Source organism: Thiomicrorhabdus sp. 6S3-12 (assembly GCF_017571475.1).
Taxonomy (GTDB): Bacteria; Pseudomonadota; Gammaproteobacteria; order Thiomicrospirales; family Thiomicrospiraceae; genus Thiomicrorhabdus.
This window is the reverse complement of the sequence record NZ_JAGETW010000008.1, coordinates 1-57671: the sequence shown is the minus strand read 5'-3', so window position 1 is coordinate 57671 and position 57671 is coordinate 1. Positions and strand designations below refer to the sequence as shown.

General features: G+C 49.4%; 53 protein-coding genes and 1 CRISPR repeat array (1 of these 54 running past the window's edge). Of the genes, 34 read left to right on the top strand and 19 right to left on the bottom strand.

What is annotated here, in order from left to right; genetic code table 11:
* Positions 1–1103, top strand: the 3' portion of a protein-coding gene (locus tag J3999_RS09945; RefSeq protein WP_208127748.1) for an AMP-binding protein. Its footprint begins 1060 nt before the window's first position; 1103 of the gene's 2163 nt are visible here — the last part of the coding sequence; its start codon lies beyond the left edge, outside the window; it ends in the stop codon at positions 1101–1103.
* 109 nt (positions 1104–1212) lie between these two features.
* On the opposite strand, the gene J3999_RS09940 is transcribed toward J3999_RS09945, so the two are convergent.
* Positions 1213–3888 carry a bifunctional acetate--CoA ligase family protein/GNAT family N-acetyltransferase gene (locus tag J3999_RS09940; RefSeq protein WP_208127747.1) on the bottom strand — a complete coding sequence of 892 codons (2676 nt, stop codon included), beginning with the start codon at positions 3886–3888 and terminating at the stop codon, positions 1213–1215.
* 48 nt (positions 3889–3936) lie between these two features.
* On the opposite strand from J3999_RS09940, the gene J3999_RS09935 reads away from it, so the two are divergent.
* A complete protein-coding gene (locus J3999_RS09935) occupies positions 3937–4857 on the top strand; it encodes a histone deacetylase family protein (protein ID WP_208127746.1) in 921 nt (306 codons plus the stop codon).
* Positions 4858–4866: 9 nt separating this feature from the next.
* Here J3999_RS09935 and J3999_RS09930 read toward each other — a convergent pair whose 3' ends face one another.
* From J3999_RS09930 to J3999_RS09905, 6 genes are read right to left on the bottom strand one after another with little or no spacing between them, the layout of a single operon-like run.
* Positions 4867–6579, bottom strand: a complete 1713-nt coding sequence (locus J3999_RS09930) for a BatD family protein (RefSeq protein ID WP_208127745.1) — start codon at positions 6577–6579, stop codon at positions 4867–4869.
* Positions 6573–8534, bottom strand: coding sequence for a VWA domain-containing protein (locus J3999_RS09925; RefSeq protein WP_208127744.1), 1962 nt, complete (start codon positions 8532–8534; stop codon positions 6573–6575). Before J3999_RS09925 ends, J3999_RS09930 begins: the two co-directional genes overlap by 7 nt.
* Complete coding sequence (locus tag J3999_RS09920) at positions 8535–9539, bottom strand: VWA domain-containing protein (RefSeq protein ID WP_208127743.1); 1005 nt, start codon at positions 9537–9539, stop codon at positions 8535–8537. It lies immediately after the preceding gene.
* Positions 9536–10006 (bottom strand): DUF4381 domain-containing protein, encoded by a 471-nt coding sequence (locus J3999_RS09915; protein WP_208127742.1) that lies wholly within the window; start codon positions 10004–10006, stop codon positions 9536–9538. Before J3999_RS09915 ends, J3999_RS09920 begins: the two co-directional genes overlap by 4 nt.
* Before the next feature lie 7 nt (positions 10007–10013).
* Entirely contained in the window at positions 10014–10934 is a 921-nt protein-coding gene (locus J3999_RS09910; protein ID WP_208127741.1) for a DUF58 domain-containing protein, read from the bottom strand.
* 10 nt (positions 10935–10944) lie between these two features.
* Complete coding sequence (locus tag J3999_RS09905) at positions 10945–11910, bottom strand: MoxR family ATPase (RefSeq protein ID WP_208127824.1); 966 nt, start codon at positions 11908–11910, stop codon at positions 10945–10947.
* 232 nt (positions 11911–12142) lie between these two features.
* On the opposite strand from J3999_RS09905, the gene J3999_RS09900 reads away from it, so the two are divergent.
* Entirely contained in the window at positions 12143–13054 is a 912-nt protein-coding gene (locus J3999_RS09900; protein WP_208127740.1) for an alpha/beta hydrolase, read from the top strand.
* 3 nt (positions 13055–13057) lie between these two features.
* Here J3999_RS09900 and J3999_RS09895 read toward each other — a convergent pair whose 3' ends face one another.
* Both J3999_RS09895 and J3999_RS09890 read right to left on the bottom strand, forming a co-directional pair.
* A complete protein-coding gene (locus tag J3999_RS09895; RefSeq protein ID WP_208127739.1) occupies positions 13058–13438 on the bottom strand; it encodes a putative quinol monooxygenase in 381 nt (126 codons plus the stop codon).
* 152 nt (positions 13439–13590) lie between these two features.
* Complete coding sequence (locus J3999_RS09890; RefSeq protein WP_208127738.1) at positions 13591–14415, bottom strand: DUF2189 domain-containing protein; 825 nt, start codon at positions 14413–14415, stop codon at positions 13591–13593.
* 419 nt (positions 14416–14834) lie between these two features.
* Between J3999_RS09890 and J3999_RS09885 the strand changes: the two genes are divergently transcribed.
* The 4 genes from J3999_RS09885 to cmoA all read left to right on the top strand — a co-directional run bounded on the left by J3999_RS09885 (position 14835) and on the right by cmoA (position 18116).
* A complete protein-coding gene (locus J3999_RS09885; RefSeq protein WP_243755432.1) occupies positions 14835–15614 on the top strand; it encodes a methyltransferase domain-containing protein in 780 nt (259 codons plus the stop codon).
* Positions 15615–15761: 147 nt separating this feature from the next.
* The gene (locus J3999_RS09880) at positions 15762–16349 is read left to right on the top strand and encodes an NAD(P)H-dependent oxidoreductase (protein WP_208127736.1); all 588 of its coding nucleotides are present in this window, start codon (positions 15762–15764) and stop codon (positions 16347–16349) included.
* Between the two features lie 117 nt (positions 16350–16466).
* The gene (locus tag J3999_RS09875) at positions 16467–17345 is read left to right on the top strand and encodes a DNA/RNA non-specific endonuclease (RefSeq protein ID WP_208127735.1); all 879 of its coding nucleotides are present in this window, start codon (positions 16467–16469) and stop codon (positions 17343–17345) included.
* A 24-nt stretch (positions 17346–17369) separates the two neighbouring features.
* Positions 17370–18116, top strand: coding sequence for a carboxy-S-adenosyl-L-methionine synthase CmoA (gene cmoA / locus J3999_RS09870; RefSeq protein ID WP_208127734.1), 747 nt, complete (start codon positions 17370–17372; stop codon positions 18114–18116).
* A 15-nt stretch (positions 18117–18131) separates the two neighbouring features.
* Here cmoA and J3999_RS09865 read toward each other — a convergent pair whose 3' ends face one another.
* Positions 18132–19412, bottom strand: coding sequence for a sensor domain-containing diguanylate cyclase (locus J3999_RS09865; RefSeq protein WP_208127733.1), 1281 nt, complete (start codon positions 19410–19412; stop codon positions 18132–18134).
* A 223-nt stretch (positions 19413–19635) separates the two neighbouring features.
* On the opposite strand from J3999_RS09865, the gene cmoB reads away from it, so the two are divergent.
* Positions 19636–20628, top strand: coding sequence for a tRNA 5-methoxyuridine(34)/uridine 5-oxyacetic acid(34) synthase CmoB (gene cmoB, locus J3999_RS09860; RefSeq protein WP_208127732.1), 993 nt, complete (start codon positions 19636–19638; stop codon positions 20626–20628).
* 45 nt (positions 20629–20673) lie between these two features.
* Here cmoB and J3999_RS09855 read toward each other — a convergent pair whose 3' ends face one another.
* Entirely contained in the window at positions 20674–21498 is an 825-nt protein-coding gene (locus J3999_RS09855) for an MBL fold metallo-hydrolase (RefSeq protein WP_208127731.1), read from the bottom strand.
* A 120-nt stretch (positions 21499–21618) separates the two neighbouring features.
* On the bottom strand, positions 21619–22818 hold the full coding sequence (locus J3999_RS09850) for a cation:proton antiporter (protein WP_208127730.1): 1200 nt from the start codon (positions 22816–22818) through the stop codon (positions 21619–21621).
* 223 nt (positions 22819–23041) lie between these two features.
* Here J3999_RS09850 and J3999_RS09845 point away from each other — a divergent pair, with 223 nt between their 5' ends.
* The 9 genes from J3999_RS09845 (at position 23042) to cas2 (ending at position 32254) form a co-directional block, all read left to right on the top strand.
* Positions 23042–24007, top strand: coding sequence for a YafY family protein (locus J3999_RS09845; protein WP_208127729.1), 966 nt, complete (start codon positions 23042–23044; stop codon positions 24005–24007).
* 123 nt (positions 24008–24130) lie between these two features.
* Positions 24131–24589, top strand: a complete 459-nt coding sequence (locus J3999_RS09840) for an HIRAN domain-containing protein (RefSeq protein WP_208127728.1) — start codon at positions 24131–24133, stop codon at positions 24587–24589.
* Positions 24590–24648: 59 nt separating this feature from the next.
* A complete protein-coding gene (cas3, locus tag J3999_RS11920; RefSeq protein WP_208127727.1) occupies positions 24649–26913 on the top strand; it encodes a CRISPR-associated helicase Cas3' in 2265 nt (754 codons plus the stop codon).
* A 38-nt stretch (positions 26914–26951) separates the two neighbouring features.
* Positions 26952–27641, top strand: a complete 690-nt coding sequence (cas5c, locus tag J3999_RS09830; RefSeq protein WP_208127726.1) for a type I-C CRISPR-associated protein Cas5c — start codon at positions 26952–26954, stop codon at positions 27639–27641.
* On the top strand, positions 27638–29437 hold the full coding sequence (cas8c, locus tag J3999_RS09825; protein ID WP_208127725.1) for a type I-C CRISPR-associated protein Cas8c/Csd1: 1800 nt from the start codon (positions 27638–27640) through the stop codon (positions 29435–29437). The genes cas5c and cas8c overlap by 4 nt, the downstream gene beginning before the upstream one ends.
* Positions 29434–30306, top strand: coding sequence for a type I-C CRISPR-associated protein Cas7/Csd2 (gene cas7c, locus J3999_RS09820; protein ID WP_208127823.1), 873 nt, complete (start codon positions 29434–29436; stop codon positions 30304–30306). Before cas8c ends, cas7c begins: the two co-directional genes overlap by 4 nt.
* Positions 30307–30309: 3 nt before the next feature.
* On the top strand, positions 30310–30948 hold the full coding sequence (gene cas4, locus J3999_RS09815) for a CRISPR-associated protein Cas4 (protein WP_208127724.1): 639 nt from the start codon (positions 30310–30312) through the stop codon (positions 30946–30948).
* On the top strand, positions 30929–31948 hold the full coding sequence (gene cas1c / locus J3999_RS09810; RefSeq protein WP_208127723.1) for a type I-C CRISPR-associated endonuclease Cas1c: 1020 nt from the start codon (positions 30929–30931) through the stop codon (positions 31946–31948). The genes cas4 and cas1c overlap by 20 nt, the downstream gene beginning before the upstream one ends.
* Before the next feature lie 12 nt (positions 31949–31960).
* On the top strand, positions 31961–32254 hold the full coding sequence (gene cas2, locus J3999_RS09805; protein ID WP_208127722.1) for a CRISPR-associated endonuclease Cas2: 294 nt from the start codon (positions 31961–31963) through the stop codon (positions 32252–32254).
* 217 nt (positions 32255–32471) lie between these two features.
* Positions 32472–35082: a CRISPR direct-repeat array (repeat unit 32 nt; unit sequence GTCGCTCCCCACGCGGGAGCGTGGATTGAAAC).
* Positions 35083–35112: 30 nt separating this feature from the next.
* Here the strand turns inward: cas2 and J3999_RS09800 are convergent.
* The gene (locus J3999_RS09800; protein WP_208127721.1) at positions 35113–35535 is read right to left on the bottom strand and encodes a DUF302 domain-containing protein; all 423 of its coding nucleotides are present in this window, start codon (positions 35533–35535) and stop codon (positions 35113–35115) included.
* A 281-nt stretch (positions 35536–35816) separates the two neighbouring features.
* Here J3999_RS09800 and J3999_RS09795 point away from each other — a divergent pair, with 281 nt between their 5' ends.
* The 5 genes from J3999_RS09795 (at position 35817) to J3999_RS09775 (ending at position 38991) form a co-directional block, all read left to right on the top strand.
* Positions 35817–36119, top strand: a complete 303-nt coding sequence (locus J3999_RS09795; RefSeq protein WP_208127720.1) for a peptidylprolyl isomerase — start codon at positions 35817–35819, stop codon at positions 36117–36119.
* Positions 36120–36267: 148 nt separating this feature from the next.
* Entirely contained in the window at positions 36268–36678 is a 411-nt protein-coding gene (locus J3999_RS09790) for a hypothetical protein (RefSeq protein ID WP_208127719.1), read from the top strand.
* Between the two features lie 123 nt (positions 36679–36801).
* The gene (locus J3999_RS09785; RefSeq protein WP_208127718.1) at positions 36802–37260 is read left to right on the top strand and encodes an NUDIX domain-containing protein; all 459 of its coding nucleotides are present in this window, start codon (positions 36802–36804) and stop codon (positions 37258–37260) included.
* 49 nt (positions 37261–37309) lie between these two features.
* Positions 37310–37714: a DUF423 domain-containing protein gene (locus J3999_RS09780; protein ID WP_208127717.1), complete on the top strand. Its 405-nt coding sequence runs from the start codon at positions 37310–37312 to the stop codon at positions 37712–37714.
* A 134-nt stretch (positions 37715–37848) separates the two neighbouring features.
* Positions 37849–38991 carry an HD-GYP domain-containing protein gene (locus J3999_RS09775; RefSeq protein WP_208127716.1) on the top strand — a complete coding sequence of 381 codons (1143 nt, stop codon included), beginning with the start codon at positions 37849–37851 and terminating at the stop codon, positions 38989–38991.
* A gap of 15 nt (positions 38992–39006) precedes the next feature.
* On the opposite strand, the gene J3999_RS09770 is transcribed toward J3999_RS09775, so the two are convergent.
* Positions 39007–39879 (bottom strand): DUF808 domain-containing protein, encoded by an 873-nt coding sequence (locus tag J3999_RS09770; protein ID WP_208127715.1) that lies wholly within the window; start codon positions 39877–39879, stop codon positions 39007–39009.
* Between the two features lie 134 nt (positions 39880–40013).
* Between J3999_RS09770 and J3999_RS09765 the strand changes: the two genes are divergently transcribed.
* From J3999_RS09765 to J3999_RS09755, 3 genes are all read left to right on the top strand, one after another.
* Positions 40014–40715, top strand: coding sequence for a class I SAM-dependent methyltransferase (locus J3999_RS09765; RefSeq protein ID WP_208127714.1), 702 nt, complete (start codon positions 40014–40016; stop codon positions 40713–40715).
* Positions 40716–41007: 292 nt separating this feature from the next.
* On the top strand, positions 41008–41319 hold the full coding sequence (locus tag J3999_RS09760; RefSeq protein ID WP_208127713.1) for a hypothetical protein: 312 nt from the start codon (positions 41008–41010) through the stop codon (positions 41317–41319).
* Positions 41320–41397: 78 nt separating this feature from the next.
* The gene (locus tag J3999_RS09755) at positions 41398–42306 is read left to right on the top strand and encodes a hypothetical protein (RefSeq protein ID WP_208127712.1); all 909 of its coding nucleotides are present in this window, start codon (positions 41398–41400) and stop codon (positions 42304–42306) included.
* 12 nt (positions 42307–42318) lie between these two features.
* Here J3999_RS09755 and J3999_RS09750 read toward each other — a convergent pair whose 3' ends face one another.
* Together J3999_RS09750 and J3999_RS09745 are read right to left on the bottom strand one after the other, a co-directional pair.
* Positions 42319–42801 (bottom strand): GNAT family N-acetyltransferase, encoded by a 483-nt coding sequence (locus J3999_RS09750; protein ID WP_243755430.1) that lies wholly within the window; start codon positions 42799–42801, stop codon positions 42319–42321.
* Between the two features lie 255 nt (positions 42802–43056).
* The gene (locus tag J3999_RS09745) at positions 43057–43701 is read right to left on the bottom strand and encodes a metalloregulator ArsR/SmtB family transcription factor (RefSeq protein WP_208127711.1); all 645 of its coding nucleotides are present in this window, start codon (positions 43699–43701) and stop codon (positions 43057–43059) included.
* Positions 43702–43907: 206 nt separating this feature from the next.
* On the opposite strand from J3999_RS09745, the gene J3999_RS09740 reads away from it, so the two are divergent.
* Genes J3999_RS09740 through J3999_RS09710 form a run of 7 tightly spaced genes read left to right on the top strand, consistent with a single transcriptional unit; the run spans position 43908 to position 52144 of the window.
* A complete protein-coding gene (locus tag J3999_RS09740; RefSeq protein WP_208127710.1) occupies positions 43908–45164 on the top strand; it encodes an MFS transporter in 1257 nt (418 codons plus the stop codon).
* 15 nt (positions 45165–45179) lie between these two features.
* The gene (locus tag J3999_RS09735) at positions 45180–46151 is read left to right on the top strand and encodes a MoxR family ATPase (protein ID WP_208127709.1); all 972 of its coding nucleotides are present in this window, start codon (positions 45180–45182) and stop codon (positions 46149–46151) included.
* An 8-nt stretch (positions 46152–46159) separates the two neighbouring features.
* The gene (locus J3999_RS09730) at positions 46160–47137 is read left to right on the top strand and encodes a DUF58 domain-containing protein (protein ID WP_208127708.1); all 978 of its coding nucleotides are present in this window, start codon (positions 46160–46162) and stop codon (positions 47135–47137) included.
* Positions 47130–47600 carry a hypothetical protein gene (locus J3999_RS09725; RefSeq protein WP_208127707.1) on the top strand — a complete coding sequence of 157 codons (471 nt, stop codon included), beginning with the start codon at positions 47130–47132 and terminating at the stop codon, positions 47598–47600. Before J3999_RS09730 ends, J3999_RS09725 begins: the two co-directional genes overlap by 8 nt.
* Positions 47593–48744, top strand: a complete 1152-nt coding sequence (locus J3999_RS09720; RefSeq protein WP_208127706.1) for a VWA domain-containing protein — start codon at positions 47593–47595, stop codon at positions 48742–48744. Before J3999_RS09725 ends, J3999_RS09720 begins: the two co-directional genes overlap by 8 nt.
* A complete protein-coding gene (locus tag J3999_RS09715; protein WP_208127705.1) occupies positions 48741–50690 on the top strand; it encodes a VWA domain-containing protein in 1950 nt (649 codons plus the stop codon). Before J3999_RS09720 ends, J3999_RS09715 begins: the two co-directional genes overlap by 4 nt.
* On the top strand, positions 50684–52144 hold the full coding sequence (locus J3999_RS09710) for a hypothetical protein (protein ID WP_208127704.1): 1461 nt from the start codon (positions 50684–50686) through the stop codon (positions 52142–52144). Before J3999_RS09715 ends, J3999_RS09710 begins: the two co-directional genes overlap by 7 nt.
* Positions 52145–52169: 25 nt before the next feature.
* Here the strand turns inward: J3999_RS09710 and J3999_RS09705 are convergent, their stop codons facing one another.
* From J3999_RS09705 to J3999_RS09695, 3 genes are read right to left on the bottom strand one after another with little or no spacing between them, the layout of a single operon-like run.
* Positions 52170–52412, bottom strand: coding sequence for a hypothetical protein (locus J3999_RS09705; RefSeq protein ID WP_208127703.1), 243 nt, complete (start codon positions 52410–52412; stop codon positions 52170–52172).
* A 10-nt stretch (positions 52413–52422) separates the two neighbouring features.
* A complete protein-coding gene (trxC, locus tag J3999_RS09700) occupies positions 52423–52845 on the bottom strand; it encodes a thioredoxin TrxC (RefSeq protein WP_208127702.1) in 423 nt (140 codons plus the stop codon).
* A gap of 42 nt (positions 52846–52887) precedes the next feature.
* Positions 52888–53373 (bottom strand): hypothetical protein, encoded by a 486-nt coding sequence (locus J3999_RS09695; protein ID WP_208127701.1) that lies wholly within the window; start codon positions 53371–53373, stop codon positions 52888–52890.
* A 951-nt stretch (positions 53374–54324) separates the two neighbouring features.
* Here J3999_RS09695 and J3999_RS09690 point away from each other — a divergent pair.
* On the top strand, positions 54325–55341 hold the full coding sequence (locus J3999_RS09690) for a hypothetical protein (protein ID WP_208127700.1): 1017 nt from the start codon (positions 54325–54327) through the stop codon (positions 55339–55341).
* A 149-nt stretch (positions 55342–55490) separates the two neighbouring features.
* Positions 55491–57671, top strand: a 2181-nt coding sequence (locus J3999_RS09685; protein WP_208127699.1) for a retention module-containing protein, incomplete at its 3' end; no start/stop codon positions are given.

Genomic DNA, 57671 nt, shown 5'->3' with positions numbered 1-57671 from the left:
GTACTCTCGATAAACTCGGGGGGGGCCTGACGTCGGCAAAATCCCTGCCGGGTAATCGTCTTGATCCCGATTCGGAAGCGGTGGTGCTGTTTACTTCCGGTTCCGAAGGTGCACCTAAAGGGGTGGTGCTGTCGCATAATAATATCGTCAGTAATATCGAGCAGATCAGCGCCATGCTGAACCTGATGCCGAACGAGCAGTTGTTCAATGCGTTGCCTACCTTTCACTGTTTCGGTCTGACTGCCGGGATGCTGTGGCCGATTCTGAAAGGGGCGAGGGTTTTCTTCTACCCATCGCCGGTGCATTACCATCAGGTTCCGGAACTGGTGTATCAGAAAAATGCCCGTCTGATTTTCGGAACCGACACTTTCTTTACCGGCTATGCGCGCAAGGCCAATCCGTATGACTTTTACAGTATGCGCGCTCTGGTGGCCGGTGCCGAACGTCTGCGTCCGGAAACCCGCCAGGTTTATGCGGAAAAATTCCATCAGCCGATCTACGAGGGGTATGGTGTTACCGAAACCACGCCGGTTTTGAGCGTCAATATTCCAACCAGCTTCAAGCATGGTTCGGTGGGAATGTTTGTGCCGATGATTGAGCATCGTATTGAACCGATTCCGGGGATTAAAGAGGGCGGGCGCCTGTTTGTCAAAGGACCGAATGTGATGCTTGGTTATCTGATGCCGGATAATCCGGGAGTGCTTCAGCCACCAAGCGGTGGTTGGCATGACACCGGCGATATCGTCGATATCGATCAGGACGGTTTCGTGTGGATTAAAGGGCGCGCCAAACGTTTCGCCAAGATCGGCGGGGAAATGGTTTCCCTGACGGCGGTAGAAACCTATATCAATCAAGCCAGCCCGCAAGGACATCATGCGGTGGTTGCGATTGAGGATAAGCGTAAAGGCGAGCAGTTGGTGCTGGTGACCGATGATCATACCTTAAGCCGCAAAACGGTTATTGATGCCGCCAGAGCGAATCAGGTGTCCGAATTGATGATCCCGAAAACCGTGGTACTGGTTGAACAGGTTCCGGTTCTGGGAACCGGCAAGGTTGACTATCCTGCGGTTCAGCAGTTGGTTGAGCAGCAGTCAAAAGTCTGATTGCCGGTTGTTACGGCCTGTAGCCGGCGGATATCCGTGTTTATTGAATATCCGCCGTTTACCGCCGAACAGGACGGAAAACCGTAATTTCACTGCCTATTTAGCGTTTTTAAAGCTTTTTCTCGACCAGAATAATGCCTTTGTCCTCGGTGCAAGGACTGAGCTGGAAGCCGAATTGTTCGGCCAGAGCCAGCATTCCCTGGTTCTGTTTCAGTACTTCACCGTTCAGTTTATCCAGCCCTTTGCGTCGGGCGTCTTCAATCAGGCACTCCAGTAACTGCGTGCCGATCCCCTGGTGCTGGTAGCCGTCGTGCACGACTAAGGCAAATTCGGCGGTTTTGCCGTCCGGATTGATGCTGTAGCGGGTTACGCCCAACTCTTTGGGGTGACCGTCCTCCTCGCAATAGGCGATAAAGGCCATTTCCTGGTCATAGTCAATTTGGGTAAAACGTACCAGCATCTCCTGACTCAGCGATTTCACGCTCTGCATAAAACGCAGGAATTTGGTTTTTTCCGAAAGGTGATCGACAAATTCGCTCTCCATCTGAGCGTCTTCGGCGCGAATCGGACGGATACAGAATTCCATGCCGGATGAGGTGGTGCTGTGTGTTTCCAGGTGCAGAGGATAAGGGTGAATTGCCATATGAGCATAAGGCACCATGCTTTTTGACGCACGTTCGACGCGGATACGTGCATCGACCGCCAGAACCTGCTGATGATTGGCTAAAATCGGATTCAGATCGAGTTCGACCACTTCCGGTAACTCGCTGACCATTGTCGACAGGTTAATCAGAATTTCGATCAGCTTATCGATCTGTACCGCTGGCAGATTGCGGTAATTTCCGAGCATTTTGCTGACCTTGGTCGAGGCGATCATCCGTTTCGCGATAAATTCGTTGATGGGCGGCAGGGCGCTGCTGCTGTCTTTAAGAATTTCCACCATGGTTCCGCCGGATCCGAAAGAGATTGCCGGGCCGAAAACCGGGTCGCGGCTGACGCCGATAATCAATTCACGCGCGAAAGGCATATTGAGCATGGACTCGACGCTGACGCTGCGGATGTCTTCGTTCGGGAAGTGCTCTTTAACCGAAGCGACCAAGCGGTCGTAAGCGTGCTGCAGTTCGGCAGGGGTCTGAATATTAAGTTCAACACCGCCGCTGTCTGATTTATGGGTAATTTTGTCCGAGTTCACCTTGAGAGCGACCGGGAAGCCGATATTTTCTGCGGCAACCAGTGCTTCGGTTGCAGAGTTGGCGATCATCGCCTGGGTGACCGGGATATGGAAAGCTTTCAGAAGAGCCTTGGTTTCCAATGTGTTGAGAAGTGTACGACCTTCCCGAAGAGCGTTGTGGATAATCTGTCTGGCACCGTCGATATCGCAGTGACTGGTTTCATTCGGTTCCGGAATCTGCTTTAACAGAGTCTGATTGTGATGATATTCGGTAATGAAGTGCATTGCTTCGACTGCGGCTTCCGGTGTCCGGAAGGTTGGGATATGAGCCTTATAGAAGGCTTCCCGTGCCGGTCCAACCAGATTTTCACCCAACCACGCCGTAAGAAGCGGTTTTTTATGGTTTGAGGTTTTCTGCATTTCGATCAGGCTGTGAGCAATCGCCACCGGATCGGTCATCGCCTGCGGGGTCAATAGTACCAGTACAGCGTCGATTTCCGGGTCGTCCATGCAGATTTCGATCGCTTTGCGGTAACGTTCCGGCGTCGCGTCTCCAAGAATATCGACCGGGTTGTTATGCGACCAGTGTGCCGGAAGTATTTCATTTAAGGCTTTTAGCGTCGTTTCACTCACTTTCGGCATCTGAATGCCCAGTTCTGCGGCCAGATCCGTAGCCATAACACCGGGACCGCCGCCGTTGGTGACGATCATTAAACGATTCTGCTTAATGGTTAAATCGTAGGTCAGTGTTTTGGCCGCCGAGAATAGCTGGCTGATGGTTTTCGCGCGCACCACGCCGGTACGTTCGATCGCAGCATTGAAGATGTCGTCCGAGCCGACCAGGGCGCCGGTGTGCGAGATTGCCGCTTGAGTTCCGGCCGGCATGCGACCGGATTTGAGCAGAATAACCGGCTTGACGCGCGCGGCCTTGCGCAGACCGCTCAGGAAGCGGCGGGCATTGGTAATCCCTTCGATATACAACAGAATACTGTGGGTCTGGGCATCGCTGGCGAGATAATCGAGGATTTCGCCGAAATCCAGATCGGCGGCATCACCGGTGGACGCGACCAGTGAGAAGCCGATTTCATTGGTTTCGGCCCAGTCCAATACGCCGGTACACAGTGCGCCGCTTTGCGAGACGAGAGCCAGCTTCCCGGTTTGTGCCTGGTTTTTACTGAAGGTGGCATTAAGGCCGATTTTAGGACGGATAATGCCGAGACAGTTAGGGCCGAGCAGGCGAATACCGAGTTGGCGCGCCGTTTTGAGTAAAGTCTTCTGCAGCAGTTTGCCTTCTTCGCTTTCAAAACCGGCGGAAAGGACGATGGCAAATGGGATATTGGCTTGTCCGCAGGCTTTGATAATCGGCATAATCGTATGTGCCGGCGTCGCGATTACGGCCAGATCGATGGATTCGCCGACATCTTCCAGAGACGCGAAGCACGCTTGACCTTGGACTTCCTTGTGCTTAGGATTGATAGCATAGATTTTTCCTTGAAAGCCGGCAGTCAGTAAATTGTTAAAGGCGGTACCGCCTACTGAGTCCTCTCTGTCACTGGCACCGAAGACAGCCACCGACTTGGGATTAAAAAGCTGAGTTAGGTAATGTGGTTGCATCGACCTGATTCCTTCAAATAAGAATAAGTAAACTCTCTTAGGTTATACATGTTTCTCTATATTAGCCACTCTGAATGTAAAAAACATGACAATGGATATGGTCATCCTGAAAATGCGCAAAGAATCGGTGCTATAGAAGATCAGTTAATTTCTCAGCGACTGATGGATTATATGCTGGTCGAGGATGCCAGGAAGGCGGATAAAGAAGATATTCTGCGGGTGCACACCGAGCATTACTGGGACGTGATGCAAAAAAACCTGCCGCAGGAAGGCAGGGTGCAGATCGATGAAGATACCGCTTTGGTACCGGATTCTATTTCTGCGGCGCTTCATGCTTGCGGAGCAGTATTGGACGGCATTGATGCGCTGATGGAAAACCGTGTCAGCGGAGTCTTTTGCAATGTCCGTCCGCCGGGCCATCATGCCGAAGTTCATCAACCGATGGGCTTTTGTCTGTTCAACAATATCGCGGTCGGTGCTGCCTACGCATTGGAAAAATACGGTCTGGAAAGAATTTCTATCCTTGATTTCGATGTTCACCACGGTAACGGAACGGAAACCTATGCCGAAACGGAACCAAGGGTGCAACTGATCTCCAGTTATCAGAGAGGCATTTTTCCCTTTACCAAAGATGAAAGCGAGCAGGAGAATATCGTCAAGATTCCACTCGAATCGGGGACGGGCGGGCAGACGTTTATCGAAGCCTGGGAGAATACCGCCTGGCCGGCTCTGAAAGCGTTTCAACCGCAATTGATTCTGGTCTCAGCCGGTTTCGACGCGCATAAGGGTGATCCCTTAGCTCAGCTGAATCTGATTGAATCTGACTTTGCTTTGTGGGCCGAATCGCTGCATCGGGTGCTTCCGGATATCGGAAATCCCAAAGCCTTGTCAGTTCTTGAAGGCGGCTATAACTTGCAGGCGCTTGCCTTGAGCGCCGCCATTTATATCAAGGCGATGTCCGGTTTTTAAAGTTTTTGTCTAGCGTTTCCGGCTGGTTTGCGGATAGAGCGCCTGTAACTGGGTGTTTCTTGTCAAGTTCTGTGTGCCGGTTGTTTTAGGTTTGATCTGACCCAGCAGCGTGCAGATTTCGGCTTTTAATTTTTCTGTGTCGGTCGCTTCGATATCCGCAGCATAAAGCTGTTTTTCGAACAGGTGAATTTTCTGTTGCAGAGGTTCTGCATCCAACTCTAAGAGTTCGCTGGTGCGAAGTATGTGCAATTGCGTGTGCAGATGCCGGCGCAGATGGCGATAGAAGGTTTTATCGTCCGCCTGACACCACTGCTGAAAGCTTAAGTCTGGACGGTTGTCGTTATGTGCAATTTCCGTTTGCAGTCCGGCCGGTTTTTGTTTTCTGGCAAGCCACCATAAAAGCAGTGTTATCAGCCAGGCAATAGCAAATAAAGCAGTCAAAAGCGGCCAAATAGGCCAAACAAGTCGGTTATTGCTTTGATTTTCCGTTAAGTTGTTATCAGTTTGGTTCGTATCTGAAGGATTTTTCTGTGCCGGAATTTGCTGATAATCCGGCTGATTTTCAGCTGGTAAGATTGTAAATTCTTTCCCTTCCAGGGTCACCGCTTCGAAGTGTTGCGTTTCGGTATTGAACCATTTGAGTCGGTAGCTCGGAATCTGGATCTCTCCAGGGGCGGTCGGTACGATATTCTGCGTGACTTTGATACGGCTGACCAGTCCTGAATCAAGTTTGTCTTCTTCGCCTTGCGGTGGCTGGCTATAGACTTTGTAAGTGGCTCCGTCAGGCGTTTCGATGGTCGGCAACTGGCTTGCCTTAAGTCCGAATGCCTGCAGAGTGATAACGCGAGTCAGGCTGTCGCCGACGCGGATTTCTTGCGGTGTCTGCTGCCAGTTCTGCTGAATCAGCATGGATTTTGCCGGTAGCCATGGCTGTTGTATTGAATAGGGTTGTCCGTCATCGGCTGCGGGAAGGATCTGCACAGTGATGTCGTTGGCTTGCTCGTCGATCGCTTTCTGACGGCCTTCGACTCTGGCGATTCCGCTGACTTGTGTTCCGGCGATTGTCAGCTCGCCGCTCTGTTGCGGAAACAGAGCGTACAGCCATTCGTGCACCGTATAGGTATTGTCGTCGATTATGGTGTTGTAGATCGACTCGTCTTTGAGTACTTCGTTAAGCGTGTTGCCAAAGTTAATCGGGCGGATGTTGCCGGTTCCGGGCAGCAGTTTGCCGCGGTAATAGAAGCGCAGTTTATACAACAGCTGTTGCTGGACATATCCCGTTTGATGATCGATTTCCGCACGTAAAAAGAAATTCTTTTCTGCGCTGCTGTCGCTGTGCTGGCTTTTTTGCACGAAAAGTTTCAGAGGTTCGCTGTGGATCTTGCCGAGTTTCAGGGATGGTACCAGCAACTCGCCACTTTTTTTCGGCAACAGGCGCAGATGCCAGCGTGTTTTGGCATTCTGCTGGCCGTTTATGAATTCGTAAAAGTTACTTCTCTGCCGGGAGAGCACCTGAAAGTCCTGATCCAGAGCGGAGTAGTCCAGATTATTACCAAGGGTCTGAAAATCCGCTTCGACCCACAAGGAAATAATGTCGCCCTGTTCGATCTGTTGGCGCTCGGTTTTGACGCTAAGGGTATCGGCGTATGCAGCCAGAGTGAGTCCGGTCAGGAAAACGGCTATAAGAAAATTCAGTAAATGTCTGAAAGGGGAACTTACCATTTTTTCTCCATTTGCTTCTCTTCAGGCGGACGTTGCTGGTACTGATATTCGAATTTGCGTTTTAAAAACAGGCCGGGCTGATCCGGAATTTGTTGTAACCAGGCCTCGGTTGCTTGCTGTTCTTCCCAGTCCTGATTTTCGCTTGGCGTGCCTTTTGCGGGTTCGTCAATTAAACGGGACGATCCGGCTTTTTGCGGGGATTGTTGGTCTTCTGCTGATTCCTGCTCTGATGCTATTGTGTTGTGCGATTTTTGCTCTTCGCCTTCCCGTGCGTTTTCGCTTTGTCCATTGTTGCCATTGGCATCGGAAGATGCCTGATCGGCACTCTGTCCGGCAGAGTTGCTATTGTTTTCCTGCTGCGAAGATTTTTGATCTTGATCTTTTTCAGCTGTATCGGTTTCGTTCTGTTCCGATCTTGCTTGTTCTTGTTCTTTTTGGGTTTGTGTTCCCTGATTCTGATTGCTCTGCTTTTCGGACGGAGTTTCTTGTCCAGAAGCGTTTTGCGAGTTGGCGTTCTGTTGCTCTTGCTGATTCTGAGGTTGGTTTTGTTGCTGCTGTTCCTGTTCCTGCAACAGGCGATTGATCAGTTGCAGGTTTTCTTTGGCATCCTGTATATCGGGGTCTGTTTTCAAAGCTTGCTGATAGGCTTTTTGCGCGCCTTTCAGGTCGCCGCTCTTAGCCAGAGCGTTGCCCAGGTTATATTTGCCCCGGGCGCTGTTATCCTGTTCGAAAAACTTGGCCGCCTCCTTATAACGCCCTAAACGGTACAGGCTCGCCGCCCGCCACTGTTTATCCTCGAAAAGGGCTTCCGCAGACTCGAAATTATTGCGGTTGAAAGCTTTATAAGCCTGCTGGTTGTGTGACTGAAACATATTGGCCAGGTCGTCCAGTTGGCTTTCCGCATACGCTGGGTCGGGCACGCTGAGAGAAAAGGTCAACATTAGCGGAGTCAGGGCAAACAGCAGGCCGCGACGGAACAGAAAGGCGATCAGGGGAACGAGCAGCAGTAAAATAGCGGCACCTTCGTCCAAAGGGTGTACGACTTCCTTGTTATTTTCCTTATCTGCGGCCGCAGCCTGAAGACGGCCGGGCAAAAGCCAGTCGAGATCGTTCTGTTCTATCTTAAGTGATTGAATCGGGGCTTGCAGTTTTTGGCTCAAATTGGCAAAACGCTGCACCGGAACGGAGGCTAATACCACCTGTCCCTGGTCGTCTTTGAGCAGCCCGTAGTTAGGCAGGTTTATCGCCGCACCCTGAGCGGTTCCTACGGTTATGATGCGTAAAGAGTAAGGGTTTTGCGCGAACCATTTTTCGATCTCTATAGTCTGATCCGTTTCGATATCATCGGTGATCCAGATTAGATGTCCCTGAGTGATATGCGCTCCTTCGAGCAAGGCTTTGGCCTGCTCCAGACCACTTAACGGATCGGAGCCGTATTGCGGCATAATCAGTGGGTTTAATGGTGGAATCAGGCTAAGCAGTGTCTGGTTGTCTTCGGAAATCGGACTGATGGTATGGGCGCTGCCGGCATAGACAACCATGCCGACCGGCATTTCCGGGTGCTGGGTCAGCAGATCGGTGAGTTTGTATTTGACCCGGTTCAGACGAGACGGTGTCAAATCGTCGGCAAGCATCGACAGGGACAGGTCAAGCACAATCACTGTGCCCTGTTGCGATTTCTGCGCGGGAATCTCAACCGATTTCAGGCTTGGTCCTGCCAGAATTACGCTCATAAGCAGCCAAACAAGTCCCAGGGCGATGAGCCAGAGTTTGTGAAAAACACTGCTTTCGTTGTGCGGCTGAGAGAGCAGAAGCTGGCGGAATTTAGGGGCAATCACCTGATGCCAGGCTCCCTGTTTGGCTTTGACCTGCCAGGCGCGCCACAGCAGCCAGGCAACCGGCAGTAGCGTCAGAAACCACCATGGGCGCAGAAAATTAACCTCAAAACCGAGCATTTAGCCTCCCAACCTGCGCAGGTGCAGCCATGCCAGCAGCAGGCTTAACAGCATCGCCGCGCCGAGCGGCCAAAAATACAGCTCGCTGCGCAACCGGTAGCTGAAAACCTCATGTTGAACCGATTCAAGCTGGTTGATGTACTGATAGATCTGTTGCAACTGTTCGGTGTCGTTGGCGCGGAAAAACTGCCCGCCAGTCATGTCGGCGATTTTGCTCAGGGTGGTGACATCCATATCGGTTTTACTCGGGATCAGACCGTTGAAACCGCTACGCTCCTTGCCCACGCCGACAGTATAGATCTTAAGCTGCATTTTCTGTGCCTGTTCGGCGGCCTTGATGGGATCGATTCCGCTGGTGTTGGAGCCGTCGGTGAGCAGAATCAGCACGGCATCGGTTTGTTTGGTTTTACGCAGGTGTTTTAACGTCAGGCCAATGGCGTCTCCGATCGCGGTATTATTACCGGCCATTCCAATTTGACTTTCATCCAGTAGCGTTTTAACCGTGTTCAGATCATAGGTCAGGGGGCTTTGCAAAAAAGCCTGCGAACCAAAGACAACCAGCCCCATACGGTCGCCCTGTCGTTGGGCGATAAAGTTGGCAACCACCGATTTCACTGCAATTAGACGGTTGACGTTATCACCGCCGAGATACATATCCGCTTTCTGCATGGAACCGGATAGATCCACTGCCAGCATCATCTCTTTACCGCTCTGCTGGAAAGGCGTCGGGGTTAAAAACCAGACCGGGCGGGCGGTGGCGGTTACCAGCAGAAACCATAGTAAAGCGTAGGCGAAAGGGACGCGAAACTTGGGGTGTTGCGGTTCGATTAGATTTTCGCTCGGCAGGCTGTGACCGATTCGGGCGACGATTTCCGGCGCAAAGAGGGTGCTCTGGTTTTGTGCTACCGGTCTTAAAAGGATACGGATTATCCAGGGCAACGGCAGAATAGCGAACATCCACGGCCAGATAAATTCGAAGTTTGCCAGAAGGCTCGACCAATTCATTGATGGTGTCCCTTTATCCAGCGTGCGGCATAGTCATGCCATTGTGCGAGCAATTGGAGGCTGTTTTCGTTTTCAGGTGCGTAGGCCGCCTGCTGGATCTGTTTGATCTGCGGAGGTTGAGCAATATAACCGGCATTTTCCTTTAAGAAGTCAATCCATTGCTGCTGATGCAGTGCCGCGACTCTGCGCCGACCATAAGCGGTAATGGCGACCTGCTTGAGCAGAGCGTTGATGTGCATGATTTTCTGGTTGCTGCTCTGTTCGCTATGCATGATGGATTGCAGAGTTTCCTGTGCCTGACGTCGATAAACATTACGCCGTCTCAGATCGGTAAAGTACCAGATGACACCGATGATAATCGAGGTAATCGACAGGAGCAGAATCCACCAGGCAAAAGCCAGGGGCCACCAGCCGATCGGGTCGGGAAGATGAATGTCGTGCAGTTGCTGTAATACTTCGGGGTTCATCTTTGCCTCAGTGAATCAAATGCGTTTGCAGAGCGGCTTTGACCGGATGATCCTGATTGCTGATTTCAACCAGCGGGATGCGCAAGCCGTAAAAAGCATGCTGAACTCTATTCCATTGCTGCTGATACAGTTCGCGGTAATTTTCGCGTGTTTGCTTGCGGAAACTGTCCAGTCGCATGGTTTGTCCCTGAAAACCTTGAATATTCAGCCAGCCGAGTTCGGGAATTTCCCGGTCGAGCGGATCGAAGATATGTATTGCAATAATCTCGGCATGGCGGCGCAGCTGTTTCAATGGGGTTAGCAGGTTCTCGTCAAATTGCAGCATATCGCCTATCAAAAACACTTTTGAGCCTGGTTTCAGGTTTTTTTGCAGTAATTGCAGTGCCTGCTGCCAATAATGATGGCCGCTGACGCCTGGTTTTTGATTCTGCTGCTGTAACTGGATCGCTTGCTGCAGAAAATTGAGCAGGTTCTGCTGTGGCTTTTTCGGGGCGTTCCAGATCTGTTGCCGGTGGTTGAAACAGACGCCGCCGACCCGCTCATGCTGTTGCAGCGAGACCCAGCCGAGAATGGCGGCAATATTCAATACCTGATCGGTTTTGAGTCGAACCTGCGATCCGAAAAAAAGCGCTGGAGTCTGTTCGGCAAGAATCAATGTCGGCCGTTCGTGTTCTTCGACAAAGATTTTGGTATGAGTTTTTTGGGTTCTTGCCGTGACTCGCCAGTCGATATGACGAATATCGTCCCCCGGCTGGTACTGGCGAACTTCGCTAAAGGTCATGCCGCGTCCCTTGCGGACGGCATGGTGGTCTCCGTGGCTGCTGGCCAGCAGTTTTTGCTGCTGAACAAGCTTTTTCTGTTTCACGTGAAATCGCCAGGACAGCAGATCATCGAGTCGGGTGTAAATAGAGTCCTGAACTTCGTTCATGTATATGTACCTAAGCTACAGGAACCAGTTCGAGTATTTTATCGGTGATGTCGTCGGCATTCAGGTTTTGCGCCTGGGCTTCAAAGTTCAGCAGCAGGCGATGGCGAAAGACATCATGGATAACCGCTTGCACATTATCCGGGCTGACAAATTCCTGTCCGTTCAACCAGGCATGTGCCCGGGCACATCTGGAAAGAGCGATCGTGGCTCTGGGGCTGACCCCGACATCAATCCAATCGGCCAATTCCTGGCTGTACTGTTCGGCCTGACGTGTCGCGATAACCAGTTGCACCATATAGTCTTTAATACTGTCTGCGACATGCAGCTCGAGCACTTCACGGCGTGCCTGAAAAAGTTGTTCCTGAGTCATTACCGCACTCTCTGGCTTCTCATCCGTACGCGCTTCGCTTTCGACCAGCTCAAGGATTTTCAACTCTGAATCGGCATCCGGGTAGTCGACATTAAGGTGCAGCATAAAACGATCAAGCTGCGCTTCCGGCAGCGGGTAAGTTCCTTCCTGTTCCAGCGGATTCTGTGTTGCCATGACCATAAACAGCGCGGCCATAGGCAAGGAGCGCTTGCCGACGCTGACCTGCCCCTCTGCCATCGCCTCCAGAAGAGCAGCTTGAACTTTCGCTGGAGCGCGGTTGATTTCGTCGGCCAGAAGCAGATTGTGGAAAATCGGCCCGCTTTGGAATTCGAAAACGCCTGTTTCCGGACGGTAAATCTCGGTTCCGGTAATGTCGGACGGAAGAAGGTCCGGTGTGAATTGAATGCGATGGAAACTGCCTTCAATCAGCTCGGCCAGCGTTTTGATCGCTTTGGTTTTTGCCAGGCCCGGTGGTCCTTCAACCAGAATGTGCCCGTCGGCCAAAAGCGCGATCAGCATGCGCTCGGTCAGTTTCGGCTGACCGATAATCTGTTGGTTAATCTGCTTTTGCAGGTGTTGGAATCCGTTTAAGAGCTGTAAATCGATGCTAGACACAGGCCATCCGTTTATTAAATTTTTTTGGCTATTATACGCAATGGCTACCGGAGCTAAAGCCTTGTGAACTGTTAAAAAGCGTAATCGTCATTCTTTCGAATCGCTTTTGTCTCCGCGGCTAAACAGGGTATAAAAGTTATTTATAAGCCTAATTAATTTACCTTGATAATGTCTTTTAATTGGGTTAAAAATTCCAGCGCTTAATTCATAAAGGAGCCTTGTCATGAAAAAGCTATTAACCGCTCTGTTTACTGCAGCGGCAATTACAACTGCCTCATGGGCGCCAGCTGCATCGGCGGCCGAAGTTAAGGAAGTTACTCAGCAGCAACACGGACTGACGCTGAATGCCAATTTACTTATGGCTGACGGTAAAGGGTTCTCCGACGAGATGGTGTTATTGACCCATGGAACTCTAACGCATAAAGAGCGTTCGACTTATGCCGCACTTCAGAAAAATCTGGCTGCGCAGGGCGTTAGCTCCTTGTCTATCAATCTTTCTCTAGGCTTGGATAATCGTCATGGAGAATATGATTGTGCCGTTCCGCATACTCATAAACATACTGATGCGCTGCAAGAGATCGGTTACTGGATGGACTGGTTGAAGCAGCAGGGTACGGAAAAAGTGGTTCTAATGGGACATTCGCGCGGCGGTAATCAGACGGCCTGGTACGCGGCTGAGCACGACAGCGATATGATTGATAAGGTCATTCTGATCGCGCCGGCAACCGGTGCACAGCAATCGGCGGATGAGTACGCGCAGAAAGCCGGTACCTCTTTGCAGCCGATTCTGGACAAAGCGCAAAAGCTGGTTGCTGAAGGCAAGGGCGACCAAATGCTGGATAAGACCTATTTTATCTACTGTAAAGACGCTCAGGTGACGGCAGCCGCTTTTGCTGATTATTACACGGTGAAGCCGCAGTTCGATACGCCGACTCTGTTGCAAAACCCGCATAAACCGACTCTGGTTGTGATGGGGAGCGATGATGACGTGGTTCCGGACCTGCCGCAGGCAATTAAACCTTTGGTTGAGGCCGGTAAGGTTTCTTCGGTAACGGTTGAAGACGCCGGTCACTTCTTTATGGATTTCGCCAATGAAGACCTGGCGACCGCAGCCGCGGAATTCATTGCCGAATAATTTCTATAAAGCAAGATAGTCGGAAGAGTGCGGCGCCTGCTTCAGCGGTGCGTCGTAGTTTTCCGGCTCATCGCTGAACACTCTGACATTCCAATCTGCCGCCAGACCATCTTCGGCCAGGCAGTATTTCTCGAAAAAATTCACGATCTCTTTTCTCTGGCAATGCGCTTCAAAAGCCGCCATATCCTGCCATATCTCGTTAAAGACTATCGGAAAACCGTTGCCTTCGGCAAACGGGCTGATAATCTGACGGGTGACTCTGTATTGCAGGCAGCCGTCTTCTCTTAAGGTATTCGGTTCAAGCGACTGCAAGACTTTAAACAGCGCTTCAGATTGGCCGGGTTTCGGTTGAAATTCTGCGATGCAGTAGACTTTTTTAGACATGCAAAAACCCCTGATAGGTGGATGGTAATCAAGGTCAACAATCTATCATTTATGGGGAATAAAGTCCTTTTTAATTGCAGCCCGGTTGGACGCAATTAAAAAGGCAAACAAGGACGGGAAGAAATCAATTTGCTTTATTTTTTGGGGGAGAGTTATTTGATTTCGGTTTTAGGGTCGATTTCAATCAGGTCATTAAACGCGTGCCATGAGGCGTAACCTAAAAGCGGCATGACGATCAGCATGGCGATCCCGAAGGTGACAATACCTACCGTAATCAGAGAGCCGATAATCAGAGCCCACAGCGCCATAACGCCTTTATTTTCCATTACGACTTCAAAGCTTAGAATCATTGCCTGGATGACTCCGATATTGCTGTCGCGAAGCAGTAGCGGGATTGTGACGACACTAAGAGCAAAGACCAATGCTGCAACAAACACTCCTGCGACTAAAAAGTAGGTCATAAAGGTTTGCCCTGCATCGGAAGTCAGGAAGCCCATAACGCCTGCATCCGGATCGACAATCAATAGACTGTTCGATTTCACTACGGCAGCGATTAGGGGAACCACACGACTCCAGATCGCGATAATGACCCCTAATGCCAGAGCGAAAAGTGCGAACTCGGTTATGTTATGACGCCAGGCAAACATTGACGCCGCCAGATTAGGTTTTTCGCCATGCTGCAATTGTCTGGAGATAGCATAGAGACCGGTTGCAAGAAACGGCGATAACATCACGAAGAAGGTTGCGACCTGGAACATCATGATCGGCTGATCCCGGAAACTGGCGTAAACCAGCAACACGGACAGAGCCATGACAGCACCATAAAACAGCGAAGCAGCCGGAGCGTGTGCCATGTCCATCCAACCTTTTTTCAGCCAGTGGCCAACGTCACCGTAACGGCAATCTTTAGAAACGATATGTTCGCCTTTTTCCGTGATGTGCTCATGAATTCCATGATGGTGTATTGTTTGTGGCATAGTTCCCTCCATTTCGATCTCTATCGAAATTTATTAATTTGCATTTGAATGCAGACAGGCTCAACTTGATTTGCCGTTGAGTGCTGGTGTGCGGGATAGCCCGATTGGCTAGGGCGTTTGTGGTTTAGGGGTTCTCTGTAAAAGCTCGAAATAAATCCCGCTCGCGCCTTTTAAAGAAAGGCAATCTAAAATGAACCTTATCTTGCCTTAACTCTATTTAACACTTTTTAAACATTTTTAATAAAATCAAATATTTAAATTAAATCGTACGGTTTTTTTATATTAGAAATTAATGAATTGTACGTATAGCCCCTAAGGAGCGCGTACCGATGTGCTCTCGTAAATGCAGGCTTTGTCTTACAATAACCTTTTTTCAAATTCGCGAGCATCGCTCGATTTTTGTGACAGGATATCTTCCCTTGAGCCAGAGTAAAACCGCCTTAAAAGATAGAAACTTCGACAAGTTAGTCGATAAATTCGAGAAAAAAGTCTACGACACCGTAAAGGGTGAATGGCGCCTCAAGCTGTTAAAAGAGGATCTGGCGGACTTGCGCGCTAAGCCGTGCATGACGTTTTGGGATGCAGGCTGCGGTTTTGCGCAGATTAGCCAGTGGTTAGCGGAAGTGGGACATGAACCGGTTCTATGCGATCTTTCGCATCAGATGCTGCTGCGCGCGCAAAATAACTTTTCTGCGGCCGGTTTAAGCGCGGAGTTTATCGAAGGTCCGGCACAGGAGGTGGCGAAGCAGCTTGAAGCAAAAGATCTGGTGCTGTTTCATGCGGTTCTGGAGTGGTTGGCTGAACCCAAAACGACTTTGCAGAGCGTAGCGGACAAGGTTAAACCCGGCGGCTATTTGTCCCTGCTGTTTTATAACCGCAACTCGGTGGTGATTCGCAATACGCTGCGCGGCGGTTGGCGACTTCCTTATCTGATGAATGATGAATATATCGGCAAGGGTAAAAAACTGACACCGCCTAATCCGCAGATTCCCGAAGAGGTTTGTCGCTGGCTGGAAGAGTGGGGGTTTGAAATTGAAGTGCATACCGGAATTCGTGTTTTTCACGATTACATGACCCATGAAGTGCTTGCCGAAAGCGATCTCGATGATCTGCTGGCATTGGAGTACCGCTATTGCCGCGAACCGACCTACCGCAATATGGCGCGCTATATTCACCTGCTGGCAAAGCGGGTTGATTAGGCTTTACGGATTTTTGTGTTTGCGTCCATTGGATCATCGACGGTTGCATGGACAGGGCATGCAACTTCCAAACGTATTTTATGAGCCTTGTACGCATGATAATATGGAGTTTCTGGAAACCTAACTGGCTTGTCCCGGAGATTCCGAATGTCTAAGAAGATTGCAATTATTCAGGGTCATCCCGACCCCAGCGAGAGTCATCTGAACTATTCTCTGGCAGAGGCGTATAAGGCCGGCGCGGAAGCGGCCGGTCATGAGGTCAAGGTGATTACCGTCGCCAAATTGAGTTTCGCCCTGCTGACCAGTGAGGAAGAGTTCGACAAGCATCCTCCGGTAACCGATATTCAGGGGGCGCAGGACATCATCAAATGGGCCGAGCATATCGTAATCTTTTATCCGCTCTGGCTCGGAACCATGCCGGCGATTCTGAAAGGCTTCTGGGAGCAGGTTTTGCGTCCGGGCTATGCGCTTTCTACGGGCGACAGAAACCAGTGGCCGAAAAAACTCTTGTCTGGTCGGAGTGCACGGATTGTCGTTACGATGGGAATGCCCGCGTTTGTCTACCGCTGGTTTTATCGCGCACACAGCTTGAAGAACCTGGAACGTAATATTCTCAGCTTTTCCGGTTTTGCGCCCATTCGTTCGACTCTGATCGGTGCTGTGCAGAATTTAAGCGAACGGCAGAGAAAAGCCTGGTTGGATAAGGTGTACCAGCTCGGTCAGAAAGGTCAGTAACCGGATTGTTCTATACGGCATGCGAAAACCCTTGGTCGAGTCGCGGATTCTGGTCGGCGACGGGGAAAAACTCTTATAATATCCGCCAATTTCGTTGAATAGCTGTTTTAACCTCTTATGAAAACCTCCTCTCTGCTGCGCACTTTAATCCGTCCTCTGTTTCGCTTTTTGCTTCGCCGTCCGAAATTCCTGCTTCTGGTACCGGTCGCTTTTGGTGTCTGGTATGCCTATGAAACTCAGATCGCGCGCCCGAATATGGCTTATATGGGCGTACCGAAAGTCGAAATGGCTCTGCCGGGGAGCGGTTTTTCGCATATTCTGCGCTATGACGGTTTTATGCTCGAGTATTCGGAGGGGCTGAAAAACCCTTTATGGGTGACCTATAAGGTGACCGAACAAAAATATAAGTCGGGAAAACGCCCGAGCCGTTTCAGCAGCGAGTGGTTGACGCTTTCGCGTGTCACTCATGAAGATTACACCGGTTCGGGGTACGATCGTGGGCATATGGCACCGAATTATGTGATTGCCAGCCGTTACGGGCGTTCGGCACAGCAAGATACTTTTACCATGACCAATATTACGCCGCAGGCGCCGAAATTGAATCAGAAATCCTGGCAGCGTCTGGAAGAGGTGATTGCTAACGATTTTTCCGAAAAATACGGTGATTTCTGGGTAGTGACGGGACCGATCTTCGCAGATCAGCCTAAGCGGATACAAAAATCGAATGTCGCGATTCCGGACGCGTTTTACAAAATTCTGATTCGTCCTGGCACGAATGAACAGCCGGCCAATGCGTTGGCGTTCATCTTTCCGCAGAACGCCAAACCGAATGACAGTTTAATGCGTTTTGTCGTGTCGGTTGACGAAGTTGAAGACCGCACCGGCATTGATTTCTTTGCCGATTTGGACGACGGTTTTGAAAACCTGCTTGAATCGAGTAAAACCCCGGATGCCTGGAACTTGAAAGCGGTGGCGAACCGTCCGTCGCGTTATTAAGGCCCGAATTCGATAGGATATGAGATGAAACTACCCAGTCAGAAAGATACGATTTACAGTCAGCAGCACGAAGCGGTCGGCGCATTCCAGTTTGATGAGTCGGTGGTGGCAGTCTTTCCGGATATGATTCAACGGTCGGTTCCGGGTTATCAGACGATCCTGACCGGTATCGGCGAATTGACCAAAATCCATGCCCAGCCGAATACCCGTCTTTACGATCTCGGTTGTTCGCTCGGTGCGGCGACTCTAACGATGCGCCGTGCTCTGGATGAAAATTCCGGCTGTTCGATTGTCGCGTTGGATACCTCTACGGCGATGGTCGAGCGCGCTCAGGAGTATTTACTCGCTTTTCATTCAGAAGTGCCGGTCGAACTGCATTGCGCCGATATGTGTGATTTCGATATTCAGAATGCCTCGGTGGTGGTGATTAATTTCACCTTGCAGTTTATCGATCCGCAGGAGCGTTTGACCTTGCTCAAACGTATCTACCAGGGGTTGGTTCCGGGCGGGATTCTGATTCTGTCGGAGAAGATCCATTTTGATGATCCTGCTCTGCAAAAGAGCATCGAACACCTGCATCTGCAGTTCAAGCGTGCCAACGGTTATTCGGAATTGGAAATCAGCCAGAAACGTTCTTCGTTGGAAAACGTGCTGATTTCCGACAGCGAAGCGACACATTTGGATCGTTTACAGCAGGCGGGGTTCGACTCGGCAGGCATCTGGTTTCAGGCGTATAACTTCGCCTCATTTCTGGCGATCAAGGCAGAATAACCGCTGTTTGCACTCCTAGTGCTCGGCGATCACCTGATTTTTTCCGCTGTTTTTGGCGATATACAGTGCCTGATCCGCGCGGCGAATCAGATCGCCCAGAACGTCTCGGTGCTGTTCCAGCTGGGTGAGGCCGATACTGACGGTAAATTCGATCGTTTGATTGTCCCGAGTGATGACGTGTGATGCGGCCACTGCATGGCGCAGCTTTTCGCAGACCTCTTCGGCGTCTTCGAGCTGGCTTTGCGTTAAAACACCGGCGAATTCCTCGCCTCCGTAACGGCAGAAAAGGTCTGTTTCGCGCAAGAAACCGGCACAAAGGGTGGCGACCTTTTTAATGACTAAATCGCCGACATCGTGTCCATAGGTATCGTTAATTTTTTTGAAGTCGTCTATATCCATAATGAACAGGCTTAGCGGAATGGAATAACGTTGCGCACGGGCAATATCCTTGCTGGCCTCTTTCATAAAGTGACGGCGGTTGCCGATGCCGGTCAGATAGTCGGTGATAACGAGTTTATTGATTTTCTCCTGCAGGCGTTTTTCTCTGGTAACGTCGAAATTTACGCCAATCATGCGCTCGGCTTCCCCCTGCGCGTTATGGATGATTTTCCCATAAGCATGCAGGTGGCGGATTTCTCCATTTGGCCAGATGATACGAAACTCGCGATTATATTTTTTGCCGCTGGCGATTGATTCTTGAACCGCTTTGTCGGCCTTTTCCAAGTCGGTCGGATGAACGGTTTTGCTCCAGGATTCATAACCATTTGAAAAGGTTTCCGGATCGACTTTGTACAGCTGGAACATTCGCTCATCCCAGTGCAGTTCTTGAGTCTGAATATTAAGATCCCAGACACCGATCTGTGCCGAGTCGACCGCGACTTCGAAGCGTTGGCTCAGGCTACTCAGCTCTTCCAACGCCTGCATCTGTTGAGTGATATCGTGATGCACACCAAGCATGCGTGACGGGTGGTTATTTGCATCTCGAATCGCCATACCACGGCAGCGAACCCAGACAGTATGACCATCCGCATGCCGGTAGCGTAAAACCTGGTCATAGGGAATATCCGGGTTTTGCAGGTGTTCACTCAGGTGTTCTTCGGCACGTTTTAAGTCTTCGGGAAAAATAAGCGCTTGCCACTCTGAGATTGAATGCTGCTTTTCCCTCGGGTCATATCCCAGTGTCTGCCAGAATTGCGGGTTCATCCACTCGTTTTCAGGGTGCTCCATATCCCAGTACCACATGCCGTCGCTGGCACCTTTCTGAATAAACTCGAAAATGGTCGAGTCTGTCTGCACGAGCTTATAGAGCTCTTTTTTAAGGTAATTTTCTGACATCGGTTGCAGGCGTGATTGAAATTCATACTTAATTTCATCATACCTACAATTTTGTCGCGAGTGCACTCTTAGTTATACGTAAAAACCGAAAACTGAGAATTTTCTTAGCCGGAATTAATTAAATGCGAGAGGGCAGACGAAGCTTTATAATTGCCGCCATCAATTAGTTTCTTGGAGTTTTCACGTGAAGCAGCATTACGATACTTTCTGGACGCATCTGGGTGATTCGCGCCTTGAAATCTGGAAAGAGGAGTTACCGTCTTTAATCGAAGAAGCCTTGAATCCGGAAGGTAACGGCAATTTGCCGCGCTGGTTGGACGCTTTGCAAAAAATTAAGGGCTATCCTCAGGCGGACAATTATGATCTTGACGCCGATACGGTTGCCGTCAGCAATAAAACGCCATTAAGCAGTGATGAGAAAGTGGAACTTGAGCAGACACTGCGCGCTTTCCATCCGTGGCGAAAAGGCCCTTTTTCGATCCACGATATTTTTATCGACACCGAATGGCATTCGGATTGGAAATGGCAACGGGTGCGTCCGCACCTGGCACCGCTGGAAGGTCGTCGTGTACTCGATATCGGCTGCGGTAGCGGTTACCATCTTTGGCGTATGCTTGGCGAGAAGCCGAAGCTGGCGGTGGGGGTTGATCCGAGTCTGCTGTTTATGAATCAGTTTCTGGTATTGAAGCACTTTATTGGCGAACAGGAGCCCGGCTTTTTCCTGCCGTTGACCCTTGAACAACTGCCGGTGTCGCAGAAGGGTGGCGCTTTTGATACGGTTTTCTCAATGGGGGTGCTGTACCACCGCCGTTCACCGATCGACCATATTCTGGAGTTGAAAAACCAGATGCGGCCGGGCGGAGAGCTGGTTCTGGAAACGCTGGTGGTTCCGGAATCTTTCGGCCAGCTGCTGGTGCCGGAAGACCGCTATGCGCAGATGCGCAATGTCTGGTTCCTGCCATCGGTTCCCGAGCTGGAAATCTGGCTGCGCCGCTGCGGCTTCAAGAATGTCCGCTGCGTCGACCTGGATCAGACTTCAACAAAGGAACAGCGTACTACGGATTGGATGGAATGGAACTCGCTGGAGAGTTTCCTTGATCCGCAGGACCCGAATAAAACTATCGAAGGTTATCCGGCGCCTTTGCGTGCCGTAATGGTGTGCAATAAGCCGCAATGATAGCGGGTCCGCAGGCCTGGGTACGCTGTCGGTAAACCGGAAGCACTAGAAATGCAGTTGCGTACCGGCCTGGAAGACAAAAGCCCGTTGCGGGTAGCGGCTTAGAAAGCGCGCGATAACTTTCGGGCCGGTGCAATGCGAAAGACCGATATTAGGCACTTTCTGTAGAGTTTCTTCCGTGGCCAGCAATCGTTCTTCGGTCGCCTTTGCCAGATGTGTTCCACCCATTACCGCGTGAATCTTCTCGCCTGGGAACTGTCTCCTGATCAGGTTCAGAGTGTTGATTACGCCTGCATGACAGCATCCCAAAAGAACGATCAACCCAAGGTCGCTTTTCACTACCAGACTCATATCGTCTTTGATCGGATCCTTGATCAAGGTCTTGCCGTCCTCGGCATAAATTTTTAGACGCTCGTCGCCATGATCTTCCAGAGGCGTTTCTTTCGGGACTTCGCCGGTGGTGAAAATCCCTGGGGCAACTTCGACCGGTTTGTCTGTAAGCTGCCAAAAAGGCTCGTTGCGGTATTCGACAGGCGCGGAAACCGGTTTGAGTTTGCCGTCAGGCGTTTCGCTGAAGCGTTCGCGGAACATATCCGGATGAGCATGTACCGGACGCGTACCGATTTGATCAAACAGCATTTTCAGCCCTCCGGTATGATCATAGTGTCCATGGCTGAGCACAATCTGTTCGATTTTTTGCGGATCGATTTGCATCTCCTGCAGGTTGTGCAGAAGAACCGTTCCGGACTGCCCGGTATCGAAAAGCACCGTAGCCTGCGGCGTTTCAATCAGTATCGACATACCGTGCTCGCCCCATAACCGGGAGCTGAGTTTAACGGAGTTTTCGACCAGGCAGGTAATGGTAATCATAGGGCAATCCGTCGCTTTTCCAATGAAATAGAGCGTTATTGCAACCGATTGCTTATGTTTAAGCAAATACGAAAAATTGATTGATGCGAATATAGCCGAGTGATAAAGCCCGGCTTGCACTCATTTGTAGGGCATTAATTTCGCTTCGCCCGCCTGACGGATCATGTGTCGGGTGATCGCCGGTCCGATCAGTTCAAAGATTACCGTTACCCCGAGAATCACCGCCAGCAGATGTTTCTCGTGTTCCGGAAAGTGCTGCGCTGCCAGCAGCGTCATCCCGATCGGTACACCGGCATGCGGCAGCATGGCCAGTCCCATCCAGTGATAGTTAGGGTTTCTGCAACCCGCCCAGGTCGCGCCGATCCATGAGCCTGAAAGACGGCCGAAAATTCTCAGGATAAGGTAGGCGAATCCGATCAAGCCCGCCTGCCACAAGGATTGCAGATGAAGGGATGAGCCGGCCAAAAGGAAAAATAGAATGAGCAATGGCCATTGAATCGCCTCAAGTTCTTCAAATGGCCGCTCCTGATGATTCTGACTGAAATTCGCTACGATTGTGCCCATCACCATGGCCGAAAGAATATAGGAAACTTCAAGATAAAGTGCGGCGCCGGCACACAGTAGAACGATCCCCAGCGCTTCTGCCTGAGTCGCTTTTCCGGGATAGATGTGACTGCCGATAAAGGCCATCGGAAAGCCGAGAAGCAGACCGAGCAGAACGGCACCGAAGATTTCCCATAAACCGTCATGTAAGCTGCTATAAGCGTCGCCGTTGCCGGTCGAAATCGCCGCTACAACCAGAAGCAGACTAAACAGCAGCATGCCCCAGGCATCGTCAATGGCGACAATTCCCAGCAAAGTATCCGTATAACTGCCTTTAGCATTCAGTTCGCTGACGACATCCACCACAGGCGCCGGAGCGGTTGCCGGAGCGATTCCCGCCAGAATTAAGGCGATCTCAATCGGAACACCCAAAAGATACAGGCCGGCAAACATCAGTAGGGCGGTCATGAACATGACGGAGAGCGAGATGCCCAAAATTGGTCTGCCCATGGTTGTCAGTTTCTGTTTGGTCAGGTTTTTTCCAAGCTCAAAGCCGATAATCGACAGAGCGATATTGGTCAGAATCGGAAACCAGTCCTGAATAAAGGGCGGCAACCAGTTCAAAGCCGAAGGCCCAATTACAAACCCGGTCAGAATGAGTAGCGTCACCCTCGGTAAAGGCGTATGCCGTCCCAGAAGGTCGGCAATCAATCCGATAATAAACAGTCCGCCGAAAGTTAACAGAATCAGCGCGATTGAATCGTTTCCCTGATGCAATATTCTCTCCCCGCTCACCATCACAATTTTTGCCCAGTTTACTGCAAGCTCAAACGCCTGTGTGGACAAGTTGTGGGAAGCTTGGATAGCTTGCGTTGTTTGCGCATGGGATGAGTGACGAACATTCTAAAAAACAGCAAAAAAGTTATTTTTTGTTGGTAAATTTCAGTATTGTTGGTATAAAAATACCTATTTACATCAAAAATAGGTGTCAAATTACGGTATGAATAAGTCGGAGCGTTGTCAGGCGATTAAAGCTCAATTGCGAAACCGCAGGCGTCCGACGCCGCTCGACTGGCTGGCGATGCAGTATGAGTGTTCGGAAAAGACCATTCGACGGGATATTGAGTGCCTCAACGACCATCAACAGCTTCCCTGCTATATCCATCACAACCAAGTCTATCTTGACGAACATCGTATGCAGCAGCTGGAACTCGACGGTTATTGGCTTTCTGCGGACGAGTTGCAAGCGCTATTCGCTTTAAATATTACCATTGAACAACTGTCGCAAGGCGCACTTGCTCAACAACTTGAACCTATTAAAAACCGTCTTAAAAAGTTATTAAAAGATTCCGATTCGGCCAATGAACTGGCACGGAAAATAAAAATTATCGAAATTGGGCAAAGAAATATTTCCACCAAAATATTCAATCAAATCGTCGATGCGCTTGTTCAACAAGAGCAACTGGAAATTCAATATTGGAAACGCAATACAGATCAAACTGACCTGCGAACAATTTCTCCTCAGCAGCTAGTTAGATATAAAGATAACTGGTATCTGGACGCTTTTTGCCACCACAGCAAAGGGATTCGCAGTTTCTCAATAGATGCAATCGCCTACTGTCAAAATCTTTACCAAAAGGCGTGTTCCATCGATGCCGACACCTTGAAAAATCACTTTGCGGACAGTTATGGCATTTTTGGCGGCAATGCGAAGTGCTTGGCGGTTTTGCACTTCAATGAATACATCAGTCGTTGGGTTAAAAACGAACTCTGGCATCCCGAACAAGTCATTGAAAAACAAATAGACGGTAGCCTGATGATGCATTTGCCTTACCACCACGATATTGAATTGATCCAAGACATTCTTAAACACGGCGCTAACGTTAAGGTCATCGCGCCTCCAGAATTACGAGAAAAGGTTAGGCAGCAACTCCTACAGGCAAGTGAGCTTTATCTAGATGAATAGATAGATGAATTCCAGGGACAAGATTTGTCCCATAGATTTGATAAGCTGTCTATAAGCTACCAATCAAGAAGTAGCTAATGGAAACCATTTTGATTTTATTCGGCATGAGTGTGGGAGAGATGAATGAATAGACGAAAACTACTGAAATCTCTTATTGGATTCGCTTCAATTGGATGGGTGGCAAATCAAGCAAAAGCGGGTGCTATTCAAAAGCAGAAAAAATTTGAAGAAAAGGCAACAAAAAACTCCGCGTCCATTACTTCTGTGCTGTTACATACTTCGCCTGTTGCCGGGTTTCAATATTACGAAGGTAAAAATGTGTGGTCACGATTGAAAGTAGGTGCCACGCTGAAATTTAAAGCCGAACCAACCAATAAATATGATAAGGATGCGATCGAAATTTACTGGCAAGATCACTCCTCAGAAGCCAGCTATAAGTTGGGCTATTTGCCTAGAAAACAGAACTATTCGGTTAATCAATTATTACAAAATCGACAAAACCTGTATGGGGTGATTACTAAGCTGAAAGAGAGTGATGACCCTTGGCAGAAGGTTGAAATTAAGGTCTTTTTAGATGTATGACTGGGATTCAAATTTTGCTGTTGTTCTGTTTTTAAAGGGTGAATTCAAGGAGATGGTAAGTGAGTAACTATTTCGCACATTCTGGTAAGCAGAGTGATAAATCTGATTGGCAAACTTTAGACAATCATTTACACGTTGTTGCCGAGGCTGCAAAACACAATGCGAGATACTTTGGTGCTAAGGAGTTAGCCTATCTGGCTGGACTGTTACATGATTTGGGTAAATACACACCTGAATTTCAGGCTCGGCTTGCAGGCTCCTCAAATAAGGTAGATCACGCAACGGCGGGTGCAAAAATGGTTACGGATATTTTGCCTGAACCTTGGAATAATTTAATTTCCTATGCCATTGCCGGGCACCATGCCGGTTTAGCCAATGGTTCTGGTGAAGGGGATGGTCGACGAGCCCTTAAAGAACGCATGAAACTTCAATTTGGCAAAGAACTCTGTGTGTTGGATAAGGATGCTTGGAACAGCGAACTTGTTTTGCCTTTAGCTGAAAATCTATCACCTCGGATTTCGCCTAATCCTGATGATGAACTTCAAGGCTTTCAGTATGCGTTTTTGATTCGCATGATTTTTTCCTGTTTGGTCGATGCGGATTTTATTGATACCGATAAGTTTTATAAGGCGCTTGAGGGCAAACCTCTACTTCGTGGTGATTATCCTCAATTATCCGAACTTAAAGAGCGGTTGAATCAAGCCTTAAATGAGATGGCGAAGAACAGCGATCAGACAAAAAAGGTTAATCAACTTCGTAAAGAAATTCTCCATACTGCTCGACTCAAGGCCAAACTTCCGCCAGGCTTATTTACCTTAACTGTCCCGACTGGCGGCGGAAAAACATTGAGTTCTATGGCTTTTGCCTTGGATCACGCTCTGGCACATGATATGCGCCGAGTGATCTATGTCATCCCCTTTACCAGCATTATTGAACAGAACGCCAAAGTGTTTAGGGAGGCTTTTGGCGATTTGGGCGATTCCTCCGTTTTAGAACATCACAGTAATTTTGATGATCGCAAAATCGGTGATAAAGAGGGTGTAGAAGAAACCCGTGATAAGTTGAAATTGGCGATGGAAAACTGGGACATGCCGGTTGTCGTAACAACGGCGGTGCAGTTTTTCGAATCCCTGTTTGCGGATCGTCCATCGCGTTGTCGCAAACTCCACAACATTTCGGGTAGCGTCATTATTCTGGATGAAGCGCAAACATTACCGCTTAAATTTCTCCGCCCGGTCATGGCAGCTATTGACGAATTAGCGCGCAATTACGGTTGTTCGGTCGTGCTCTGTACTGCAACTCAACCTGCTCTGTGCGAACCGAATTTTGAAAGGGGCTTTAGCAACGTTCGTGAAATTGCTCCTAATCCAGAGAGACTGTTTGAAGAACTCAGCCTGGTTAATGTCTCTCACTTGGGGGAGTTGAGTGATGATGACCTTATCTCGCGTATGCAGCAAAATGAGCAAATTCTCACGATAGTGAATAACCGTCGTCATGCGCAATCGCTTTTCCAAACTCTTAAAGATCAGCAAGCCGAAGGGGCTTTTCATTTAACGACCTTAATGTGTGCCGCTCATAGAACCACAACTTTGGAAGTGATCCGAGAAAGGTTGCAACAAGGGTTGCCGTGTCGAGTGATTTCCACCTCGCTGATTGAAGCCGGTGTAGATGTGGATTTCCCTTGTGTGATGCGTGCCGAAGCAGGTTTGGATTCCATTGCTCAAGCGGCAGGGCGTTGTAACCGTGAGCGTTTACGAGCCAAAGAGGAAAGCCATGTTTGGATTTTTACATCTCCTGATTGGTCGGTTCCTCCGGAACTGAAAGGGCTTGCGGCAGATATGCGTTCGGTGTTTCGAAAAGGACATGGAAATTTATTGGATCAGGATGCGATTAAAGATTATTTCTCTAATGTGTATTGGCGCAAAGGGGATGAACTTGATCAGAAACAGTTGTTAAAGGCCTGTCGAGTCGGCGCATCAAAACTGGATTTCCCATTCCAGAAAATCGCGAAGGATTTTCGAATGATCGAGAGCTTTATGATGCCGGTTTTTATTCCTTTTGATAATGAAGCCAAAAGCTTGTTAAAAGAGCTGGAGACAACAGATAGCGTGAGTAGCATATTACGCAAGCTTCAGTCTTATATCGTGCAAATTCCGCAAACAGGATTGGAAAGTCTTCAGATGGGCGGTGCAATCCAAACAATTGCGCCGCATCGTTTTGAAGATCAGTTCTGGGAATTAATTAACTTAAGTATTTACGATGCAGAATTCGGGATTAGTTGGACGGATCCGACGTTTATGAAAGCTGAATGTTCTGTTTTGTAGTCGCCATAATTGGGCGTGGATGAAGAGAGGAGAAAATAATGGCTTACGGCATTAAATTGCATATTTGGGGTGATTATGCGTGTTTTACCCGACCTGAGATGAAGGTTGAGCGTGTTTCTTATGATGTGATCACTCCCTCGGCGGCTAGAGGTGTTTTGGAAGCGATTCATTGGAAACCGGCCATCCGTTGGGTGGTTGATCGCATCCATGTCTTAAAGCCGGTGCGTTTTGAATCCATTCGGCGTAATGAGTTGGGAAATTGCAAAATTTCCGCGTCCAAAGTCAGCGGGGCGATGAAGAAAAAATCTACAGAGGGACTGGGTTTTTTAATTGATAATCCAAATAAACAGGATAATCGTCAGCAAAGAGCAACCACTCTGCTTCGCAATGTTGGCTATGTAATAGAAGCGCATTTTGAACTGACCGACAAAGCTGGAGCCGATGATTCGGTTGGTAAGCATCTCGATATTTTTAACCGCCGGGCACGTAAAGGCCAGTTTTTCCACCAACCCTGTTTAGGCAATCGCGAATTCCCTGCCTATTTTTCTTTGATTGAATCCGATGAGGATTTCCCCGACTCCGAACTAAGCAAAGAATCTAAAGACTTAGGTTGGATACTGCATGACATTGATTTTGCCAATCGAGCGGAACCAAAGTTTTTTAGAGCAGAATTGAAAAACGGCGTGATAGAGGTTCCGCCTTTCCGATCATCAGAGGTGGTGCAATGATTTTATCTGCCTTAACGCAATATTACGATCGCCTTAATAATGGAAATAAAAGCAAGGTGCCAGCCTTTGGATTTAGTGAAGAAAAGATTGGCTATATTCTGGTGCTTTCTGAACAAGGCGAATTGGTTGATCTGGTTCCAAATCTGACAGATGAAAAAAAGCCGAAACCCAAATTAATGAACGTACCTCGTCCGGAAAAAAGAACTTCCGGAATTAAACCGAATTTTCTATGGGACAAAACGGCTTATGTATTAGGTATTGCTTTACCGAAGGATAAAAAAAGCGAGGCTATATTTGAGTTTACCTTGCCGACTTTTGAAGCCTTCCGTGATTTGCACTTATCCCTTTTTGAAAATGTCGAAGATACAGGACTGAAAGCTTTATTTTCATTTCTGAAAAATTGGCAACCTGAACATTTTGAGGAGTCCATACTTACGTCAGATGTCTTAGATGCCAATGTTGTTTTTCAATTAGATGGCGTTCGCCAATATATCCATGAATCTTCCGAAGCTAAAACGATTTGGGGTGATTTGCTTAAATCGGACAATGCCAAAGAAGCTGTGTGCTTAATTACTGGCAAGCAAGCATCTATCTCCAGATTACATCCGAAGATTAAAGGTGTTTCAGGCGGACAAAGTTCTGGGGTAGATATTGTTTCTTTTAATAAAGAATCCTTTGAATCCTTTGGAAAGGGGCAGGGGGACAATGCACCGGTTTCGGAACAAGCCGCTTTTGCTTATACCACAGCCTTAAATTATCTATTACGCCGAGAGAACGATCAGGTGATTAGTTTAGGTGATACCAGTGTGGTGTTTTGGGCCATAGCGAATAGTGAGCAAAAGGCAAAAAGTGCAGAAGCTTTTTTTATGAAGGGTTTTAATCCCCCTGCCCCAACCGATGAAAGTGAAGCCAAAGAGCTTGGCTCTGAATTGGAAAAGCTCGCAAAAGGACGACCTTTGTCGGAGATCTCGCCGAATCTTGATCCGAACACCCAATTCTTTATTTTAGGCTTGGCACCTAATGCTGCTCGGCTTTCCATCCGTTTCTGGTTACAAACCGATCTTGGACAGATTCAACAACGATTTTCTGAACATTTTCAGGATTTGGCTCTTAACCCATTGCCTTGGAAAACGCCTCCGTCGGTTTGGCGTTTATTACTGCAATTGGTTCCGCATCGAGAAGCTCAAAAACCAAAAATTGATGATGTTCCGGCGCATTTGGCTGGCGAACTGATGCGGTCTATTTTAACGGGCCAACGTTATCCAAGAGCGATATTGGCGCAATTACTATCAAGATTCAGAGCCGATGGCGATATTGGCGGTTTACGGGTCGCTATGGTGAAAGCAGTATTACAACGAGAACTCAGATTACTTGGCAAAGAGGAGATTTCCATGAGTTTAGATGAGTCCAATTCTAATCCGGCCTATTTGTTAGGCAGGCTATTTGCCGTGTTGGAAGACATTCAACGCAATGCGTTAGGCGATAAGGTTAATGCGACGATTGCCGACAAATATTATGCGTCTGCATCGACGGTTCCTTATTCGGTTTACCCGCGATTACTTTCAGGCAGTAAGCACCATCTATCCAAAATTCGCAAGGATAAACCGGGGCTTGCTTTTTCTATCGAAAAAGAACTTGGCGAAATTATGGCAATGTTGCCAACAGAGTTCCCGCGCCATTTTTCCATTGAAAATCAGGGACGTTTTTCGATTGGTTACTACCATCAGAAAAACGCACGCTTTGTGAAACCAGAATCAGACGAAACTAATGAATTGACTCCAGAAGGGAATGAATAATGACTATCCAAAACCGCTACGAATTTGTTTACTTTTTTGATGTAACGAACGGCAATCCGAATGGTGATCCGGATGCTGGCAATATGCCGCGTCTTGATCCTGAATCCAGCAAAGGCCTCGTAACGGATGTGAGCCTGAAGCGCAAGATTCGCAACTACATACAGTTGAGTGAAGACAGCACACCGGGATATGACATCTATGTTCAAGAAAAAAGCGTTCTGAATCAGCAAAACCAAAAAGCCTATGATGCGCTTGAGATTAAATCTGAGCCTAAGAAATTGCCAAAAGATCAGTCTAAGGCAAAAGAAGTGACCGACTGGATGTGTGCTAACTTCTTCGATGTTCGTGCGTTTGGTGCCGTAATGACCACCGAGGTGAACTCTGGTCAGGTGCGCGGTCCTTTACAGTTGGCATTTGCCAAATCCATTGATCCGATTATTCCGTTGGAAATTTCGATTACACGTATGGCAGTCACCAATGAAAAGGATTTAGAAAAAGAACGCACGATGGGGCGTAAACATATTGTTCCTTACGGTCTGTATCGAGTTCACGGTTTTGTTTCGGCTAAATTGGCGGAAAAAACCGGATTCTCGGATGAAGATTTAGAGAAAGTTTGGAAAGCCTTAGAAATGATGTTTGAACATGATCACTCTGCGGCACGAGGCGAAATGGCAGGGCGTAAATTGATTGTGTTTAAGCACGAGAATGCTTTGGGAAATGCGCCCGCACACAAACTGTTTGATCGCGTCACGGTTGAACGAGTGAAAGGCGAAGAGGGAACGCCAGCGGCAGAGTATTCAGATTATAAGATCGAATTGAATACCGAAGGTTTGGATGCACTAGGTGTAGAAGCCAAAGAAGTCTTCTAACCCATGGATGACACCCGCTTAATTCCCTTGTCGGCTTTACAGCATTATGCGTTTTGTCCTCGGCAGTGTGCACTGATTCACAATGAACAGGTTTGGTCGGAAAATTGGTTAACGGCGCAAGGTCAGCAATTGCATCAGCGGGTGGATCATGGTTTGCCGGAGTCTCGCAAAGGGATTCGTTATGAGCGAGGGGTAGAGGTTTCGGCTCCATCGCTTGGTTTAACTGGAAAATTGGATTTGGTGGAGGTGGAAATCTCTACTGGAGTCAGTTTTCCGGTTGAGTATAAACGCGGCAAGCCAAAAGAAGATCATATTGACCTCATTCAACTCTGTGCTCAAGCACTCTGTTTAGAAGAGATGCTGAGCATTGAGGTTTCACATGGAGCAATCTGGTATTGGCAAACGCGACATCGTCATCAAGTAGAAATTACTGTGGCACTTCGCGATGAGACGTATGGGATTATTGAAGCAACGCGTCAATTATTGATCTCTGGCATTACACCCAAGGCGAAGTATGAGAAAAAATGCGATGCTTGTTCGTTGTATGAGCTTTGCAATCCCAAGCTGACCTTTCGAGATAAAAGCAGGAGCTATGTGAAATCCATTTATCAGGAGACAGTGTTTGAAGAAGCTGAAAAATAGTCTTTATATCACTCGGCAGGGAGCCTATTTACATAAAGAGCGCGAAACCTTGGTGATCGAGGTTGAGCAAGAAAAGGCGATGCAGGTGCCGATTCATGCGATACAGGCGATCTATTGTTTTGGCAATGTAATGGTGTCGCCTTTTCTGATCGGTTTTTGTGGTGAAAACGGCGTTCATTTAGCCTTTTTCACGCAATATGGGCGTTTTCTTGGGCGAATGCAAGGTCAGCAGACAGGTAATGTTTTGCTTAGAAAAGTGCAGTATAAAGTGGCGGAAGGTTCGCCTGAAAGTATTGCTCGTAATATCATCGCCGCCAAAATCAGCAACTCCCGTTCGGTGCTTTATCGCCATTTACGTAATCACGGAGATAATGAACCTGTTCAGCAAGCAATTACTCAAATCTCCTCGGCACTTAATCGTTTAAAATCCGCCAACAATCTTGACTCTATTCGCGGAATAGAAGGAGAAGTGGCCTCGTTTTATTTCGGTGTTTTTAATGGATTGATTCTGCCTAAAATTGAGCCGGAATTTGCTTTTAGGAAAAGATCTCGTCGCCCTCCTTTGGATCGAACAAATGCGCTTTTATCCTTTTTGTATAGCATTATCGGCAATGATATTTCTGCGGCCTTGCAAGGAGTTGGGCTTGATCCCCAAGTTGGCTTCTTACATCAAGATCGCCCGGGCAGAGATAGTTTGGCGCAAGACATTCTGGAAGAGTTTCGCGCTTGGTATGTAGATAGACTGGTTTTGAGCCTGATTAATCGTAAGCAGATTAAAGCTAATGACTTTGTAATCGAAGCCAGTGGCGCAGTTAAGCTTAAAGATGATGCAAGAAAGTCGGTATTGGTTGCCTTACAAAATCGTAAACAGGAAACCGTCATTCACCCCTACCTAAATGAAGAAGTGCCGATCGGACTTTTGCCTCATGTTCAGGCTATGTTGCTTTCTAGGCATATACGTGGTGATTTGGCGGAATATCCTCCATTCGTGCCTCGATAGGAGGAGCAAAGTATGATGGTTTTAATTACCTATGATGTCTCTTTTGAAGATCCGGGTGGTCAAAGGCGTTTGAGGCATATTTCCAAAGCGTGTTTAGACCATGGTGTTCGGGTACAGTATTCCGTTTTTGAGTGTGAATTGGAGCCGGCGCAGTGGGTCGTTCTAAAAGCGAAGTTGTTGGAAATTTATAATGAAGAAACCGACAGCCTTCGGTTTTATCTGCTTGGCGCACGATGGCGCAGTAAGGTCGAACACTTCGGCGCTAAAAAGTCATTGGACATATTCAAAGACTGCTTAATTGTGTAAAGTTAGTGATACCTTTCTGTTTGGAACTATTCCAGTAATCGCTAACCCCAAGTGCTCTTTAAAAACTTAGAACCTTAGCGATATATCTCAAATACCTTTCTATTCTGGCTCTAAGCAATTCTCAATGTTTAAATTTGCTAAAATGATAAGGCTTATTTTCAAGGTTAGCGAAATCCCTTCTAAAACCGTTCGGTTTGCTGGGCTTGAACTATAAGCAGTCGCTCCCCACGCGGGAGCGTGGATTGAAACCTCTAAGCCAGCCGTATAATCTGAATCATTTTGCGTCGCTCCCCACGCGGGAGCGTGGATTGAAACCCTTGACGGATGAAATCGAAAAAGATCCTGAATTAAGTCGCTCCCCACGCGGGAGCGTGGATTGAAACACCAATACCGAGCCCAGCCTATGCTTTTGAGCAGGTCGCTCCCCACGCGGGAGCGTGGATTGAAACGTGAGAAGAAAGAGAGGGACGGTAACCTTGATCCGTCGCTCCCCACGCGGGAGCGTGGATTGAAACGATTGTCTATGCCGATACCAATTGCACGGCAGAGTCGCTCCCCACGCGGGAGCGTGGATTGAAACGCCTGATCGACTCTGGCGCCATCCCGGTGACTAGTCGCTCCCCACGCGGGAGCGTGGATTGAAACAAGTTTAGAGATCACACCATCAGCCAAACGCATGTCGCTCCCCACGCGGGAGCGTGGATTGAAACTGTCAAATCAGCATATAGAGGAGAGCCAGGGCCGGGTCGCTCCCCACGCGGGAGCGTGGATTGAAACAACGTCAATCAGTTTGGGTCAGGCCGGATTCTCTGTCGCTCCCCACGCGGGAGCGTGGATTGAAACCAGTTATCGTGATAAGCCCGCTTTTTAATCCCGAGTCGCTCCCCACGCGGGAGCGTGGATTGAAACCCGCACCGCGGCATCCATACGCGACTCAAACGCCGGTCGCTCCCCACGCGGGAGCGTGGATTGAAACCTAAGTAGTTTGTTACTTATCTCTATTGTTGCAGTCGCTCCCCACGCGGGAGCGTGGATTGAAACACGTTTTGAGTCAATGCGAAATCCAGATCTACCGTCGCTCCCCACGCGGGAGCGTGGATTGAAACGCCGTTGAATTCGAGCAGGTGGCTGGCCCCGATCTGGTCGCTCCCCACGCGGGAGCGTGGATTGAAACTAGAAATTCTGCAAATGCTTTTTGCGAGAGAGTTGTCGCTCCCCACGCGGGAGCGTGGATTGAAACAAAAACGCGTTCTACGCGACCGGCGGCGTGTACGAGTCGCTCCCCACGCGGGAGCGTGGATTGAAACCTCATTCTGTCCATTCATCAAGAGGTGTGTTTGGTCGCTCCCCACGCGGGAGCGTGGATTGAAACATAAACTTCCAACCTGCTTGGGTCGCCAGGTACAGTCGCTCCCCACGCGGGAGCGTGGATTGAAACTCAAACCGAAGAAATCAATCAGCAAACCAAAGAAAGTCGCTCCCCACGCGGGAGCGTGGATTGAAACCTATATGGGAACGGGGAATAAGTTAAGAGGTAGTGTCGCTCCCCACGCGGGAGCGTGGATTGAAACTCGTCTGTCCGGTGCGCGGTGTGCGATGTGGTACCGTCGCTCCCCACGCGGGAGCGTGGATTGAAACCCGCCATCTTTCGGGTGCTGCTTATAAAAGTAATGTCGCTCCCCACGCGGGAGCGTGGATTGAAACTTGCCGACACCATTCAGAACATGCGCGCTTTCGGGTCGCTCCCCACGCGGGAGCGTGGATTGAAACATTCTGTCTCTGGCAGCATTAAATGCGGCTAGAATGTCGCTCCCCACGCGGGAGCGTGGATTGAAACAAATCCAACAGGGTATGCAGCAACTATGCTAGTAAGTCGCTCCCCACGCGGGAGCGTGGATTGAAACAATATAACGAAACGACATGTGAAAGTCAGTGGATGTCGCTCCCCACGCGGGAGCGTGGATTGAAACTATTAATCCAAATCATCAAGGGGAAATAGCATGGGTCGCTCCCCACGCGGGAGCGTGGATTGAAACTTCACCAGCACCAAATTCTAAATTTGCTGCCGATGTCGCTCCCCACGCGGGAGCGTGGATTGAAACTTCCCCGCGTTTTGCGGCTTCTACCTTTGCCATGTCGCTCCCCACGCGGGAGCGTGGATTGAAACATTTCAGCAGCATAAGGGCTGCCAAGCTTCCCCAGTCGCTCCCCACGCGGGAGCGTGGATTGAAACTGAAAAACTAGTGCTTTTAAGCCTGGCTGATCGTGTCGCTCCCCACGCGGGAGCGTGGATTGAAACGAGCGTACCGACCGGGAAAGTGGCTGCATCCCAGTCGCTCCCCACGCGGGAGCGTGGATTGAAACCGAATAGCATCCTAGTGACGTGTGAAGATCTAACGTCGCTCCCCACGCGGGAGCGTGGATTGAAACAAGAGCATTAGAAGGTGAAAAAACCAAGGAGCGTGTCGCTCCCCACGCGGGAGCGTGGATTGAAACCCGCCAATGATGAAGCCCGTGTCCAGAATGTTAAGTCGCTCCCCACGCGGGAGCGTGGATTGAAACATGAAAAGCTGAAAATCACGCACATCGACACTAGGTCGCTCCCCACGCGGGAGCGTGGATTGAAACATCAACAAAAAACGGAATCAGATCACCAGCATTAAAGTCGCTCCCCACGCGGGAGCGTGGATTGAAACGTCGGCATGGTCGAAAACGGCGACGTATAGGAGGTCGCTCCCCACGCGGGAGCGTGGATTGAAACAGAAATGCCGAAACCAAATGAACTATGTGAGCACAGTCGCTCCCCACGCGGGAGCGTGGATTGGAATAGTTTGTTTTTCACTGTCTCGGTAGGCCTCTTAGGTCGCTCTTCCCGCAGCTGTTTGGATCAGCGTTTTCATGACGTTGTTCAGCTTGTCGAGATTCGGGCAGTCGCTGATTTGGTGTCTTTCGGCGAGATAGGTCAGGTCGTTGAAGCTTAACCAGACGGAGCCGTTTTCGTCTTCCCAGGCAAGGGCCTTCAAAGGGAGATCCAGGCCGATAACTTGTGTGCATTCCATTAAAGGGGTTCCACCTTGCGGGCTGCCGAAAATAAGCAGTTCCGTAGGACGCAGTTCGGAACCGATTTTTTGGGCTCCGGCCGAATGGTTGATGCGGGCAAAGATGTTCATCTGTTTTTTGTGAACTTCTCTTTCCAGATTATCTATGGATTCGGCGACTGAAAAGGCACTGGGAATGGTGATAACGCCGTTTGGTTGCTGTGTCTCAGTTATGGTGGTCATGTTTTTTCCTGATATTTATTGGTGCGGTTTAGGCTGTTTTTCGGTAGAGAATGAGCATGTTTCACGCCATGATAAAAATCATTTTTTAAAAGATTTGCTTAGCAGATCTCAGGAATTTTCTGCAATTTTCAGTGGTGTATTGGTGGTGAAGTTTGCACTGTTTATGTACGTCGCTTGTGTTTTTTGAGGGCGGAAGCGGTTTGCTCTTAGGCGGTGTTATATAGCGGTTTGTGGCGGTTTTCCGTTATGATTCTGGAATCATTTAAAAATGGAGACAGTCGATGATTCATCCGGACTCGCGCGCAAAGGCGCATCATATCTTATTGGAGAGCGAGGAGGCTGCCTTGGCGCTTATTCTGCAAATTCAGTCGTTGGAAGACTTCGAGCGTCTGGCGCGCGAATATTCAACTTGCCCGTCGGCTAAGATTGGCGGTGATATCGGTCTGGTCAAGCCGGAGGTAATCGTTGCGGAACTGGCTGAACAGATTTTTAGCGATTTGCCGTTGAATCAGGTTCTTGGCCCTTTTAAGACGGTACATGGTTATCATCTGGTCTGGATTAAACGACGCCATTTAGCCGGTTAGTTCGTTCCGGGGCGATCGGTTTTCCGGCTCGTCCAATATTTTCGAAAGATGGCTTTGCTTGCTTTGTAACGTATCAATGCCTTTCTAAAAGTAAAGTGCTATTATGGCCAGGCTCAGTAAAGAAAATAGACATCAGGTGGGTTAGATTATGAAAATTCTTCTAAAAATGTTTACCGTTGCTGCGGTTATGGGGCTGGCATCGCAAACCGCTTATGCTAAACCGGATCATGCCGAAAATTCCGGCAAACACGATAAAGTGCATAAGCAGGATAAAAAAGATAAGCGTGACAGCGATTACCACTATGATCGCGATGGTGACCGTTACGCGGATTCATCGCTTCCGCCTGGTTTGCAGAAACGCGCTCAGAACACAGGCAAGCCCCTTCCTCCGGGTTGGCAGAAGAAACTGCGCCGCGGAGATATCATGGATCGCGATATTTACCGTCACGGTAAAGTTATTGAACCGGTCGATGTTCGAGGTGTTGTTACCGTTAGCATTGACGGCAAGATGGTGCGTCTATACCAGGCAACGCGTGAAATTATCGATATTCTGAATTAGCGTGTTGCCCCTTTCCGCTTGGCGGTTTGGGTAGACTGCCGGTATTGAACGATCATCCGGGTCTTGTGTCGTTAAGCCGAGCGGCTGTTACGGACGATTGAGAGTTTCAAGAGGTGCGAGAGGATGGTACGCAGTAAAAACACCGCCAAAGGTGTGCTGATCGAGCATGACAAGATCCTGCTTATCCGCAAGGAGTATTCTGACGGGCGTCGGGTATATACTTTACCGGGCGGCACTCAGGAGCCGGGGGAAGCTTTGCAAGACACCGTCGTTCGAGAGGTATGGGAAGAGGCGGGTGCCAGAGTCCGAGTGAAGGGTTTGGCTAAAGTCTACGAACATCAGCGTCCATCGAAGTCCGACCCGGAAATGCTTAAACATAAGGTCGAATTCGCCTTTGTGTGCGAATTGACGGAATCTTATACGCCGCATAATGGTTCTCATCCCGACCCCAGTCAGGTTGCCGTTGAATGGCTGACTTTAGCTGAGTTGGCGGATAAAACGCTCGACCCTCGTCCTTTAGCCGATCTGTTGCAGGATATTTCCAAACATGCCGGAACTCTGTATCGGAGTTTTCTGGATTAGCCTTTACCGACGGCTGAGTTTTCACAATATGGATCAAAAGGAATAAACGATGACATTGAATTCGGCGAAAGTGTCGGTTTGGCTGCAATGGTCAAGTTTGCTGCTGTTTCTTGCGGTGGCTCTCGGCGCTTTTGGCGCGCACGGTCTGCAGGAACATTTTTCCGGCAAGCAGCTGGATGTTTGGCATAAAGCGGTTAACTATCAGGTTATTCACGCTTTTGCGCTGCTGGCGATAGCGGTTCTTGTGCATCTGTTTTCCGGGCAGAGCGCTTTCTGGACGAAAGCCGGTTGGAGTTTTCTGGCCGGTATTTTTCTATTCAGCGGCAGTCTGTATTTGTGGGCTTTGAGCGGTTTGAAGTTTTTGGTGTTTTTGACACCGATCGGCGGTACGGCTTTTTTGCTTGGATGGCTGTTGCTGTTTTTAGGCGCAAGAGATATGCGTCGCTCCACGTGAAACAATTGCCTCGAGATAAAAAAGTTTAAAAAAACGCCGTGAAAGCGATTCCGGATACTCTGCTATGAGCCGTTTAGAGGTAAACTAGATCAGTTTAGAGTCGTGTTTGCCAATACGCATTTTTGGGAGAATGCATGCCAGTTGACCATCCTGCCATAGAGAAAAGAGAACGCCTAAAAGGTTCTCTGTCTTACAGCTCCAAAAACAGTTCTTTCACTGACGAATTGCAGCGGTTGCACCAGTTTTTACTGGAAGATCATCCGTTTATCGAGCGCATTGGTATCATTGATTACGATGCGGATACCGATGAATTGATCACCTTCTTTGATAGCAATACCCGGGAAAGGCCGATCAATCATTATCGTTTTAAACTTTCTGAGTCGGAATCCCTGAAAGAGATTGCCGAGCAGAATTGCGGGCGTCTGATTCAGGATCTGGACGAACTGGCGATGATTCAGCGCACCCATACGCAAAAAATCCGCGAGGCGGGGTTTCGATCCAGTTATACCTTGCCGATGAAGTACCAGGAGACCCTGTACGGATTTATCTTTTTCAACTCCTATTCAAAGAATGTTTTCAGCGAAGAGGTGACTTACCGTCTCGAGTTTCTGGCGGATATGATTACCTTGATGGTGGCCAACGACCGGAATATGCATCAGCTGTTACTGGCGACCTTGAAATCGACGCTGGCCTTTTCGGGCTGTCACGATTCGGAAACGCGCGCGCATCAGGATCGGGTGGCGCACTATTCGCGATTAATCGGTATGCAGATTGCCGACGGCTATCAGTTGGATGACGAGTTTATCGAGCAGCTGTTTCTGTTTGCGCCATTGCACGATGTCGGAAAAATCAGTATTCCGGATGGTATTTTGATGAAGCCGGGGCGTTTGACCGATGAAGAATTCGAGATTATGAAAACCCATGCCGATAAAGGTGCCGACCTGATTCGCGAAATGATGAGTTATTTCGATATGCATGAGTTGCGTCAGGTGAAAATGCTGGAAAATATCGTCCGATTTCATCATGAATCCTTTGATGGCAACGGTTATCCGCTGGGACTAGCGGGACAGGATATTCCTATTGAGGCGCGGATCGTCGCAGTGGCTGATGTGTTTGATGCCTTGACTAGTCAGCGCCGCTATAAGGAAGCCTGGGATAATGAAACGGCTTTTGCGGAGTTGAATAAGTTGGCCGGACGCCATCTTGATCCGGATTGCGTCGTTGCGCTGCACGCCTGTAAAAGAGAAGTTCAGGAGTTGCAGCAAATCTTTAAATAGTTGCTTCAGGGACGGTCAGGCTCGCGCCTTTTGGATGATTTTAAGCATAGCCAAAGTCAATACTCCGATGACCAGTCCGACCAGCAATTCCCCCAGTAAAACCGGCAAGCTTTCCAGAAAGTGATGCAGGCCGGTAAGATTATGGACAAAGATTCCGCCTCCTACCAGCAGCATTGCCAAGGTTCCTGCAACCGCCAGAATTCGAATGATTTTCGGTAAGGCGGCGATCAATCCTTTACCGGTTTTCTGCATTAGCCCGCGCTTGATTCCATGCTCGTTTTCGGACCTTTCCAGTAGGTGCAGGCCGGCATCGTCCATGCGCACCATTAAGGCCACCAGACCGTACACTCCCACCGTTGCCAGTAGGGCGATAAACGTGACTGCACCGATCTGAGCAGGTAACGAGGCGTCGGCAACGGCGCTCAGAGCAATAATGATAATCTCGATCGAGAGAATGAAGTCGGTGGTAATTGCCGAGCGAATTTTCCGTTTTTCCAAGGCAAGGAGTTCGTTTTTATCGACGGCTGTCTGTGCCGCCGGTGTCTGCGGGGTTCGATGGAACAGGAACTCATAGATTTTTTCCGCACCTTCGTAACTTAGATAAATTCCTCCGAGCAGCAGAATCGGAACAATCAGTTGTGGTAGAAAAGCGCTCAGCAGAAAAGCTACAGGCAGGATCAACAGTTTATTGATAAAAGAGCCTTTGGTGATCGCCCACAAAACCGGTAACTCCCGACTGGCGTGGAAACCGGACGCACGCTGTGCTCCAACCGCCAGATCGTCACCCAAAACGCCAACGGTTTTCTTGGTGGCGACTTTCGACAAGGTGGCAACATCGTCAAATAAGGTGGCGATATCGTCTAAAATTAGCAAAATCCCACTGGCCATGCTGTGCCCCTCCCGGCAAAGTTGTTTTCCGCATTTTAACGCTTGTCGCTCAGGCTGCGCCAGATTAAAACAAGATGAATACAATACAAAAGCCCGTTCCGGTTTGTTGGGATGCGGCAAAAATAGAGAGAGTTATGAAACCGCATACATCCAGTAAACGATTAAGCCCAAAGCAGCGCCTCCGAATTCAAACACGGCACAGGGTTTCTATCGAGCGTTTCGGCTATCAGCCCCAGGCGCTGTATTGGAGTAGTCGGGAAATTCAACAGGTACGTTTCGACATTCTGGCTCGGGTGTTTGCACAGCAAGCGCCGCGCCGCGAAAAGGGCGCCTTTTCGGTACTCGATGTCGGCTGCGGTTTTGCAGACTTGCGCAATTATCTATGGGATAAGGGATTGGATATTGACTATGTCGGTATCGATTTGTCCGAGGACATGGTGCAGAGCGCCCGTTTTCAATATCCGGATATTCAGGTTCGGCAGGGGGATCTGTTTGATCAGGACTTTGCGGCTGAGCAGTTCGAATTTGTTTTGCTGTCCGGTGCGCTGAACGAAGTGGTGGAATCGGATCAGAAAGGGCAGAAAACCGGACAGGGCAGTTATGCCAAGGCCGTAATTGCCGAAATGTACCGAATCTGCAGCAAGGGCGTGGCGTTCAATCTTCTGGACGCGCGCAACGAATGGGTTGCAAGCCGTCCGGACCTGCAAAGTTTTGTACCGCAGGAAGTCGTCGATTATTGTCAAACCTTTGCTGAGCGGGTTGTGTGGGAAGACGGTTATCTTGATAACGACTTTACGGTTTTTTTGTACAAGAGCGCCGAAACCGTCGAGGCCTGAGGCGCCAAGGACGTCGATTTAAGGCATATGCCGTGAAGGATATGGTGCGGGTTGGCTTTTCATTCGATGTGGCCGCGAGTTCTCGGTTTTTCGGTGTGGCGTCAGAATTTTCTGAAGCAGAGACTTGGTTAACGAAAGTTGATCTGTCCGCCATTTTGATGGACACTGAAAGAAATGACTTTTCGAACAGTCAGGCAAAGCGGCGCTAAAAACGTCATTTTCCGCTTAAATAAATACAACAAACGCAGAGGGGGAGGCGTTTTGAAGTAACCGTCTGGAAGGGGGTAATCTCATGGAAGGTGCAACCGTCATCAATATCAAATGCCAGTTGAAAGTGAAGCAGCTACTGGAGTGTTTTGACCGGAATCTCAAGCGCTTGCAGGAGCAAGGTGTCGATGCGAGCGGGAATGAATCGGAGGCAGGCACGATTGATCTGCTTTCCGAATGGCTTGAAGAAGCGATCGAAAACGGTGCCAGAGTGGAGGATCTTCAGGATCGTGCTGTTCGTCTGGCTGAATTTGCTTTTTCACGTGGTTACAGCCGTCAGGAAGTAGAGGAACTTCTGACAATGCGCCCCAACCCTAAAGGTGACCGTCCTTGGTAGCCGTTTTGTCGGGCCGATATTTTCAGAATCGAATCCGAACCTTCATTGAGGTTTTCGTTATCGGCCATAGGAGTCTGTATGAAAGTAACTCTGGATCTCGATAAACTGCTCAGCGACGGAAAAATCTCCGAGCAGGAATTTACTCGGTTGAAAGCGCTGTCGGCCGAATCCACCTCTTTATTGGCATTTAACATTCTGATCGGTTTCGGAGTGATCGCCGTCAGTGGTGCGACCTTGGCACTGGTTCCCGCTGCAGCCACGGCGATCGGAATCGGCGCCTTTGTTCTGATTGCCGGTCTGGGACAGTTAAACAGCGGTCTGTCGCAATGGAATTTACTGGCCAATATCTGTGTTCTGACCGGTTCACTGATGATGGGCGGTGGCATTATTGCCGAGTACCAAGGGGCTTTGGAAGCGATTTTAGTCGTTAGCGCAATCTTTGCTGCCGCGGCGGTTTTAGCGAAAAGTTCTTTGTTGACGGTTTTGGCGGTTTTGATGCTGTCGGCAAGCATAGGCGCCAGAACCGGTTATTTTCATGCCAGCTATTTTCTACTGATCAAAGAGCCATTGATGACGATTGTGCTGTTCACTTCTTTGGCAGTGGGACTCTATTTTCTAGCGCAAAAGCTTTCCTCCGATTATCAGCGACTGGCGATCATCGGTTCCAGAACCTCCGTGTTTTTAGTGAATTTCGGTTTCTGGATCGGCTCCTTGTGGGGCGAGCGCTCCGAGAACAGGGAAATTATATTGTCCGATACCGTTCTTGCAGTCGCCTGGGCGCTGGCGCTTCTAATCGCAGCCGTATGGGCCTGGAAAAACAATTCACGCTGGATGCTCAATACTACGGCGGTTTTCGCCGGAATTCATTTTTATACCCAGTGGTTTGAGCATCTGGACGTCACGCCGGGAAGTGTCTTGCTTGCCGGGTTGATTACCTTGGGCGCCGGATTGTGGCTGAGAAGTCTGAAGCAGGGTGCAGCCTCTTAAGCGCAACGGGTCTTACGAAGTTTCCAGTAATCGTTTGAGTTTCCGACCGCCGGTGATTTCAAAGCCTTCGCGCTGGTAAAAGGCCAGGGTTTTATCAAATTCGGGAAGGGAAGGCGTTGTCACTTCCAAACGTTTCCAGCCCTGTCCGCGCCCATAGTCCATAACGCTCTGTATGAGCATTTTTCCTACGCCTTTGCGGCGATATTGCGGTTTGACATAAAACTCGGCCAGTGTGCCGAAACAGCCTTCAGCATAGAGTGCGTAACTCGGGTAAAGGCTGGCAAAGCCGATTAACTGCCGGTCGATTCTGGCTGCAATGACGCGGTAGTGCCCTTCAGCGATAAACCCGCGTAAGCGTTTTACGACTTCTTGTTCGTCAAAGCAAAAAGCGGGTTGGCCGGTTGCCTGCATGATTTCCTGCAAGAGCTCACCGGTCAGCGCGGCGATTTCCTCCGCGTTTTCCTGACGCATTTCCAGAAGTTGAATTTGATCCATGTTGGCCGTCCTTGCTTTCATTTGATCTCGAGGTTGCTCCAAATTAGCGCCTGGTAAACCTTTGTCTGGTGCAATTTCAGTGGGTTCTTTCAACTGCAAAATAAACAGAAACATGCGCCGTTGCGGCTATTTGTATGACGGCAAAGCGCTTTTGCAAGGATTGGCACGTTTTCTGGTTAGGCTGTGCAAAACAATAATCAGAGGTTTTTGGCTCATCCTAGTTTGTGGCGGGATGGGCTTTTTTTGTATCCGAAATTACTGTATCTGCTCCCAGTCAGGATAGCCATCGGCCATTCTGCTGGCATCAAAATCATGCTGCCTGAGGTTTTCCACCGCTTCATACGACCATAGGCAATAAGGCCCGCGACAATACACGATGACCGGCTTGTCCCGGGAGAGGTCTTTGATCTGCTCGCTGAGTTCCTCGATGGGGATATTGATGGCGCCGTCTATATGTCCGGCCTGATACTCATCTTCCGGTCTTACATCGAGCAGGGTGATGCTCTCGGTCTGTAATGCTTTTTTGATTTCTTTAGGATTAAAGGGCGTCAAGGGAGCCCGAGGCTGAAGTTTTTCATTCAGAATGGTTGAGACTTCGGCCATTTGGTTCTCGGCGATGTGCCGCATTGTTTGTACCAGAGTCACTATACTTGGCTCGCTGAGCCGGTAGATACGCTGCTTTCCTTGAATTTCACAAACCACCAGCCCGCTCTGTTTAAGGTGTTGCAAATGTTTGGATACATTCGCCAGGCTTAAATTGAGTTTTTGACTCAAGGTTTCCACTTGAGTGGGAGCCTGCGCGAGAATGTCGAGTATAAGAAGACGATTGGCATGGCCCATGGATTTGCCGATCTGCGCCAATTGTTCAAATAAACATAGTTTTAGATTATCGGTTGTCATTCTGCTTTAAGGTCATTGGTCATGAAATAGTAAATCCCGGGGAAGCCGGGTTTCCTGTGAAAAGAAAGCAATAAGCGGCTCTTCACAATATAGCGACCGAAGCATGTCTTGTCGACCCTGCTTTTGCCTCAATCGGGAAAGGGGAATTTGACAATCCAGAAATCTGCCACTAACATTCAACCAATTAGTTGAATGAGGTCAGTTGAATGCAAGATTCTGCGTTATCCGGGCGTTTCTTTGAAAACGGAATTCGCTGTAATCTGCCGCAGTTTTTGCACCAGTTGTTACAGGTTTTTCTGGTTGGATCTATGATTGGTCTGACTCGAACGGTACTTCCGGGTCTGTCTTCTACAGAGTTCGGTTTGGCCGAGCAGCAGTTTATATTGCTTACCGCTTTTGTCGTGGTGTTCGGCTTTATTAAGGCTGTTATGAACTTGCTGGCTGGGCGGATGTCCGATCGTTTCGGGCGGAAAAATATACTGATTCTCGGGTGGATAGCGGCATTGCCGATTCCGATTTTGTTCTATTTCGCCGATAGCTGGTATTGGATTTTGGCGGCCACTCTGTTTTTGGGGTTAAATCAGGGGTTAAGTTGGTCGATGGCGCTGAACAGTAAACTTGATTTGGCAAAGCCTACTCAGAGAGGGCTGGTTAACGGTTTGAATGAGTTCTCCGGATATGCTGCCGTTGGATTGGCCGGATTGGCGGCCGCAGTGGCGGTGGAATCGCTGGGGGCACATTTGGCGTTGAGTATTTTATCGATGCTGACTCTGTGTGCCGGTTTATACCTGGCCGTTTTTCACATTGTCGAAACCAAGCCTTGGGCTGAAGACAATGGCGGCAGTCAATCGGCTTCCCGACCACAGGGCCGGCCGCTAAACACGTTGTTTGCTTATGCCTCACTGCAATACTCTCCGCTGGTTGCGCTGAACCAGGCGGGCATGGTTGAGAAGTTTGTCGATGCGTTGGTTTGGGTGCTTCTGCCGGTTTATTTGCTCAGTCGGGAGTTGTCGCTGATTCAAGCCAGCGCTATTATTTCAGTTTACGGCGTCGTTTGGGGAGCCTCCCAATTAGTCACAGGTCCTTTATCGGATAGAATAGGTCGCAAGCCTCTCATTGTGGCTGGAATGTGGATATGTGCGCTGGGTGTCTGGGCGATTGTTCACAGCCATGGCAGTGGGTGGTGGTCGCTGGAAGCGGCTCTGATTGGTCTTGGGATGGCGATGCTTTATCCAACTCTGGGCGCAGCGGTGGCCGATCATGCCGACGCTCAGGAAAGAGCGACGATTTTAGGCATTTACCGATTCTGGCGCGATTTCGGTTATGCAATCGGTGCCTTGGTTATGGGACTGGCAGCTCAGTTTACCGGACGCTTGGAAAGTGCGTTTGAACTGGTTGCGGTCGCCATGGTAATTTCGGGTCTTTGGGTTTGGCTTAAAGTCCCTCATAAAAAGATTCATTAAGTGGCAGGTAAACCTATGTCGAGTCAACTAGAATTTCAGGCATTGAAAGAACATTTGCAGACCGTGATTGTCGGGCAGGAAGCGCTTCTGGATAAAATGATGGTCGCGCTTCTGACCGGCGGACACGTTTTGCTGGAAGGGCCGCCGGGGCTGGCTAAAACGACTGCGGTTAAGGCGCTGGCGCAAGGCGTGCATGCCGCTTTTCAGCGCATCCAGTTTACCCCCGACCTGATGCCGGGCGATGTGATCGGCTCGGAAATTCTGGATAAAGAGAGTGGTGCTTTACGCTTTGTCCCGGGGCCGATTTTCCACGATATTATTCTGGCCGACGAGATTAACCGCGCGCCGCCGAAAGTGCAGTCAGCGCTGCTGGAAGCGATGGCGGAAAAACAGGTAACCGCCGGCGGCAAAACGCGCGCCTTGCCGGAGACGTTTTTGGTTCTGGCCACTCAGAACCCGCTTGAGCAGAACGGAACTTACCCTTTGCCGGAGGCGCAACTCGACCGTTTCATGCTGCACCTTTTATTGGATTACCCCGATCAGGAAGACGAGCTGGAAATACTGCGTCGCGACCGCAAGCGCCACTTTGGCGAAGATCGGGATAATTACCAAAGTGCCTTAACCCCGGAACAGGTGATGCAGGCGCGCCATCAGGTTTCGGAACAGTATGTTTCCGAACCCGTTGAAGCCTATATGGTGGCGTTGGTGACGGCTACCCGACGTCTTGGAGAGCTGGATCCCGAGATGGAAGAAGTCTTGCAGATCGGCGCCTCGCCGCGCGCGTCTCTGGCTCTGCTGCATGCCAGTTGTGCCTGGGCATGGCTGGATGGCCGGGATTTCGTTACCCCGGACGATGTACAGCAGATGCTGCCGGATGTTCTGCGACACCGAATTATCCTGAGTTTTGGTGCTTATGCCAGTGGCTGGAGCGCGGATAAAATCATCCAGCGTTTGATTGAATTGGTCGCCATCCCGGAAATGGATTGACTGTCTGCATGAAACCGTTGGATTCACAGTCGTTTAAGGCGTTGTTAAACCAGCTGGATGCATGGAATATGCAGCCGGACTGGGGTCAGCAGCTCTCGTCACAGTCCTTGCAGGGGCCGCAGAACAGCCGGATGCATGGCAGCGGCAGTGAATTCGCAGAAAGCCGTCCCTATTCGCATGGGGATGAAATCCGTCATCTCGATTGGCGTTTAATGGCGCGCAGCGGCGAAGCCTTCAGTCGCCGTTTTGAAGAGCAGCGTCAGGCGCAGTGGGTGATCGCTGTCGATATGCGCGAACCGATGTGGTTCGGAACCCGTCGCCAGTTTAAGGTTTCTCAGGCATTGAATCTGGTTGCAATGATCGCATGGCAGGCGCAAAGACATAATGTCAGTCTGCAGCTCTGGGCTTTCGGAGATCGTTTACTGCGCATTCCTCTGACGCAGTTAAGTGGTCAGAGTCTGGTGCTTTCCTGTCTGCAGTCTCTGAATCATTCGAAGTCCGAGTGGCTTGCCGCAGGCAAACGGCCGGTGAGTTTGGCCAAAGCGATGAATGAACTCTTTACGCATACCGATGCCGGAGCGAGTGTCTTTATTGTCAGCGATCTGCATGACTTTACCGAAGATGCCGAATTTGCCAAGCAGCTAATCGCCTGGCGACAGCGTTTGACGCTGAATTTTCTATGGTTGTATGATCCGGCGGAAATCGCTTTACCGGCCGCTCCCGGATTGCAGTTGCTCGGTTCTATGGGTAAGGCGCTTCGTCTCGATCGCTTGTTGGAACGCAAAGCTTATCAGCACTGGGCGCAGTCGCACTACGCTCAGATCGAGGAAGCCTTGATAAAAAACGGCGCCCGTTTTGCGGCGGCTTCCAGCGAAACGCCCCTGCAACAGTTGGCAAGGGTTTATCTGCAGTTAACCGCCCATAATCAAGGCGTTTTGGCGGCCCAGCAGTCGACACTTTCCGAACGAGGGACGACGAATGGCTGAACTTATCGATATCGAAGCGCCTTTTCTTCCCGTGCCGGCGCTTGCGGAAAGCGCATCGACATTTTGGTGGTGGGTACTGCCGGCATTAATGATGTTTGGCCTGATCTGGCTGCTGAGAAGTCGCAGTTTTCGACACTGGCGCCGTTTGCTTGCCTGGAGAAGCGAAGACGGTGTCTGGGTTCTGTTTTATCTGCTGCAACCTTTAAAACGAAATAGTTCCATGTTGAGCTCTTCCCTGCGGGATCGACTGCAAATGGTGCTGCAACAGCTGGGTACTTTGGCGAGCCAGTCGCAGGCCTTGACTCCGGCACAGGAAGCAGAGCTAGGCTATTTGTCAGCGGCGGCCAAACGTTTGTACTGGCGTTGGCTCTGGTCCGCGTATTTCGGGCGCCAGAAAATGCGTCTAAAACACGGGTTCCGACGTTTTTCGCTGAAAGCTCGCTCGGAGAGACAAGATGGCTGACTGGTTGGAGTTGACACAGAACTGGTGGCAGTCGTGGCATTTTGCTGCGCCTCAGCTGCTTTGGCTGGCCGCTTTTCTGCCTGTCTGGTGGTTATGGCGCGGTTTTGTGCGCAAGCGCGATCTGCAAGATGATCTGGGGGATTGGCGTGATTGGCACTTTTCGAGGATTATCAGCGCCAAACATAGCCTTTTAGCTCAGATGCAGGCAAATTCACTACCTACCGAAGCGACAAAAGAAAGCGACAAACAGTTGAAAACCTGGCAGGCGCTGCTTCTGTTTACACTGCGCTTTGCTTTATTGCTGAGTCTGTTGCTCGTTTTGGCTCAGCCGCAAAAAGCGTTGCCTCCTGAACCTTTGGTGCAGCAGAAAACAGTGCGCGATCTGTTGTTTGTGGTCGAGGCATCCGCTTCCTTTCTGTTGAACGACTATCAGCAAAATGGCCAGCCTCAGACGCGAATGCAGGCGGTTCAGCAAGTCTTGGATCAGTTTATTGAGCAACTCCCCGGTAACCGTTTCGCGATTACCGTTTATGCGCAAAGCGCGTTTAACCTTCTGCATCTGAGTGCGGATCAGCAAGCCGCGCGTCTTTATCTGCAACGTCTGAGACCTTATCTGGCCGGGCGAACTGATGAAGCCATGGCGGAAGCTTTAGGGTTGGCGCTGAAGCAGACTCAGTCAGCCAATCTGGCTTTGGAGCAGATGCCCGAGCGTAAACGGGTTCTGATTCTGATTAGCGATGGCGATAACCAGTCGAGCCGTCTGCCGGTCGAGCAGGCGCTCGATTACGCGCAGTTGTTGCAGGTTCCGATCTATACCATTGGCGTGGGTGCGACGGATGAACGGGCCGATAAACGCGAATTCAGCGGCCTGTTGTATCAACCTTTGAAGGCGGATCTGTTACGCACTATCGCTGCGGAGACCGGAGGACAGTTCTACCAGATCGGCAGCGGGCGGGATCTGCGGGAAGTTCTGCACAAAATTGATCAGGCGGAAGGGGTGCCGTGGCAGGCGCCTCCGCAGAAACGGGCTTTTATGCCGTTGTATCCGCAGTTTCTTTGGTTGAGTTTGCTGTTGTTTGTCGCCTACCTTTCGGCTCTGGTTCTGACGCGAGCGGCGTCGCATGATGAGGAGGCCGCAAGATGATCGGACTGGAGTGGTTAAGTTGGCGTCAGCCGGCATTTTTACTCGCGCTTTGTATGCCGTTGCTGCTTCTGCTTTGGCGTCGTTTCAAAGAGCAGAGTTCGCAGCAATCCTATGCGGATAAACACCTGTGGCCGAATCTTAAGGCCTCCGGCCCGTCGCGTCGAGGCTATAGGCGTTATGCCCTTTTTTCACCTTTGACGCTGTTGATTCTGGCGTGGAGCAGTCTGGTGATTGCCATGGCGGGTCCGAAAATCTATCAGCAAAGTACCGACAGTCAATCCTTGCAAGGGGTCGATATTATGCTGGTTCTGGATTTGTCGCGATCAATGCTGGCATCGGAACCGGGACAGCCGAGCCGCTTTGAAAATGCCCGTCGCCTGGCGCAGAGTTTCAGTAAGCAGCTGCAGCCGCAGGATCGCGTAGGGCTGATGGCGTTTTCCGGAAGCGCGCATCTGGTGAGTCCTTTGGCGTTTGACAAGTCATTGATTGTCGAGGATCTGGAATTGCTTTATCCCGGTTTGGTTCCGTTGGACGGGTCATGGCTGGAACCGGCGATTATCCGCGGACTGCAGCATTTAGAGCATAATCAGGTTGGCTCCTCGCTGAGCGAAAAAATTCAAAACCGTGCCCGGGCGCTGGTGGTTTTCAGTGACGGGGCCGAACCGTTCCTAAAACCGGTCGAACTGTCGCAGGATCTTAAAGCGCTGCCGCTGCAAGACTGGCTTCAGGATGATCTTAACCATTTGTGGCTGTTGGGGTTCGGCTCTTTGCAGCCGCAGGCCGTACCGGATGACGCACATCCTTCGGGCGTGCTGCATCATTTCGGTCTTCCGGTGAACTCGGCTTTGCAGGAAGGCAGTCTTCGTCAGTGGACGGAAAAAGCGAAGCATGCAGACTACTGGCGCAGTGACGGGAGTTTGACTCCTTTGCTTGAGCATCTGGGTGAATTGCGCGAATCCTCCCGAAAGCAATCTGTTCAGGCACAGCAGTGGTTATGGTTGGATATTGGTCCTTGGTTCGTCGGCGCGGCGCTTGTTTTGTTGGCGATGGTTTTTATGCCGCAAATTATCTGGATCGGTTTCTTCGTGATCGCGATTGCGCTGTTAAGTACAAAGGTATTTGCCTCCGCAGAGGAGCAGGAGGCTTTCCAGCTCTATCAGCAACAGGAGTTTGTACAATCCCAGCAGGCTTATGCGGTTTTGGCCGCGGAACGCGCGCAACAGCCGAATGAGTTTTCGGCCTGGTTCGGTGCCGGCGCTGCCGCCTATAAGGCACAGGATTATGCGGCTGCCGTGCGTTATTTTCGGCAGGCCGCCTGGTTGGCCGACAATGATGATCTGCGTGCCAAAGCACTGTTCAATCTCGGTAACAGTTACTATCTGGCCTCACTTCCGACGCCGGCCGTGGAAGCATTTGAACAAGCGTTGCTGTACCGTTCTCCCTATGCCGAAGCCGAGCACAATCTGGCGTTGGCCAAGCAGCGCTGTGAAGAGGAGCTGGCAATGCGCCGCAAAAAACAGGACGGAGACGATGCTGAAGGCGAGTCCAGTGGAAGAGGCGAGCAGCAGGATGGAGCCTTTTATGGCGGACAGAAGCCAAACAGTTCTCAGTCCGATGAAGAGGGATTCGGCGCGGATGGTGACGCAATGGGTGGTGAGCGCAATGGCGATAAGCCGCCACTTCCCGAACAGAGCGATTATGCCCTGTATCAGCTTGAAAGCGGCAGTAAGGATTTTGTCGCCGGTTCCGCCGGACGTGCAGAGTCGGCTGCTGTGCAGATACAACGTCAGGAGAGCCGTTTGAAAAACGCCCGCCAGTTTGCCGCGGAAGTCGCAGTATTGGAATCCCAGCAGCGTCGTCTGCTAAAACGGTTGTTTGAAGCAGAAGCCGGTTTTCATGCGGAACAGGATGAAACCCATGCCATTCCGGGGATACAGCCATGGTAAGAGTGTTTTTCTTTTTGCTTTCTGTATTCCTGACGCTTCCTTCTCAGGCGGTTTCAGTTGAACTTCAAAAGGCGCAGGTGCCTTTCGGTGAGGCGGTTGTCGTCAGAATAAAAACACAGGAAAGTGAGGTGTTGCAGCACTATTTACAGAATCTGCCTCGCGAAGCATGGGCCAGAGATTTTGTTATCGAGTTGCATACGAACAGTCAAAACCGCGCGGCATACTATCTGTATGCCTATGAGCCCGGGCCATACCGACTTGCGGAAGGCGGAATCTTTCAGGGGGCGGATGTGCAGGTACTGCCGAACTCTTTGATTGATGTCCAGTGGCTGCCGGTTGCATCCAAAGTGGCGTATCAGAAGCAGGCATGGCCGTGGGAGGTCAAGATCAGATTGAACGATCCTAGCTTACGGGTTCAGCTTCAGGGATTTATCGGCAATGATTTACAGTCCAATCCTGAGGCCTTAAAGGTTGATTGGCAGGAACAGAGTCTGCTTGCCGGTGATTTGCAGGGAACCTTACGCAGCTGGTATCAATATGAGCAGCCGCAGGAAGCCTCGTCTCAAGAGTCAACACGAGTCTATTCTCCTGCTTTGCAAGTGGATCACGGCAAGCGTCATCCATGGAAGTTTTTTGCGCGTCCGGTCGAGATGCAGTGGAAACCCTTGCCTGGGTTTTTACCTCCGCAGGTTATGATAGGGTCGATCAATTTTCGAACACAACCATTACCTCTATGGGCGAAACAGGGCGACCTGCTGTACTGGCAATGGACATTGGACGGCGTACAGATGGGACGACAGGCGTTAAATACCGCGTTGTTGCAGATGTTGGCTACGCAGCCGAGAAACAGACAGTTCGAGTGGTTTGCGCCGGAAATAATCTATCAGGATAAAGATCCCGGAAAGGTTATGATCAAAATTCCGCTCAGATTGATGGAGACAGGAAATATCGCTCTGCCTGAATGGACCTGGCGTTATTTCGATACCGCAAGCGGCAAACTGCAGGTGGTGACTCCGCAAAGCGGTTCGCTGTGGAGTTTTGCACCTTGGCAGATCTATCTTACGGCCGCCTTGGTTTTAGGTTTTGCAGTCGGTTTACTTGTGCTTGTTATGCTGATTATTCATTTCTACCGGGTGAAACGGGTGGTTTTGCAGAAAGTTGCCGCTCTTGAGTCTGCTGGACAGAGTCAGGGATTATGGCAGCAAACCGAGCGTTGGCTGGCCTGTGGTTCTATTCGTTCTTGGGGGCAATGGCAAGAAGTGACCGGAGTAGAGCTTGAAGTGGTTGCAGCGTTACAGCATGGGCTGTATGCAAACGCCGGCAAAGGCAAACAATCCTTGCCGCTTGATGCCCTCGGCAAAGAACTGCGTAAGCTGAACTGTAATCGCAGAATTCTCGGCGCCTATTTTAAAAATTCGCTACAGTCCCTGATCAGGCAGCTATACAGGCGCTAATGGTTTGGCAGTCTGGCTGCGTGCTTTAGCTAAAGTTTTTGATCAGCTTATGGTATTTACGCCAGGCGATAAATGCAGCATAAGCGACAAAACCGATAATCACCGCGTAGCCGCTGTAGGCCAGTCCGCTGGAAAAGGCATTTTCTCGGAAAATGCTGGGGATAATCAGCAAAATACCGATAAAAATGCCGATCGAGGCCGTTTTCCAGGCAACCTTAAGGATGCTTTTTAAAAGAAGTTGTTTATGTTGCTTGGAGCCCAGTTCCATGTCAGCCTCGCTAAATATGTTGGTTAACCCAGTTGGTGAAGTTGCCTAAATCCATCGCGCCGGAAATACGGGTAATCTCTTGACCGTTTCTGAAAATCGCCAGCGTCGGGATGGAGCGAATTCCGTACTGCATGGCAACCTGCTGTTCGGCTTCGGTATTAATCTTGATAAAGCGCGCTTTGGGTTCCAGATTAGCCGCGGCTTGAGCAAATACCGGAGCGAAGCCCTGGCATGGACCGCACCAAGGCGCCCAGAAGTCGACGATTAACGGCTGATCGGTTTTTTGCAGAGCGCGGGTAAATTGCGCCCCATTCATTTCAAGCGGTTTTCCGGTAAACAGTGCCTGTTTGCATTTTCCGCATTTTGCACTGTTTTGCAGTTTCTCGTCGGCGACACGGTTTAAGCCGCCGCAGTGAGGACACATAATAATCATATCGAGTCTCCAGAATACAATGTTTGCCCCCTTTATATAGGGTCACTGAGAATCTTTGCAAGTGGCTTTCGCAGGATATTGTACCCAGTCCGGTTTAGGACTTTCGTGTTTACTGGCCTCAAATCCCTTGTCGACAAAACCATGCAGGGTCAGATCATGGCTGTGAATTAGTTCGACAAGCTTGGGATCGTCACTGGTCAAAATAGCTTCAACACCATCCTTAATCATATGGTATTCCATATTGATCTGATCTTTGTATTCAAAAAGTGCCGCAAACAGAGGGTCCCAGGAACGAATTGCGCGGCCTTTGGAGAATCGTTTTTCCATACCGACAACATGCTTCTGTAAAACTTTGGCTAAATGCGGGTTTTCCGAAGTGGTCTGGGCCTTAATGCCGTTTTCCAGCTTGATCGTCTGGCGTTGCAGTTGTTGATGCTCTTCCAGAAGTTCTTTAAAAAGGGCCTGATCTTTTAGGTGTTCGGCATCGGTTCCACGACCGAACTGGTATTGATGCTGGGTTTCGCTCATAGGATCCTCTTGTTTTAGAGAATGATTAGTGATTTGGAGAGTATAGCGGTAAAAGGGGAATAAAAAAAAGCGCGGTATTTGGCCTTACCGCGCTTTTACTGAGGAGCAATCAAACCTACAAGTTAGGGGAGAGTAAGTTTGAAAAAGACTACAAAACTAGCCAACTTAAAGAGGAATCTCTGTTTAAGTTGAGATCAGTTTACTGGGATTTCCCAATGCAAGCAATCCACAAAACTTGAAGAAGTATTGAGGAAGTATTAAAACTTATAAGCACATAAGCAATTTCTATCAAACTATAAAAGTGCGCAGCAAATATGTAGTTTTCTGATTGCTTGTTTGCAGTACTACCGATAATTACACCTAATCCTTACCAATTAAGTCAAGTAAAGTTCTCTATCGTTTTATTGTGCTTGCGGCACTTAACGGACTCCTTTATCGAGTGTCTATAAAGGAGTAACCGAGTGGCCAGGTCAGTTTTGTCACGGATTAGATGTTAAAGGGATTCAAGTTGAACGTTTTTACTCACTGATCAGGTAATTACGTTTAGCGTACTTTTTCATCAACAGAAAATCGGCAGGAAATACGGTTGTAATTTTTTTTTGCGGTATTTACAGTGCATTAAGTTCTTTGTTTTTCAATTAAATAATTTATATTGCCTGTTATTTAAAAAATTTAATGCTGTATAAAAAATAAAAGCGTAAAAATCTATATTTAATTAAGTTATTGATATTTAAAGTTAAAAATGAAAAATACAGCCGGTTTTCAGGGGGTTTTGTAAATTTTTTTTACTTATTGTCCCTAAGGACAGTAGAGACAATTTACGTCAGTGAGTAAGATAGGTTCCAATCTCGAGAAGAAAGGCTTCAAACCTTCTAAATTATTGACTACGAAGCGAAAAATAAACAGCCACTTCTGAGTGAGTTTAAATAAAAAATAATTGGAGTTTTACTCATGGCAACAGAACTACTACTTAATAACCCGATTGGCCAAATGCTGTACGGCGATATTGGAAATTTCGACAATACAGATGATAGCCCACGCATGAATACAGCGCTTTTCGAAGGTGTCAACCTTCTGAACAACATCGCTGGTACAGGCTACACTGGTGCGACTGCAACAGATAACTCTACAAATGTAATGGACTTCTTCGAATTGATGCGAGGAATTCCTATGTTTGATATGGCGATGTATCTGAATAATCAGTTCATGCCGACAGCAGACGTTTTGATCAAACTGGAAGGGATTCTGAACTCTCTTCCTATCGTCAGTACGCATGTTCTTCCAATGCTTGCGCCTGAACGTACGCAAGATGAATTTGGTGGCGATGCGCTTGGCGCGACAATTGGTGTACTGAAGTCTTTCCCGACTTTGGAAGGTCCTGTTGACATGGTTCTGCAAAATCTTCAGGCAGACCCGCTATTGGCAGATCAGGTAGATGTACTGACTACCTTCCTGCATGACTTCTCATTTGCAGGTAACCTGATCGCTGGAACGGTACCTCCAGGAAGCCCACTGAGCTCACACGGTGAAAACGGTGGAGATACTTTTGGTCTAGTGGTTGATTTTGCTTCATCCGTTCCTGTTGTAGGCGATGTGGTGTCGATGGTTATTCCTGACGTCTTCCCGAATGCAATGGGCGGTGATGTACAAGCGCTTGCCGGTGTTCTTCACTCTTCAATTCCTGGATATATCGTTGTTGACGCGCTAATCGGTGAAGAAGGATTTGTTTCCGGCCTGCTTCACGGTGAAGTGAATACAGACGCTCTTCTTGGGTTGACTGACGTATTGGTTGATGCGGCTCCAGAACTAGGCGGTCTGCTTGGTGGTACCGGTTTGATCTCCGGTGGTGCTTCTGCGGATGCTTCTGGTGAAAGTTCTGCAGGTTTGAATCTTCTTGGTGCTCTGGATCTTTCTTCAAACTCTGCTTTGAACCTGGGTTCTTTGACGTCAATTCTTGACTTTGCTTAATTTTTGAGCAGCGCTCCCAGCCTCAATACCGGGGCTGGGACGTTTCAATCGCCTTAAACATTCTTTTTGCTATGGGTCTTGGTTCATCAAGCAGGGGCTATAGCAAAAACACAAAAATAATAACGATAAAATCATTGTTGGAGAACGAAATGGCTATTCAAATCGGGGTTGTTAAGTCTATTGCTGGGGTAGCGAAGGCAATCGATCCAAAAACCGGAACAGAAAGAATATTAACCGTCGGTAGCCCTGTTTATCAGGGAGAGGTCTTGCAAACCGCAGATGCGTCCCAGCTTATGGTCGATATGAAAAACGGCGAGTTAATCACTCTAGGCCGTTTGACTTCCCTGTCATTGGATTCCGACGTGACCAACGATTCCGGTTCCGATGCCGAAACCGAGATGGCCGCCAGACTTGAAGCGCTGGAAAATGCGATTGCAGACGGGAATCTTGAAGGTATTAATCTGGATGAGCTTGAAGAGGTTGCCGCCGGTGACGAACCGGGCAGCGCCAATGATGGTGGTGTTGTGATCGCGCGCCTGGGACTGGAAGGTAATGTTACATCCGGTTTTGATACCAATGGTTTGCCGACAGGGATTGCAAGCGCTGCGGAAAGAGCGGCTTTAGCTGACCAGCCAACCCCGACTGAGCCGCCAACAGAGCCGCCAACAGAGCCGCCAACAGAGCCGCCAACAGAGCCGCCTGGGACTGATCACGCACCTAAAGCGTTTATCGTTGACGATGGTGAGACCTTACTGGGTTTGATCGGTGCCAATTATCAGAGTGGAAATTCCGCGGAAACCGGCTTCTCTATCGGCGACATTCTGACTAATGAAACCGTTGTCAGCTCTTCGCTGTTCGGCGGTTCGGGAAATACGCCAATTGAGTTGGGCGCTCTGGATCTGATTAACTATCAGCCGGATAAGATTTTCTATGTTCAGGATGAAGATGATGATATCCAGAAGATGGAAATGACGATTGATAATGGCATTGGTGAAGACCTTCTAGGGCTTGGCTACGTCATTGGTCGCGAAGAGTTTGTTGCGCCGGATGAAAACGACCCCGAGTATCAGGACTATAACTATGAAGTCAGCGATGATGGTCAGAAAGTTACGGTAACCCGTAAAGATGGTCAGCCGATGTCCGATGAAGAGGCTAATCATGCCATGGGTGGCGTGCAGCGCGAAGATACCAGTACCCTGGGTCAGTTATTGAACTCGGGTGTTATTATCGGATCTCAATACACGCTATATGTTGAAGACAGCAAAGGTTTGAATGATACGGCCACTTCTTCGCAGTTCCTGGACATTAGTTTGCTGCAGAACGGTACTAATGATGGTATTTCCGAACTGTTGGATGTGCCTTTGTTGAATGTTCTGGATCCGATTACCAATAATCTGGATGATGCATTAGGCGATATCGATAACGGATTGTTGGATACCGTTCAGGACATCGTTTCTACTGTCGATAATGCAACCGATCCTTTGACTAATGTTTTGGCTCCGGTCGGAGATTTGCTGAATGGTGTTGGTGGCGTTGTCGTTGATTTGACGGATACGCTTGGTAATGAAACGCCTTTAGGTGATCCGACCTTGGGACAAGAGGTAGCAGGTCTACTTGATACAGTAACGTCTCCAATCGTTGATTTACAAGGGCCGGACTTAAGTCAGGGGAATATTGCGACTACTCTGTTAGGTCCAGAAGGAACGGTTGATCAAGTCGTTGCGGCACTGACAGATATTCTTGATGCTCTTCTGGGTACGCAGTTGAGCGCAATTGACTATGGCGAAGATAATTTAACAACAGATCTTCAAGAATTGTTGACCGGCGATGAAGACCTGTTCGGTACGCTTGTCGGTCTGCTTGGTGGCGCTCCTGAAGACGGAACTGCCGGTTCGGCCGATCAACTGATTGACGGTCTAACCGATGTTGTCGATCAGCTTTTAGGTACCAATACGGATCTAACAGATGATGCGATCAATCGAATTACAACCGATTTGCAGGAATTGTTGACCGGTGATGAAGACTTGATGGGCACGCTTGCCGGTCTGCTTGGCGGTTATCCGGATCAAGGAACCGCTGGTTCGGTCGATCATCTGGTCGATGGTGTAACAGATGTTGTCGATCAGCTTTTGGGAACCGACACCACTTCAACGGACGATGGCCTGAATCTGGTGACTACCGATGTTCAAGAGCTGTTGACCGGAGAAGACGATCTGACTCAGACGGTAACCGACTTGTTGGGTGGTACGCCGGAAGACGGTACAGCCGGATCGGTTGACCAGTTGGTTGGCGGTGTAACAGATGTTGTCGATCAGCTTTTGGGAACCGAC

Bases quoted from the DNA above. Each gene is read 5' to 3' on its own strand.
- J3999_RS09940 (WP_208127747.1), bottom strand. From the start codon at position 3,888: ATGCAACCACATTACCTAACTCAGCTTTTTAATCCCAAGTCGGTGGCT.
- J3999_RS09935 (WP_208127746.1), top strand. From the start codon at position 3,937: ATGTTTCTCTATATTAGCCACTCTGAATGTAAAAAACATGACAATGGA.
- J3999_RS09930 (WP_208127745.1), bottom strand. From the start codon at position 6,579: ATGGTAAGTTCCCCTTTCAGACATTTACTGAATTTTCTTATAGCCGTT.
- J3999_RS09925 (WP_208127744.1), bottom strand. From the start codon at position 8,534: ATGCTCGGTTTTGAGGTTAATTTTCTGCGCCCATGGTGGTTTCTGACG.
- J3999_RS09920 (WP_208127743.1), bottom strand. From the start codon at position 9,539: ATGAATTGGTCGAGCCTTCTGGCAAACTTCGAATTTATCTGGCCGTGG.
- J3999_RS09915 (WP_208127742.1), bottom strand. From the start codon at position 10,006: ATGAACCCCGAAGTATTACAGCAACTGCACGACATTCATCTTCCCGAC.
- J3999_RS09910 (WP_208127741.1), bottom strand. From the start codon at position 10,934: ATGAACGAAGTTCAGGACTCTATTTACACCCGACTCGATGATCTGCTG.
- J3999_RS09900 (WP_208127740.1), top strand. From the start codon at position 12,143: ATGAAAAAGCTATTAACCGCTCTGTTTACTGCAGCGGCAATTACAACT.
- J3999_RS09895 (WP_208127739.1), bottom strand. From the start codon at position 13,438: ATGTCTAAAAAAGTCTACTGCATCGCAGAATTTCAACCGAAACCCGGC.
- J3999_RS09890 (WP_208127738.1), bottom strand. From the start codon at position 14,415: ATGCCACAAACAATACACCATCATGGAATTCATGAGCACATCACGGAA.
- J3999_RS09880 (WP_208127736.1), top strand. From the start codon at position 15,762: ATGTCTAAGAAGATTGCAATTATTCAGGGTCATCCCGACCCCAGCGAG.
- J3999_RS09875 (WP_208127735.1), top strand. From the start codon at position 16,467: ATGAAAACCTCCTCTCTGCTGCGCACTTTAATCCGTCCTCTGTTTCGC.
- cmoA (WP_208127734.1), top strand. From the start codon at position 17,370: ATGAAACTACCCAGTCAGAAAGATACGATTTACAGTCAGCAGCACGAA.
- J3999_RS09855 (WP_208127731.1), bottom strand. From the start codon at position 21,498: ATGATTACCATTACCTGCCTGGTCGAAAACTCCGTTAAACTCAGCTCC.
- J3999_RS09845 (WP_208127729.1), top strand. From the start codon at position 23,042: ATGAATAAGTCGGAGCGTTGTCAGGCGATTAAAGCTCAATTGCGAAAC.
- J3999_RS09840 (WP_208127728.1), top strand. From the start codon at position 24,131: ATGAATAGACGAAAACTACTGAAATCTCTTATTGGATTCGCTTCAATT.
- cas5c (WP_208127726.1), top strand. From the start codon at position 26,952: ATGGCTTACGGCATTAAATTGCATATTTGGGGTGATTATGCGTGTTTT.
- cas8c (WP_208127725.1), top strand. From the start codon at position 27,638: ATGATTTTATCTGCCTTAACGCAATATTACGATCGCCTTAATAATGGA.
- cas4 (WP_208127724.1), top strand. From the start codon at position 30,310: ATGGATGACACCCGCTTAATTCCCTTGTCGGCTTTACAGCATTATGCG.
- cas2 (WP_208127722.1), top strand. From the start codon at position 31,961: ATGATGGTTTTAATTACCTATGATGTCTCTTTTGAAGATCCGGGTGGT.
- J3999_RS09800 (WP_208127721.1), bottom strand. From the start codon at position 35,535: ATGACCACCATAACTGAGACACAGCAACCAAACGGCGTTATCACCATT.
- J3999_RS09795 (WP_208127720.1), top strand. From the start codon at position 35,817: ATGATTCATCCGGACTCGCGCGCAAAGGCGCATCATATCTTATTGGAG.
- J3999_RS09790 (WP_208127719.1), top strand. From the start codon at position 36,268: ATGAAAATTCTTCTAAAAATGTTTACCGTTGCTGCGGTTATGGGGCTG.
- J3999_RS09785 (WP_208127718.1), top strand. From the start codon at position 36,802: ATGGTACGCAGTAAAAACACCGCCAAAGGTGTGCTGATCGAGCATGAC.
- J3999_RS09780 (WP_208127717.1), top strand. From the start codon at position 37,310: ATGACATTGAATTCGGCGAAAGTGTCGGTTTGGCTGCAATGGTCAAGT.
- J3999_RS09775 (WP_208127716.1), top strand. From the start codon at position 37,849: ATGCCAGTTGACCATCCTGCCATAGAGAAAAGAGAACGCCTAAAAGGT.
- J3999_RS09770 (WP_208127715.1), bottom strand. From the start codon at position 39,879: ATGGCCAGTGGGATTTTGCTAATTTTAGACGATATCGCCACCTTATTT.
- J3999_RS09765 (WP_208127714.1), top strand. From the start codon at position 40,014: ATGAAACCGCATACATCCAGTAAACGATTAAGCCCAAAGCAGCGCCTC.
- J3999_RS09760 (WP_208127713.1), top strand. From the start codon at position 41,008: ATGGAAGGTGCAACCGTCATCAATATCAAATGCCAGTTGAAAGTGAAG.
- J3999_RS09755 (WP_208127712.1), top strand. From the start codon at position 41,398: ATGAAAGTAACTCTGGATCTCGATAAACTGCTCAGCGACGGAAAAATC.
- J3999_RS09750 (WP_243755430.1), bottom strand. From the start codon at position 42,801: ATGGATCAAATTCAACTTCTGGAAATGCGTCAGGAAAACGCGGAGGAA.
- J3999_RS09745 (WP_208127711.1), bottom strand. From the start codon at position 43,701: ATGACAACCGATAATCTAAAACTATGTTTATTTGAACAATTGGCGCAG.
- J3999_RS09740 (WP_208127710.1), top strand. From the start codon at position 43,908: ATGCAAGATTCTGCGTTATCCGGGCGTTTCTTTGAAAACGGAATTCGC.
- J3999_RS09735 (WP_208127709.1), top strand. From the start codon at position 45,180: ATGTCGAGTCAACTAGAATTTCAGGCATTGAAAGAACATTTGCAGACC.
- J3999_RS09730 (WP_208127708.1), top strand. From the start codon at position 46,160: ATGAAACCGTTGGATTCACAGTCGTTTAAGGCGTTGTTAAACCAGCTG.
- J3999_RS09725 (WP_208127707.1), top strand. From the start codon at position 47,130: ATGGCTGAACTTATCGATATCGAAGCGCCTTTTCTTCCCGTGCCGGCG.
- J3999_RS09720 (WP_208127706.1), top strand. From the start codon at position 47,593: ATGGCTGACTGGTTGGAGTTGACACAGAACTGGTGGCAGTCGTGGCAT.
- J3999_RS09715 (WP_208127705.1), top strand. From the start codon at position 48,741: ATGATCGGACTGGAGTGGTTAAGTTGGCGTCAGCCGGCATTTTTACTC.
- J3999_RS09710 (WP_208127704.1), top strand. From the start codon at position 50,684: ATGGTAAGAGTGTTTTTCTTTTTGCTTTCTGTATTCCTGACGCTTCCT.
- J3999_RS09705 (WP_208127703.1), bottom strand. From the start codon at position 52,412: ATGGAACTGGGCTCCAAGCAACATAAACAACTTCTTTTAAAAAGCATC.
- trxC (WP_208127702.1), bottom strand. From the start codon at position 52,845: ATGATTATTATGTGTCCTCACTGCGGCGGCTTAAACCGTGTCGCCGAC.
- J3999_RS09695 (WP_208127701.1), bottom strand. From the start codon at position 53,373: ATGAGCGAAACCCAGCATCAATACCAGTTCGGTCGTGGAACCGATGCC.
- J3999_RS09690 (WP_208127700.1), top strand. From the start codon at position 54,325: ATGGCAACAGAACTACTACTTAATAACCCGATTGGCCAAATGCTGTAC.